Genomic DNA, 57,381 nt, shown 5'->3' with positions numbered 1-57,381 from the left:
TTGGCGCGAGAATTTCCATGCTGATCTATGCAAGCGTTCCTCCTTTAAATGCGATCCTAGCCTACTTCATCCTTAAAGAACCGATGACAATGACTCAAATCATTGGCATGATGATCACACTTTTAGGAATCGCGACCGTTATCTTGGTCAGAGGCGACGGACAGAAAAAAGTACAGTTCTCACACCCCGTCACAGGAATCCTCTTCGCATTCGCAGGAGCGCTTGGACAGGCGGTTGGATTTATCATCGGAAAAATCGGCATGGGAACTTATAGTGCATTCGCATCGACGCAAATCAGAATTATCGCAGGCATCGCTGGATTCTTACTGATTTATCTAATTCGAGGCAATTGGAGCGGACTCGTCGCTGGATTCAAACATAAAAAAGCAATGGTAAGCGTCACCATCGGGTCCTTTTTCGGTCCCTTCCTAGGCGTTTCATTTTCGCTACTTGCACTTCAATATACCCATCCTGGAGTGGCATCGACCTTAATGTCGATTACTCCGATACTCCTAATACCTATCGCCATCTTCTACAAAAAAGAAAAAGTACATCTTAAGGAGATGTTCGGCGCATTCATAACGATCATCGGCGTAGGGTTTATGTTTATTTAATAACAAAAAATGAATTAGTTTTAGAAAAGGTGTTTTCAAATGCCATGAATACCTTTACTATGACTATAGAATGACAATTACTCATCAAACGATTATGACTTTATTCATTGGGGGACATTATGACATTTAGTATGGTTGCCAAACACGCAAAATGGCCGGCAAAAGCCGACGCAATTTTTGCAATAGCAGGAAAAGCCGAAGAAGCGATTAAAAAGTATGGTAAAGAAAATGTAACAAACTCCACACTCGGTGCCTTGATGGATGATAACGGAAAACTCATCGCTTTTGATTCAGTATTTGGTGTTTTAAAAGACACACCAAACGAGGAACTCTCAGCTTACGCCCCTATCGCGGGTATGCCGGAGTATCTTACAGCTGTCGAAGAGACTTTCTTTGCAGGATATAAGCCTCAAGCCCACATCAGGGTAGTGGCAACACCAGGTGGTACTGGCGCATTAAAAGTAGCCATGTGGAACTACACAGAAGAAGGCGACGAGATCCTTACTTCCGATTGGTTCTGGTCACCTTACCAGACGATTTCTGAAGAGGCAGGCAGAAAAATCACTACATTCCAACTGTTTTCAGAAGAAGGCAACTTCAATGTCGCTGATTTCAAAGAAAAATTCAAAGCTATCTTAAACAAACAGGATCGATTGATGGCGATCATCAATACACCTGCTCAAAACCCGACCGGTTACAGCGTATCCGACGAAGAGTGGGATGAGATCTTAGACTTTGTAAAAGAAGAGGCAAAAAATCCAGATAAGAAAATCATTTTATTAGTAGACACAGCATATATAGATTTTGCAGGAGTTGCTGATGAAAGAAGAGCCTTCTTCACAAAGTTCTCCAACCTACCTGAAAATATTTTTGTCATGGCGGCTTTCAGTACATCAAAAGGCTACACTATGTACGGCTTAAGACTTGGAGCGCTTATCGGTATGTCATCGAATGTCGAAATCGCAGATGAGTTCAGAGTATCCAGTCTTCATTCCGGCAGAGCCAACTGGTCTAACGGCAACAGGGGCGCAATGGTAGTGGTTTCAGAAATATTTAAAAGCAAAGAGCTAACAGAAGCATACACAAAAGAAAAAAATCAATACAAAGCAATGCTCAGAAAACGTGCAGACGCATTCGTAGAAGCATCAAACGAAGTCGGCCTAGAGTTGTTGCCTTATAGAGATGGATTCTTTGTCAGCCTACCATGTGACAAGCCATACGAAATCAGCGAAGCCTTAGTCGAAAAGAACATCTTCATGGTTCCACTTGGTAAAGGCATTAGGTTCGCAGTATGTGCCGTGTCAGAAGACAAATGCAGAAAAGCTCCGAAAATAATTAAAGAAGTGATGGACCGATTCTAAGTTTTATTCGCTTATGTAGAACTCCATAAAAAGAGCCATCAACACCGCTATAGTGGCGTTGATGGCTTTTTATAATAGCTTTATTAGATATCATATTCTTTCTTAATTGCTAAAATCCTATCCCAAACAACACTACTTACATCATTTCTACTCACTTGATTAAAGATATTACCAAGCACTCTTTTTTCTTCATCATCCATAATTTGATCTCTCAAGGCTAAGCCTAAAAGAAAGTTTAGCTCACCCATGTCAAGCGTGCCATCATCTGTAAAGCAATTGATTGAAGCAATAGCAATTTCTAAATGACTACTTTGTTTCATAATAATCCTCCATATCAGATTCCATTCATTGAATGTCTACAAAATAATTCGATGTAGCAATATTTACCATTGTAACAAATTCTAAGTACACCAACTAGTGTTTACAACCTTAAGTTTTTCTTAAACTTTCTTCTATTAAAAAATGAAATCAAGGCATCTGAAATAGACTGAAAAATTGAAAAAAGATTGCATGACAGATGATTTGCATATGATAAAGGTTATGTTAAGATTAACTTAGTCAATTGACATAATCGGCCGGCAAAAGCCTTTACTGTCGTCTAAAATCAACCGAAAAACGGTCTGTGAACGAAACACGGCTTTACATGTAAAAGAGTTACATAAAGCAAAAGTATAGCAAAACGGATACGAATCGATTGGCGATTTTCTTTGTAAAAACATACCTTAAAGGAGACATTATGCTTTATTTCATGAATGATTACTCAGAGGGAGCACATCAGAAGGTGCTGGATGCACTAATAGAAACAAATATGCAGCAGCATGTGGGTTATGGTGTAGATGATATCACAAGCGAAGCCATCGAGCTTATTAAAAAGAGAATCAGTAGGCCAGATGCCGATGTCCATCTACTAGTCACTGGCACTCAGACAAATACGATAGCGATCGCTCACTTTTTAAGACCATACGAAGCGGTAATCGCAACAGATCTTGGTCATATCTCAGTACATGAGACCGGCGCTATTGAAGCCACTGGCCATAAAATTATCGAGATGGAATCAAAAGATGGCATACTTACCCCAGAAATGATCGATGCGGCAATTTTGAAACACGCTGACGAGCACTGGGTATTGCCAAGACTGGTTTACATCTCAAACGCAACAGAAACAGGCACGATCTACACAAAAGCTATGCTGAAGAAGTTAAGAGATACCTGTGACAAATACGGACTTTATCTATATATCGACGGAGCGAGACTTGCAAATGCCCTAACATGCGATGATAACGATATGACCATTGAAGATATCGCTAACTTTGCAGACGCCTTCACCATCGGTGGAACAAAAAACGGAATTCTCTTTGGTGAAGCGTTAGTCATCACAAATCCAACGTTAAAAGAGCACATGAGGTTCTCAATCAAGCAAAGAGGAGCCCTTCTGGCAAAAGGCAGATTGTTAGGCGTTCAATTTAAGGCGCTATTTGAAGATGACTTGTATTTCAAAATGGCTAAGCATACCAATGAGATGGCCACTATGCTAAAAGACGGCATCCTAAACCTTGGCTATCAGCTTATGACGAACCCGTCAACAAATTTACTATTCGTCATACTTCCTAACAGCATCCACGAAAAACTCTCACCCCTATGTTACTACGAAGCGGAGCATCCATACGATGAAAACAACATGGAAGCCAGATTCGTAACTTCATGGGCTACTCCAAAAGAAGACGTCTTGGAACTTCTAAAACTGTTGAAGGATTTAAAGGATTTCTAAGCCCTCTACCAGGTAACCGCCCCTACTTCTCCAAAAATTTAGACCACCCGTTTGGGTGGTCTATTCCACTTATTCTGAAGACTATTTTATGACTTTCTTATAAATAGGTTTATTCTCCTCATCGATTTCTGAGGTCATGCAGTAGCCTCTGGCTTCCCAGAATCGTCTATTGATCTCATTGGTCGGTGTCAGCTCAATGGATTCCACACCTTCATTCCCGATGATTTCCTCAAGCGAATCATAAGCATTCTTACCAAAACCCTTGCCTTTATACTCGTCTGCAAAATAATATTCCATCAGACAGCAGTTCTTGTCGGTGTCAAAGAGTAGCTGGTACATTGAAAAACCGACAATAGTATCCTCGCTAATGATAAAGTGAAGGCGAATCGGTTTTTCTTCTCTTTGTCTAATTCTATCGATCGCATCCCGATATTCAGATGAGTAGTAATACTCCAGTTCTATTCCGTCACCTTGAGTGGCAATACTCGAAAGCTCATTGATATAGGTATCAAACATACTCCAAAAACTTTGCATTTCCTCATCAAGCGTAATCAGTTTCATCTCAGTTTTCATTCTTATCACCTTTTCCAATTGTGTTTAAACCTCAGCACACTAAACTATTTATATATCCAGTCTAACACGTGCTGATTGGTAACATGATAAACAGAACACTTATAACTGTTTATTCTGATTCGCCTGCTGTTAGTCTCAAGGAAGAATCAGAGTGAAGTAAGTATCATCATAGATCATGACGGCATAATAATGTGTACCTACCGGTCCGAAAAACTCCACCTCGGCATTGTCTTCATTACCTACAAATCTGATATTGAACCCTTCAGCGACATGCTCTGTTATCTCACCAGTAGCTGCGACTGATCTGGCTGTTTTTTTGAAGCCTTCGCCTGAGTAAACAAGTGTCCACTGTAATCCCTCGATAAGGTCTGGTGCTGCGCTCGTTATTTCGGGTTGATCCGTAGCGATAATCACCGCTACACTCATATATCTGTCAGGTAAAGCAGACATGACGATCAGCAGGTTCTCAGATGCCTCGTTTGTTTCAGGATTCATCCCTGACTCTGCGCTGATAGAAGATACAGCATGAAAAGTGGGAAAATCACCTTTCTTCAAAACGGTTCCATCAGACTTCATCACCGTTATCCCCACAGGGATTGGATTTGCACCTTCAAAATAAACCGGATCGTGTGGTATCGAAAGAGCTTCTGTCGTTGATTCAGTTGTAGCTTCCGCTGTAACTTCCGTCATCGCTTCAGTCATAACATCAACTGTCAGTTCAGTCTCATCGTATGGATCCGCTTCTGATGTGCTATCGGTATTAATCGTAACAAGCAAAACAATACCGGCTAACGTGACCAAAAACCCGAGAACGATTAAAAGTAGCGCCAGTCTTCTGCGGCAACTTCTACAGCGTTTAAACCGCGTCATTGGCATTACCTACACCCCGCTTCCAATTCGGCAAGCCTGTCAAGGGCTCTTGAAAGTCGACTTCTGTATATCCGTTCATACTGTCTAATCTGCAGTTGAGCCTGGGCCCACGTTAAGGCGCGGCGCTTCGTCATGCGTCCCTTGCTCCTACTGATCAGTGTAAGGGTAAATCTAGACCTGTCTTTAACCCATTGTCCGTTTCTGCACACCCATATCTCAACACACTCCGCCTTAAAGACATTATTTGCTATCGATGCCGAAACATCACAATCAGGTAATCTACGCTCCTGAAGTTCAGGAACCTTTCCGATAATGACACTTGATATCTTGCCTAAAATTGAAAGCGTGTCAACCGCCAGCTGTCCTGGCGAAGTAGGCACAGGTATGTCTAGCGCCTGACCGGCTGCAGGCGGACCGGCGGCTCCAAGCAGCGACCACCCCACACCATCACGCACGAGGGATTCACCTATCCCTTTAACATCCATCAGTTTACTGATCCAACCAAGGGCTTCAGACGCATCAGCAAGCTGTCCGCTAATGTCGTTGGCGGCAACCGCTCCCTCATGAGCTCCGCCCCCTTCAAGAGTGACTTCCAACCTGACAGGAATGCTTACTCTACCTAAATTTTTTCTGTTTCGCTCTTGTGGTGGATCGTCATCATTACAACACGGTCTTTCATCCTTACCGGTAGCAACGCTTGGACCGCCTGTAGGAGCACCACCAGTCGGTCCAGGAGTAGTGCCGGTTTCTGGTTTTGGTGGCGCTAGTGCGGCTTTCATACACTCCTCGTAAGCACGGCGTGTATTATCCGCGGCCTTGATCGCCTGTTCTTCTTTTTCTTTCGCACTTTTGACTTGATCAATCGCTCTATTTTCAGCCTCTTTAGCTGCCTTGATCGCTTTTTTTAACTCCGTAGCTTCTTTATCAAGTTCACGACGCTCTTCCTCAGATTGCGGTGTCGCTGCCTCTTCCCAATCTTCCACAAGTTCTTCTGCGGAATCCTTATTGGGGTCACTGCGGTACTCGTCCCATGCCGCACGTTCTTCTTCACGCCTCATCGCCACATCTCTGCTTGTAATCCGGTGGCCGTCCATTTCAATCCAAGCTTCATCCCCACCTTCTCGTCCTGCGCTCGGATACGTTCTTCTGATATCATCAAGCTCTTCTTCGAGCTGTTCTCTCTCATCGGATAGCTTTTCAGCAACTTCTTCGGCTTTCCTAGCGGCTTCACTTGCAGCAGATGCATTCTCTGAGGCAGCAAGCCAAGCTTTTCTTTCCTTTTCACAATTTCGTTTTAGCAAAATCAGCATACCGATAATAGCGATCAGCCCCCCCCCACCGACAAGAATCACCGGCCACCACACAATCCCACCTGGTTCTTCAGCATCTGATTGGGTAGTTTCGACAGTAACTTCTTGTGTTTCTGTTACGTCAGATTGTGTCGCTTCGGTTTGAGTGGTTTCTTCCGATTCTGTCACTTGCTCAGTGGTAACAGTCGTTTGAGCCTCGGTCGCTTTAGGAGGAGACACGGCAAGTGAATCGGGGTCGCACTCCGGTTCAGAAGCATCAACCAACACGTCATTTATAAAGACCGTAGCGCCTGCGTCGTCAATGACGTTTACCGCATAGGATCCGTAAGAATACAAAGGAAAAGCAAAGAACAACTGCCCGTTTGCATCTAGTGTGCCAACAAGCGTCTGTGAAGCACCGCTTCCGCTTAGCTCACCTGTAAACTCTGTCCCCTCCTCGTAATACTCCAGTGGCATGGTAAGACCAAGCCGCAGATAAGAGTAGCCGTCCCCAGCATAGGTCTGATCAAAGGGAGGATGGTCGACACCGATACAAAAGTCCAAGGGGTCAACCGGATCGGCACTCACAGTCAGGGTCAATAAGGCAATCACAATCAGTGCTGCAAGTAGTAACGCTTTTTGTTTCATACTATCAACTCCAATACATATCGTCATAGTAAAAGGTTTATTCAACAGCTTACCCTATTATAGTACCCAGAATCGCACAAAAAAAGACCTCACTTTAAAGTGAAGTCTTTTTCATGCTGTTCCAGAGGATGTTTTCAACAGAAACAACCTCTATTCCTTCATCTACAAACCTTAGCGTTGTAAGGTACTTGAAATCCATTTTCTTTTGAAGCATTTCAGAAGCGATATTAAAAGGAAAATGACCGCACTGAACGTAGTCCATCCCCTCTAGTTCAAATAGATGCTTAATAACGGCGCTTACCGCCTCAAACATCAACCCCTTATGCTGATAGCTTTTAGAAATCGAGAAGGACATGCTTCTACCAATCTTGTCCTTTAGTTCCTCAAGTCCCAAAAGTTCTTTCGGGACACCACCAACGGTAAGATTGCCAATCACTCTACCCGTATCCTTATACTGTAGTACATAACCCCGTTCTTCCTTATCCTTAAGCCACTCAAAATTCCAACGGGCATCGTCTTTTGTTGACATCAGATTTCTGCCCATCATTTTGCACATCTCATCGTCCATCGCGAACTCGCAAAAATCATCAAAATCATCATTCGCAAACTTACGTAGAACAAGGCGTTCCGTTTCTATAAACATAAATCAGTCTCCAACAATATAATGAGTCAATACAAAAGGCACAAGTCAAATTCAAAGTTTCTCCTCAACAGACTTCAGCTTTTGATCGATAGTTCCTATCTTATCGCGCCTATCATCTATTTTAATGGATGTCGATACACGCTTGGCACCACTAGCAAACGGGACTTCATGCATTTTTGCAATTAGCTCCATGATAGTGGCCAAATCGCCTTCAAGTACTGTAGCCATAGGGGTCAGTAAATACTTGATCTCACTTTGCTCAGTTACAATCCGGTGGCAATCGGCAACGTATTTGCTTACGCTGGTATCCGCAGTACCAAGCGGGACGATAGTGACTTCTACTACTGCCATAAGAACCTCCTTTTTCATTATCTCGCTCTGTCGTTAAAATCCGTTGCCGTTAGTCCGTATAAGACTTCATCGTAGTGTTTTCCCTTCATATAGATAACCTCTCTACGGACGCCTTCCTTTTGACAGCCGACCTTTTGAAGCATCGTAGCTGAGCCGATGTTGTAGTCAATCACCGAAACGTTAAACTTATGCAGTCGTCTTTCATTGAAGGCATAGTCGAGCAAAATCTTCATCGCTGCTGTGCCATAGCCTTTTGCCCTGTGCCCGCTAGAAATCTGCATGCCAATGCTGAAAAGTCCATTTCTTTCATCGATGCTGTTTAGGTTGACAGCCCCTACAATGTCACCTTCTTTGTTTAAGATGGTGAACATGAGTCTGCCAGACTCTTGATTAAAGTATGAAAAATATTCAGTATCACTTTGTGCCTTTTTCTCAGTGATAGGCAGTTCCAATTGATACTGAAGCATTCTTCTAGCTTCCGAGTCAAAATAGCTGTCAAATCCAGCTTGCCAGTCCTCTGGTTCCATCGCCCTTAGTACGACTTGTTCATTTTGCCAATAGCTTGATGTATGTATTTTCATAGATCCTATCCTCCTAATCTTGTATGATTTCAGTTTAACCTTAATTACTTATAAATCATATGTAGAGTTTGATTCAAACTAAACTTTGCCTAAAAACGAGAAGGTTTGTGAAGAACCTGATCTACTTTGTAGTCAACTATTCGTCTTGACTTCATTAACTGTATTTTGGATTAATGGTATAATATACATAAACCCATCTTACCAAATTAACCAGGAGGCATATATGCGACCATCAATCAAACTAATTTCAATACTCACAGACAATCTAACAGAAATGCTGACATTCTATAAAGATGTGCTGGGCTTTACAACAGAGGATGAAAGTGGCGGTTATATCGAACTAATTCATGATGGCGTGAGAATCGCTCTCTGTTCAAAAGAACTTATGTATGAGTTAACAAAACATGAGGCATTTCTTGAAGAAAGAAAAGGCAAAAGTTTTGAACTCGCATTTTGGGTTGCTACAAAAACAGAAGTCGATTCAACCTATAAAGAATTGATCGATAAGGGTGCCACAGCCATCTTAGCCCCACACGATATGCCTTGGGGTCAAAGAACTGCCATGTTTGCCGACCCTGATGGAAACTGCCATGAAGTCTATGCTGATTAATCGAAAAAGTATTAATTAGCTGAAAAACTTACGATAGGCGTTTTGCAATCTACACCTTATCCTTTGTCTCTTTAAACAAAAACAAATCCCATATATTGCCGTCCATATCGACAAAACCGTGCCCGTACATGAACTCATTGTCAATGGGTTCAGGATAAACATGTCCACCCAAGGCTTTTACTTTATTTATCATCTCATCAATTTCAGCAATGCTGTCTGCAGCCAGTGAAAAGGATGAGTTTTGATAGGTCTTCATGTCTACACCTGGGATATTTTTGTGGTGATCAAGCGCGCCGGTTTCATAAACCATAAGGAAGCAATCATCAAGCATACGATAGACGCTGGACTTTTCAGTGTTATACATTTCTATTGCATCAAACCCGAGCCCCTTATAAAAACTTCTAGATTTTTCGATATTGCCTACCTTCAAATTCATATACATTTTTTGCATCTACACCCCTCCTTGAACAACCGCTTGAAATCGATCACATAAGAAAGTCTTATGAAACCAACTACTATTATTCTACTAAACTATGTCACTTAATGGTGGATTTTAAGGCAAATGTAATAGAGTGACCCTATAAAAAAAGACTTCACTTTGATAGCGAAGTCGATTTTTATGATCGTAGATTCTATTTAAGTGGAAGAGAAGTAGATTACTACGCAGGTGATTGAACTCTACTTAGTTAAAAGCGTTCCGTAAGGCATTTACGTCTTTCACGATCACCTTTTTTGTCCCAACAAGTTCAATCCACTGGTTTTCTTGGAACAGATTCAGTTTTCTACTGATGGTCTCTCTTGTAATGCCTGCGTAAGCGCCCAATTCTTCTTGATTCATCGACAGCTCAAGTACAATTCCCTGTTCGGTCGGCTTGCCTATCTCATCTGCAAAATTCAACAGCATGGACGCAACGCGCTGGTCTAAACTTGTGAGCGCCAGCCTTTCAGCCAGACGTTCCACCTTCATGATTCGTTCATAGGCCTTTTCAAGCACTTTCAAAGTAATACTTGGATTAAGCAAGATCAGCCTATCGAAAGCGTCCTTCTCAAGAGCGCTGATTGTAGTGTCCTTCAAGGCGATCATATCAAAATCGAATTTGTCTTTTTTCAAGAGGTTGAACGCACCGATAAAATCCCCAGATGTGAGGATGTAGATGATTTGCTCTTTTCCATCTTGAGTGTACTTTGTCACCTTTGTTTTTCCTGTGCAGACGATATAAAGCTTATTGGCCTCATCGCCTGAACTGAATATCTTGTCACCCTTTTTATACCGCATGGTAAACACACTTTCAGCGACAAGCTCGGCCTCGCTGTCCGATAAGTTCTCAAATAGCGGTATACTGCTTAAGCAGTGGGTATGGGTACAATCCCTACATAATCCTTTAGATATTTTACACGTATCGATATTAAACTCCTCACTAAACAGCTTCTGTCAACAGACACTGCTTTCGTTTGTTAAGTAACGCACACATGGCGTATATCTCATATCCCTTGGCTATTTTCTTATCCATTTCAGACATATCCAACAGGGTATTTTCTATCTCCAATTGAGAATATTTATCATCCCCAAGTTTATGATACGGTAAAATCTCGATTTTTTCAATCAATTTCGTTAGCGGACTAATGATTTCAAGCAGTTGATCCATCGCTTCAGTCGAATCGGTAGCCCCGGGCAGCATGACATGCCTGATCCAGATCTGACCCTTGAACTTAGTAAGTTTCGCTATAAACGCCTCAAGCCCTGATAGTGAAACACCTGTTAATGCACGATGTTTGCTTTCGCTAAACGCTTTGACATCCAGAATCACCAAATCCACATTTCGTAGCACCTCGTCGTGGTATCTGTCATTTCCAATCCCCGAAGTGTCAATTGCTGTATGGATTCCTTGTTTTTTTAGTGTCTTTAACGTCTCTATCAAAAACTCCCCTTGAAGGAGTGGCTCCCCACCCGAAAAAGTGACGCCGCCACCAGTTCGCTTGTAATAGGGCAAATACTTTTTACTAATGCGTACAACCTCATCTGGACTGTACACAGGCGTGCCGACTCTGCAAGTCTGTGATTCCGGATTATGACAGTAGGAGCACCTTAAAGGACAGCCTTCAAGAAAGAACACGCTTCTAATTCCAGGTCCATCAAGCAGTCCCATCGTTTCAATTTTATAGACTCTCCCAGTGTTCATGATGCCTCCTAACAAGCCGTATGGCACGTTCTATTGATTACTTCCATCTTTTGTTCTTTAGTCAACCGATTGAAGTGAACCGCATATCCCGACACCCTGATCGTTAGTGTCGGATACTTTTCAGGGTGATGCATTGCATCAATAAGCAGCTCCTTAGAAAGGACATTGACATTTAAGTGAAAAGCCCCCTGCGAAAAGTAACCGTCAAGGATTCCCGCTAAATTCATAAATCGTGTTTCGTCTTCTTTTCCAAGTGCTTCAGGAACAATTGAAAACGTATTTGATATCCCGTCCCGGCACGAAGCCTCATAGGGAAGCTTCGCAACCGTATTAAGGGAAGCAAGCGCTCCCATATTGTCTCGTCCGTGCATAGGATTCGCACCCGGAGCAAAAGGTTCTCCTGCCAAACGTCCATCAGGAGTCGCACCGGTCTTTTTACCATAAACCACATTCGATGTGATTGTCAGAAGCGACATCGTTTGCTCTGAATCTCTATAAGGAACATGTTTTTTCAGCGCGTCCATAAAGTACTCGACCACTTCAATCGCAAGCTCGTCCACACGATCATCATCGTTTCCGTATTGTGGATACTCACCATCGATTGAAAACGAGGTTGTTATGCCCTTTTCGTTTCTGATAGCGGTGACTTTAGCGTGTTTGATCGCACTTAAGGAGTCCGCCACCAGTGATATGCCCGCCATGCCATATGCCATCAGTCGATGCACAGTCGTGTCATGAAGCCCCATTTGAACGGCTTCGTAAGCATATTTGTCGTGCATATAATGGATAATGTTCATCGTATCCACATAGAGTCCGGCAACATCATCAATCACATACTTAAATCGGCTCATCACCTCATCGTAATTCAACACGTCACTCTTAAGCGCTTTTACTCCATCGACAATTTTGACAGGTTCGCCATCTCGCGTAGTCTTTAACTCGTCATGACCCTCATTAAGCGCATAAAGCAGCGCTTTACCCATGTTGGTTCTCGCACCGAAGTACTGCATTTGCTTACCGATTGTCATTGCCGACACACAGCAGGCAATACCGTAATCATCCGTGTACAGTGGGCGCATCAAGTCGTCGTTCTCATATTGGATGGCACCCGTTTGCGTTGTCATCTTCATGCAGTATCGCTTAAAGGCCTCAGGTAAGTTTTCAGACCAAAGTACCGTCATATTCGGTTCCGGCGCCGCACCCAAATTGGTGAGGGTGTGGAGGAACCTGTACGCCGTTTTAGTCACAAGACTCTTACCATTGTCGTTCATACCACCGATAGCCTCTGTCACCCACGTCGGATCGCCTGCAAATAAAGTATTGTAATCCGGCGTTCTCAAATGTCTGACCAGTCTCAACTTGATGACGAGCTGATCGATGAGCTCCTGTGCTCCTTCTTCAGTCAGTACACCCGATTTTATATCCCTTTCGATATAGATGTCTAAAAACGTGGTGTTTCTGCCTAAACTCATCGCCGCCCCATTGTTCTCCTTAATGGCGGCCAAGTAGGCAAAATAGAAGTACTGAACAGCATCCTTAGCCGACTCAGCCGGTTTTGAAAGGTCAAAGCCATAGGTTCTTGCCATATTCTTTAAAGCGATAAGCGCTCTGATTTGCTCGTTAACTTCTTCTCTTAAACGTATTGTTTTTTCATCCATCGCCCGATTGAGCAGATGTGCTAAGTCATCTTGCTTATTTTTAATCAGAAAGTCTACTCCATAAAGCGCGACGCGGCGGTAATCGCCGATAATCCGTCCTCTTCCGTACGCATCAGGAAGGCCTGTCAACAAACCTACCGAACGCGCCTGTTTCATCTTGGGGGTATAAGCGTCAAACACGCCTTCATTATGCGTTTTTCTAAAAGAAGTAAAATGCTGTTTCATAGTTTCGTCAAGCGAATAGCCATAGGCATCGAGTGACGCCTCAACCATTCTAAAACCACCGTAAGGATTGACAATCCTCTTTAGCGGCGCATCGGTCTGAAGTCCCACGATGACTTCGCTCTCCTTGTCGATGTACCCAGCTTCAAATGCGTCGACTCCTGAAAATACCGCTGTCTCGATATCGATGATGCCCTTTTCAATCTCTTCTTTTATCAGTACCTCACACTTATCCCATAAGGTCTGTGTTTTCTCCGTTTTAGATGCTAAAAAGCTTTCATCGCCAGTATATTCCTCATAGTTCGATACAATAAAGTCCCTGACACTTATTTCCGACTGCCATCCACCTTTATTAAACGCTGTCCATGCTTTCATCGTTGCCTCCATATCCAAAGTATTGTCTTAGCTTAAGGTGAGTATACTGGAGAACAAACAAAAAAACTGTGACAGCAATCACAGTTTTCACATCTTTCTGTTACGTTTCCGTATAAATCGGTATTTTTTTAAGCCTGTGGAATTCTGATAATATAGTTAACTCCTTCGTTTTCTTTTGAGGAGCATTCGATACTTCCGTTTTGAGAAGACACGATATTGTACACGTTATACATACCTAGTCCTGAATGATCGCTACCTCGTTTACTTGAATAGAATGGATCGAAAACTGTTTTGCATACTTTATCTCCACCTTTACCATTATCAAAATACTCGACGACCAAGTCTCCGCCATCCATACCGACATTGATCACAATATGGCCTTTATCCATATCCTTAAAGCCATGCTCCACTGAATTGGAAATCAAGTTCGAAAAAATTTGATAATAGTATCCAGGCTTACTGAAAATGTACAATTCATTAGGGCAGTTGAACTCTAGTGTGTAGTTGGATTGGTTAGAAAAGACATCGAGCGATAAAAGCACTTCCTCCATATAGCTTTTAAAATTAAACATTCTACTACTTACAGTCTCATGCTGAACTGATATCGCTTTGAATGATTCAACAAGTTCTGTCGCTTTACCTAAGTTTAAAGAAAGTCTTTTACAAGAATCCTCAATAAGATGTATGTTTTCAGCTAAATCGGATTTAGTGAGAGACGTATTCTGATATTTTTCTTTGATCTCTTCGTTTACCCTCTCCAAATAGGAGACAACCATAATACAGTTCCCAAGAGGAGTGTTCATTTCATGGGCAATACCATTCATAAGCACACTCAGTGCACTTGTTTTTTCCGCCAACATAAGAGACATCTGAGTTTCCTCAATTTTTTTTGAAGCGGTTGTGATCTGCGTTCTCAAAATAATGATATAGATGACAAGCAAGAAGATAATTGCAAAACTAACCAAAATGACATGTTTGTGCTTTTCATAGAATGATTCTGGTTGGTTTATGATGATGCTTCCTTTAGGAAGCAAGTTGACATCTAGTCCGTATTTAGTTAATTCATTATAGTCATACATATGGATATTCGAATCCGTACCATCACTATATATTTTACTCTTCAGCTGATGATTATTTATGAAGTCCAGCATGAGTTTCGCAGTTTTTTCACCGTGTGAATACCCCGAAACAAGCTTGCCACCAACAATACCATGTTCAAAACTAAAAGACCATAAGCCATACACCGGTACAGAAGAGGCATCAGCGATAGCTTTAGTTACATCTTCTTGAGAATTATATGCAGTTCCCTTATTATCAATACTATAAAAGGCGACAATAACTATGGATTCGTCATCAGACATACCTCTTATAGTCGCTTGGATTTCCATAAGAGTGTCACCCTCTACAAAGTTGAATTTTAGTTCCTTGTCATATTCCTCAATATCTTTTATCATTTCTCGACGTGTTGATAATCCTGATATGCTTGAATCAACTACAATATTGATATTTTTCAACTTAGGGTTTTGCTTTAGGGCTACATCAACTGTTTCAATGAGTGAGTTGTCTTCGACTAGACCGTAAATGTTTTCAAGATCATATTCAGCATAGGGTTCGAGCGAATTAACTCCACAGAAAAATACAGGCGTATCAGCAAATAGTTCATTTCTATACTCAAGAAGAAAATCAAAAGCGTAGTCGTCAGTGGTGATGATCGCATCAAAATTAACATCAGCATACTTAAGTTTATATAACTCATATAACATTTGATTATGATCATCGCTATAAATGTTTTTACCATCCATATACTCTATTCTTACATTAACATCAAATCCTGTTGAACTTATAGTCTCTCTTATCCCTTTTAAGGTATCCACCGTCCATTTATACTGATCATTGTAAGAATTTAAGATTAAAACATTTAGCGGATTTTCTTCAGCATGTACGAAAAATGCAGCAAAAAAAATACTCGTAATGAGTAACATAACCATCAATATTGGTATGTAGATTCTGAGTCTTGTTCTCAAAATAATCACCTCTAGTGTTATTTACCCCTGTCATTTGATTTTACTCACTTTAAGTACCATTAAGTGAAGCTAAGTTACCTAACTCACAGGGATACTTAATAGGCTACCTATGGTTCTTTACATCTTATTAATAGTTGATTAAAGAACTGAACTATGGGTATATACTGTATATAGACAATATGTACACTTAATACAGGAGGCTTTATTGTGAACATTGTAATTACAAATACCTCAAAAAAGCCGATATATGAGCAAATCGAAACGCAACTGATTGAACAGATTCTAAAAGGCAGTTTGACAGATGGAGAACAACTGCCATCCATTCGATCACTCGCCCGTAGCTTAGGTGTGAGTGTCATCACAGTTAAACGTGCATATGATGATCTAGAAACTCAAGGATATCTTTACACAATCGGCGGCAAGGGCTCATATGTGGTGGGCCAAAGTCAAGAGCGAGTTCAGGAAAAGCAACGCCAAATCGTTGAAGAGCAGTTGTATCACACAATTGCTGAGTTTAAAATCATGGGTGTCGGCAAAAAGGATGTCTTAGAAATCATTTCGTTACTCTGGGAGGAGGAATAAGTATGAATGTCATTGAGATCAACAATCTTGTAAAGACATTTCCCGAGTTTTCTTTAAATCAAGTATCCTTGACCCTGCCCGAGGGCTATATCATGGGTCTCATAGGGTCAAATGGTGCTGGCAAAACAACGCTAATAAAAATTATGATGGGACTCTATCACTATGATGATGGAGATATCTCCATACTGGGTCTTCATCCTATCAAAGACGGAAAGGCATTACGAGAACACATCGGTTTTGTGTTTGACGAACCTAAGTACTATGATTTTTCACTAAAGAAAATCAAAAAGATTATTTCTCCTTTTTACAAAGAATGGAATGATGCACTCTTTTATGAGTACTTAAAAAAGTTCAGACTTAAGGATTCATATCGTTTTAAAAAGCTGTCACGTGGAATGAAACTCAAGTTTTCCTTAGCAATCGCCTTGTCTCATAACGCTAAATTACTCATACTTGACGAACCAACATCAGGATTGGACCCTGTTTTCAGAACAGAATTTCTTGAGATCCTTCAATCGGTGATTGAAAACGGAAAAACCTCTGTACTGTTCTCTACTCATATCACAACCGACGCAGAAAAAATAGCAGACTACATCACCTATATCAGAAATGGATCAATAGAATTTTCAAACACACTAGACCAGGTCATGTCTTCCTATCTACTCGTTAAGGGACAAGGAAACCAAATACCAAAGGATGTTCAAGAAATCATGTTAGGTTCTAAAGTGACCCCCTATAACTATGAGGCCTTAGTCAAATCAGACCAGATCACTCATAAAGTGTGGGATATTGAAGAAGTACCTACTCTTGAGCAAGTGATGTACTTCTACGAAAGAAGCAGTGATTACAATGATTAGACAATTAAAAAGAGAATGGCTCAGCGTTTCTCATATCATCTATTTTCAACTTAGTTTCATCATGCTGATGATGTCGTTCGGCCTTTTCATAGACTACAATGGCACCATGACGATGATAGCCATTATAATGTACCCCATGATTTTTCCAACACTTATCGTAGTCATGGACCAGCCTTATCAAATCACAATGAACGCACTGCCGATTAGAAGACGGGATTATATTCTGTCGAAGTATTTGTTCGGATACGCTGTGTCATTAAGTATGATTCTAATTGGACTACTCTTCAGCTATCTTGTTACCGAATTCATTGTAACTGAAGGCGTTTTATTAAAACCCTTTATTTCCTATCAAGGGATCTTAATTTGCTTATTACCTACCATAGTTTTAAGTGGATTGACACTACCAATTTATTTCAACTTCGCCACTCGTAAAGGTAGCATTGTGTTGATGCTCCTGTATGGCGCCCTTGCTTTAGCGATCCTAATCGGTCTAGTTTATCTCGAAAAAACAATCGACACTGCTTATTACTACAGCGAAAAAGAAATTTTCCCTGTACTCACTAGATTAATAAGTGAAAAAATAGATCAGTTCGGAAAAATTAAATTCATGCGTGCCATTTTTACCGGTTCAATTATCTACACCTTGCTATCGGTAAGTTTATCTATTCTATGCTTTAATAGAAAGGATATCGGTGAATGAGATGATTAAGTTTATTCAAAAGGATTTTAGAGCGTATAGCAGCTTCTTCTATATACTGATTGCCATCATGGCCATTTATAGCTACATGACCCTTATACTAAATGCCATCGATGGTCTCGTGGGCTTTTTATTGATCTACTTGCCTGCGTTTAGTGGTGTTATCCTTTTTCTTGGAGACCATACGCTTACCCCTCACATTGCCAGTTTGCCGATTTCAAGAAAAGAACTCGTTGTTGGCAAATACTTGTCGACCTACTTCTTTGGCATTAGCATGGTGATTGTTGTAACAATAATCACTTGGGCTGTTAGCTTATTTGATCCAAAAGCCTTTTTAGATTTAAACAACCTCATCAGTGTTAAAGGGATACTGTTCTCTCTAACACCTATCACAGTGATTGTATCCGTTTCATACCCCATACTGTTTAAATATGGATTGAATATCGGGGTGAGAATCGTGTTAGGCTTGATGGCGGTGAGTTATAGCTATGGACTTATCATGCTTGAAGATAAAATAAAAGCTGCAATGATGCTGGATAGAAGAGGCCTTTTCCCTGTAGGAATGGCACTAATCGACAAATTTGAATCTCAATTAGGTCCAATGTTTTATGTGCTTTATGTACTAGGATTTGTACTACTGATCGGTACATCAGTCGCACTAAGTTTCTTCTGGATCAGAAACAAGGATATTTGAGTTCAAAGTAACATATCTTATCTGCATATGTCTCGATAATAAATAAAAGGAGCTGGTATATGCCAGCTCCTGAGGTTGTTGATAAAGTAAGCAATTCGCTAACCAAAGACAAAGCCAGTAAAGTGGACTTGTCTTTTTTTGTCACCCGTGTATTCTTCCTAGATCGACTCGATCAATAAAGCAATTTGATCGTTTTCTGATCAATTAACTCGATTTTTCCTTTTTTACTTAGTTGCGATAGTTTTCTGCTAATGGTTTCACGACTCACACCCACAAAATTAGCCATATCTTCCCTTCCGATATTCAGATTGATCACTACACCATCTTTTGTTTGAACGCCGCTTGATTCAGCCAACTGATCCAACAAATACAGCAGTCGCTGGTCCGCTTCATTTGTCGATACCGCTTGAACGAGTTTTTCAAGAGAATTGATACGATCATGCGCATATGCCAAGGTGCTGATTAGAATGTCCTTGCTGCTGCTTAATAGCTCCCAAAAGCTCACGTTTGTAATGGTACAGACATGGGTATCAGCTAAAGCGGTTGCAGTAAATGCAGCATCAATCGATTTTAGTAAAGTCAAATCACCTATAAACTGCCCATCATGCAAAATATAGAGTATCTGTTCTTTTCCCTCTTGATTGATGACAGAAATTTTTATGCTTCCAGAATTCACAATGTATAACTCACTGAGCGGCTGTCCTTCGCTAAAAATGACGCTTCCCTTTTTATAAAACTTTCTATCAATCAGGTTGATGACTTTGCCCAGTTGCTCATGAGTCAGATTTTCAAACAACGACACCTTCTGCGCGCACAACTTGTGACCACATGTGACACAACCATGATGTATGTTGAATTCGCTTGATTTTTTCATAATACCACCTTCACTATCGATAGTTGCTTCTCTTGCATCCTACAACTTCATACTATCATATCGCATCACAAGTATAAATGATTGCCTTGTGACTTGAATCACATGATTCAGCTTTCAAATGGTTTATAGTAAAGCTAACAACAACACAAAACAAGGAGGTCAACATGAAAAACTTTGAATTGACAATGAACATAGGTGACAGCATCACCGAACACCCCGGTCTAGCACCGACATATATGAAATACCAAGTCGATTTTTGCTGCGGTGGTCACAAAAGCATAATAGAAGCTATCCAGGACGCCAAGGCCGATGAAACAGAGGTCTACCAGGCACTTCTCAATCGACTTGAGCAAATTGAAGCAAGCGGTGAGTCCACTCAAAAACTTTCAGAACTCACCAATGAAGCGTTAATCGATAGAATCATCGAAAACCACCATAAGTACTTACGAGATGAACTGCCAGTGATCAGTGCATTGTTATTTAAACTAATCGATGTCCACGGACAAAATCACCCGGAACTTTTTGATGTCCACTCCTTATTCGGGGCTCTAAAACTAGAGTTGGAATCCCATCTTGTAAAAGAAGAACGCGAACTTTTTCCACAGATTAGAACTGGCGATTTTAGCACGGTTAAAAACGTGATCGACTCTCTTGAACACGAACATGATGCTGCAGGCGATGCTATTCACAAATTAGCGGAAATAACAAACCACTACGCCTTACCTGAAGACGCCTGTTACACATATGAACTAACCTATAAAAAGCTGGAACAGCTTGAAAGTGATATGTACCAACATGTTCACACTGAAAACAACGTGCTGTTCAGACGCTTTTAGCCGAAAGGAGATACTATGTTTAAAATTACAGATAAAGTTACATGGGTAGGCCAGATTGACTGGGATCTTAAAAAATTCCACGGGGAGGAATATTCCACACACAAAGGATCGTCCTATAACTCCTACCTGATTCAAGATGAAAAAACCGTCTTGATCGACACGGTATGGCTACCCTTCTCAAAAGAATTTGTAAAAAACCTTAAAAAGGTTGTCGACATCACAACAATCGACTACATCATCGCAAATCATGCAGAAATCGACCACAGCGGCGGTCTTATCGAACTTATGAGAGAAATCCCTGATACGCCTATCTACTGTACTTCTAATGGTGTTAAGTCATTAAAGGGCCACCATCACCAAGATTGGAACTTCGTAGAAGTTAAAACAGGTGACACTCTAGATATAGGGTCAGGTCAACTCGTCTTTGTAGAGGCACCCATGCTTCACTGGCCGGATTCCATGTTCACCTATTATACCTCAGATGCCATTCTATTCAGTAACGATGCATTTGGACAACACTATGCATCTGAGCATATGTATAACGATAAAGTGAACCAGGCTGAACTGTTCCAAGAAGCCACTAAATATTATGCCAACATCCTAACGCCCTTCAGCCCGCTCGTCGTAAAAAAAATTCATGAAGTATTGGACTTTAATCTAGAGGTCAATAAAATCTGCCCGTCTCACGGCATCATGTGGAGAGACAATCCTACTCAAATCGTTGAAAAATACTTAGAGTGGGCTGATAATTATCAGGAAAACCAAATCACCATTTTATACGACACCATGTGGGGCGCAACCAAAGCCATAGGTGAGGCTCTAGCTAAAGGAATCAAGCAAGCCGATAATGATGTGACCATCAAGTTGTTCAACGTAGCCACAACAGACCATAACGATATCATCACAGAAGTGTTCAAATCAAAAATGATTCTTGTAGGCTCATCGACAATCAATAAAGGGATATTGTCAAATATGGCAGCAGTTCTAGAAATGATAAAAGGCTTACGTTTCAAAAATAAACAGGCACTCGCCTTTGGTAGTTATGGCTGGAGCGGTGAATCCGTAAAACTCATCAACGAACACCTGACGGCATCCGGTTTTGAACTTGTTGACGAAGGACAAAAAGTGCTATGGGTTCCCACAACAGAGGACAGAGACAGGTTCACAGCTGTTGGCGTGAACTTAGCAAAACTAAAATAGAACTAAAATAGAAACTAAACAATAACAAAAAACAGAAGTGAGTAGACGTTCAATTACTCACTTCTGTTCTTGAATTTTTCTCCATACATTTGCCAGGTTAGCTAAACGATACTACAAAGAAGGTTAATCGTTTTTCATAACACGATTGTAGATTCAATGGTCATGACTCCTCACCTTACAATTTTGGCTGCTAGTTCAGTGAAGCCCTGAGTATCTGGCACCGATTCTACTTGTTATTCCGGTTGCAATATCGTGCTGATAAATTCCGTGATGATATCATCTGGGCTGACGGAATTGACAAAGTGTACGTTGATACCATAAGCCGCCAGTACCTCTTTAGCTCTTTCACCCATGTGCTGTGCTAAAACGATTGAAACGCCATGACTCAGTAAACTGAATGACTGAACAGCTCTTTCGTGCCAATCATTTTCAACCGATATGGAATGGATAATCTTTCCCTCTTGAATTGTTGCTATGAAGAACTGATCAGACTTACCAAAGTGTTTTGAGACTTGTCCATTAACAAGTGGTATTGCAAGAGTAAGAGGATTGCTCATACCTAAAGTCTGCTCTTTTTCTACAGAGTTCCCTTTTGTAAAATCCAAGGTGACGCCTAGTAGAATTGATTTTGCGACTTTTTCTTGGGCAGACTTTAGAATCCTTTGTAGTGTACCACGTGAGATACCCATCTCATCTGCAGCTTTTGATTGATCATAAAATAGAAGGTCTGAAAGACGAATTGCCTCAAGTTCTTCTAAAGATATTGCAATACTTTCTGATTCACAGCATTGGCCGTCAACTCTATTGTGTTTTGGTACAAAACTTATCGACCTTTTTGACTTTTTTCTTGGCATACGTGTTCCTCCTCAGTGATTCTCAATGCTCCTATTGATAGACTTGCAAAATCAAGTGTTCGATCCTTGTTCAACTCTATTTTCAACTACGCAAGTAATATCAATTATTACCCCTTGCACGACAGAGAAGATTAGTGTTGTAATTGTGAGTATGACTGCGAACTTAAAGTCAAAGAACGAGATAACATGGGAAGCAGTGTTAATTTAATACCTCTGGCATATAAAAATGTGCCCATTGTCCCTTTTGATAAGCCCTTGCCATGTAGTTCATTCAAGAAGGGATACCATGCATAAATTGGACCATGACTTAGTGTGCCTAACAGGCTCATTAGCGTATACTTTAAAAGCATAGGTGCTTTTTCAATGGTCTTTTTCAACTTCTTCTCATTGATAAATGAAAAACCAAGCATGAAGACATAAACCATTGCAAGAATCGGTAATACTTCTAGCAGTATTTTTGAAACATAGTTAAATGCCCGCACTGTCTTATCTGGTGATAAAGCATAAAAAAGAACATAAGTTAGAATCATGAAAGCAAGAAAGAGAAGACTCTTCTTATTATTTTCGCTATTAATTGATTGATTGAAGTAATTGCACACATTAGTTAGAACTACCATTGGATAGGGGGGATGATACATAAGGAAATATGGCAGAATAGGTACTTAAGATAAGAATGTTTAAACAATGCAGCATATCTAATAGTCGACTATAGCGAGGTGACTTATGTTCAAAAAAATTATAAGCATTATTTTGTCCTTAATTATCATTTTAACCATGTTCAGTAGTGCAGATTCCAACAAGCATATTCTTACTCCCTCTGAAAAAAAACAAGTTGAGTCAATCAGTGTCTATGAACTGTTAGAAGCAAATGGCTTCGGAAACATTCCATTATCATTGGAGCATGATAATGACAAAACAGATTTTTATGCTGGAGCTTATCTAGATGTTGATGGAACGTTAATTCTTAACATATCAAAAGAGGATAATCAGTTAAAAAAGGCTTTAAAGGATATATATAAAGACGCTGATGTCAAAATCAAGGTTGTAAAAAATGACATCAAGAGTCTTTATAAGGTTTTCAATGGCATTGAAAAAATGATGTTAGCTGGTAATATTGATGAAGTAGAGATCAACTCAGTTAGCATAGACTTAATTAACAATGTTATAAGTGTAGGTGTCCACAATCTTAAGGACTCTGATTATACTTTTTTTTCTAAATTATATAATAAATCTGAAATCGTGTTGTTTGAAAAAGCTGTAAGTGACTCAGCGATTAGTACCGTGGATGGCGGTGCGAAAATTAAGAATGGCAGCGCCTATAGTTCTCTTACCATTGGAGCAGAACGAAATGGAGTTAATGGTTGGATTGATTCAGGCCATGGAAATAGACATGATTTATATACTTATTGGGGTACTCAAACTATGGGTACAGTTGCCGCAAGTACTTTTTCGAGTACTTCTTCGATGACATCTGATGCTGCGTTTATTGCTAGTAACGGGAGATACGCTATATCAAATCAACTGATGAACGGGGAAACAATAGTTGGATACAATACCTATCCATTACCTGGTATGCAAGTTTGGAAATATGGATACCGCACTAATGAAAGCTCAGGAATGATTCAATCAATTTCTTGGACACATACTACAGATGATGGATGGGTATATACCGATCATGTACAAGCGACATTTTCTGCAGATCATGGAGATAGTGGTGGTCCTGTTTACTATTATTCTGGTAATGGAGTACGTATAGTAGGTGTTCTCGATACGTATGATTTTGAAAATAATCTTTCTGGATTCTCTAAAATTAGCAGAGTTTTAAATAACTTAGATATTGATTATTTGATATACTAATTATAGAACTCAAAAGCAGTTACTTTCTTAAGTTATCAGAGACGGAGTGATTTCAATGTTCAAAAAAAAAAGCGTGTTGATCATACTACTCATCATCCTAATTTCGGGTGTTGCTTTTCAAATATGGAATATCAAAACTATGCCTTCATTTGATGGAAAACTTAGTTATGAGTACGAGAGTAAATATTGCGGTGGTAGAATGGTTGCTGTTCATGAAGGATTCGTATTCGATATCGACCATTTTGACAACTTATATTTTGTACACACTGAGTTCACAAGTAATGATGGGAAATATATCGATCGAGTGTTGAGGGTTACTGATGACACAGGCATCTTAGATTCGGATGGTAATGTGATCCAATTTGAAGATATTAAGATCAATGATTCAATTTCATTTGCAGCAACTGGTGTATCCAGAGCGATAGTAGGAAGTGAAAACATTACTGTTATTTCACCATGCAGAATCGTTAAGTTACCTAAACCGTGAAATTGGTTTATTGATATTTCCAAGGACTTTGTTATTCAATATTCCAAATGAAGGATTACTTAAGGAAATTGGTGATTGTTTCAAGCACTAATGATTATGTAAAACTCTATACATTTAGTAAATAACAGTTATCCCCTCTTGGAGGTAAGAATGAGTATCAATCAACCGTACTTTTTCAGAAACATCCAAGGGAATAGAGCTAACAGAATTCATTACAGTAAAGAAGCGAATCAATTGCACTTAATCACTTCCAATGGACTGGTTAGAATAAAGGATGCATGGAGCCGAGATTTATGCAGAATTGGGTACTTCAAAGTTCCACTTAAGGAAGTTTTCCATGCTCAAATGTGTAAGGATGAAGAAAAGATCGGAATATCCTCACATGACCAGTTTTTAATGGTCAACATTCTTACTAACACGCTAATAAAAAGCATCTCGAACAACATTTATTATTCAGAGGATTGGAGGACCTATACAACTAGAATAGTAAAGTCGATTTTCGATATTATACCACTTAAGCTCATGTTAGCTGTATCTTGCTCTTGGTGTCTGACATCTTAATCAATCTAACTTTCAATTTTATAATACTTCACTATATTTTACCTTGTAGTTCCTTCAATACATCTTGAATCTCTTCAAGGTGTTCAGGTAAAATTGCTTCTATGTTATAATCATCTAAAAACAAAGTTCACTTTCGATAGTAATTATTTGTCCCAAAATTAGTTACTGATTAAATGTTTTTTTCAGAGGATTCTCAGAATCACTGGGAGTTTTTAGAAGTTGTCGAGTGCAGCGAGTTGTCACCTGTAAAACAGAATTTTACTTGAAACGATAGAAACCGAGGTAACATATGATTTCTAAAAAAATTTTAGAGGCATTTCATCTAACCGGAGAAGGTTTAGCACTTGAAGGTGGCCAAGAGCAATCTCGTCTTTTTGATAAGACTGTTTTAAAGCCTGTTTATGATGAATCCTACTACAATCAAATAGCTGAGATTTTTAATCAACTTGAAAATCCCGCCTATAGGATTTCCAAACATTTAAAAGCAAATAATGGTCACTATTCATTTATGGGTTATGGAGCTACAATGTATGAAGCAGGTTTTGAAGTAGATGATCGATTAAAGGAAAAATTACTCGTTTCAAATGCTTTTCATGAGGCACTAAAAGAGATAGCAACATCTCTTCTACCTAAAACAGATGATCCATGGTCTAGGGCACATCGTTTACTATGGCAGGGAGAACGTCTTGAAGCAACTAGTGATATGGCTATCTTTGTCAACCATTTACTAAATCAACTACCCATTTATGATGAGGCTTTACAAATTATTCATTCCGATTTAAGTAGCAATATTTTATTTCATGAAACACTAGCACCTTTAATTATTGATTTTTCACCAGCTGTTGCACCTAAAAGTTTTGCTGATGCAGTTCTCATTTGTGACTCCATAGCATGGGGGAGTCAACCACTAGCATCACTTGAACTACTAAAAAGTAATATTAACTTCAAAGAGTCTGTATTGTATGCAGTAGCATTTAGAGTTGCTACCATTGCCTGCTTTGACAAGTACGATATGAATCGTTTACAAAAAGAATGGCAAGCATATCAAACGATATGGGATTATGTACTTGAATAAGAACTAATAAGTTGAGACTATATGATGGCAACTTATTTTTACCTTGCGCTTACAAGCTACTTTTTACAAACAAAGCTACCATACTCCTTAGCTATCGCCAATATACCAAACTCGTTTTTAAGTCCATTAAAATAATCCGTCATTTTATTGATGTTTTCCTGACTAGTAATGACACTGTCCATCATCGATGTCATAGAGAGAATATAGGCAATAAGGTCCTTGGTATCACTTACTTCAAGACCATCATGATATTCCCTTATATCAACATAGCTAAAATGATTACTTAAACTATTTTTACCACTTTGCAGAGTAAAGTTGATTTCACTACATCTTTTACTACTGAGTTCTAGTGTTTGAAGACTCTCATCAATAAACTGGCTAATACCCTTTTGACCAAAAGTAGATGCATAAAAACAACCACTTGGCTTTAAGACTCTGGCTACCTCACCTAAAGCCTTGTTTAGATCAGGAACATGGTAAAGCATTGCATTAGCTATTACTACATCAAAGGTGTCATCTTCAAAGGGGATTGATTGTATATCAATTGCTTTGACCTCAATTGGCTTATTTTTATATATTTCAGACATAATATCAACCATGCCTGAAGACAAATCAGAAAGTACAAGTTGACACTTCTTGTTAATTAGCTCATCAAGAACCTCAGTCCATAAGTCTCCCTTACCGCTGCCCAGTTCCAGTATTTTCATGCCTGGGCTAAACTTATACTGTCTAACAAGCCATTTTCCTAAACCTTCTCTATTTGTACTGTATTTTCTATGAAAGTCTTTTCTAAGCTCTAAATTTTGAGCATTAGAATATTGATTTTCTACGAACTTAGTTTCCTTCATTTGCTTGTAATCCATCATAACCTCTTTTCTTTCTCACTGGTTTCACTTACAATTATAGCAAATATTTGTTATACATTAAGGCATAGTTGCGATGGTCAATTATTTTATAAACTAAAAATGAAAACCACAACCTAATGATTGTAGTTTTAAAATTTTTAATTAGATAGCTAATTATGTCTGTCTAGTGGTGACAGTCACCCTGGTGTGTTCTTCTACAGATTGTGGCATTTCTTCATCTTCATAGCCAAGTTGTTTGAATAAATTATAATTGGTCCCAGTAGATTCACCCGTTGCAAAATTATTTTCCCAAATATCAAAGCCAGCAGCATCAACAGCTAGTTGAGCACGTCTTGCTTGCTTAAGTTCAGATTCCAATATTTTTATCCGAGCTTGCAATGCTTTTATTTTCTCTTCTTTCTTGGTCATAGAAATGCCTTTCTAACTTTAAAATAAAGTAATAGTGCAGTGTCATAATCGTATTATACCCAATCATTAACTTAATACTCTCTCCGTGTCAGTTATGGTCAACCACACTTAATTAGCTACCTAAAACAGTGTGCCTGGCGATGCCAGGCACGGAGAGTATTAGATTACACATAGATGAACAAGTGAGGATGGGATTAGTGATGGAAAAAATAATAAATACGGATTTAAGTAAATGTACAACTATTCTATACGACGATAGTCCGAGTTATTCTGGAATTGTTGCAGGTGAATGTACAGGTGATGTGTGGGTTGACCATATTGAAAACCCAACATTGGCTTTAGTGTATTCATTCGCAGTCGGAGGCTTTTCGATTATGGGTGAACCTGATGATGTTTCAGTATACGATGACTTTGTAAGATTTCTAAGAGAAACATTATTTGTAGAATTAAAGAGTAAAGGCATGAACTACTTTGAGTTTTCTGTGGAAAGCAAGAGGACGGAAGAAAAACTCTTAAGACTGTTTGCAAATGAAAATATCAATCAGGAAGATGAATATTTTTATAGAAGTTCACGCCCTTATGATCACCATAAAATGACCCCTTATAACATTATTCAAATAGACTCCGATTTTATAACAGCCTTACAAACTGGTAAGTATGAAAACGCTAAATTTTTAAGCGAAAGATTGTTAGAATCATGGGCCACCTATGAACAATTTTTGATGAAAAGTATCGGCTATGTTGCGACGCATGAAAATTATATAGCAGCCTTAATAGTTGGTACAGCCAGATATAAAAAGGTAGTCCCTATTGATATCGAAACAGACGAAAGCCATCGACAGAAAGGATTAGCCTTAGTATTGACACAACATTTCGTGAATATGTGTGTGGAGAAAGGCCTTGTTGCACAATGGGATTGTGTTGAATCCAACATAGCATCTAGGCGTACAGTTGAGAAAGCCGGATTCAAATTTATTAAGAAGAAGCCTGTTTACTGGTTTGAAATATAAGAAGTGCATCCTTCAAATCGAAATATAACCCTCACTATGCCGAAAGGGACTTAGCGATCTGATTTGTGCATTCATCATCACACAGTTTCAGGCTGATCTCCCATAATCGGTCTTGGAGTTCTTGATTTAACACAGCCTCATCTTCTGCTATAGTCACGAACTTGTCCTTTTTCCAAGTTATAAATTTGCCTGACTTTTCACGACTTGCGTCCTTATCCTCACAGAACAAGGGTGCAATTACCTCTCCACATTTTTCTATCGTGATGAATTTTCCAAGTTTGTTCATAAGCGTAGCCATTATTTTCATGAATTTGGGAATGAGATTGATTTGGTTGGTCCACACGGTTTCATGAATTTGAAAACCAAGGAAGGCTACTTTTGTATCCGTTTTATTTTGATATAATCTATCCAGTTTAAGTAGAAACATGCGTTTTGCCACCATAGCTTGATGGATTGCAGATTCAAAGTCCCATTTATTCTTCATCTGCAGATCATCCCAGAATAGTTCTCCCGTTTCAGTTGCATTAAATACAACTCTAGCCCCCTGTTCTGATTTTTCAAGCAGGCTCAGAAGATTTAAAGTTAACATAAACTGTGACAGATAATTGACTTGAAAATGCGAATCCATGCCATCAACTGTTTCCACTCTTTTCGCAGCATAGCCTATCCCCGCGTTAATGAAGATCCCATCCAGATAAGTATGTTTACTTTGAATTTCTAAAATCGCTCTCTTGACATCATCAAGACTTGCTAAATCGCATAAAACATAGGCTGTCTTCACGTTCTTCGTATCCGCTTCAAATTCCCTGATCGTCGCTTCACCCAGTTCACTAGATCTGCAGAGTATAATGACCTCATGTTCTTGACGATCAAGCGATGCCAGCATTTTAGCGACACCTTTTCCCATGCCATGTGTTCCACCAGTTACTAATACTTTCATTTTTCCACCTCATCTTTCTCATGAGCAAAAACATCTTCTATACTTGAATCCAGTGCTTCAGCGATTAAAAATGCCAACTCCAAGGAAGGGCAGTATTTGCCACTTTCAACATTGTTAATGGTCTGTCTTGAAGCACCCACTTTCTTGGCTAATTCCTGTTGCGTCATCTCTCCACGATTGAAACGCAATTGCCTGATCTTATTACTGATTTGGATATTCATTTTAGCCATGAGAAACACCTCTTATATAAAAGTAAATCTTCACGATGCTTTCAAGAATAGCCCCTATCATAAAACTTAAAAAAGTGATGTTTAACATGATCCCGATAGGCTGATTAAAGGTTAAGGCAATAAGCCCTGCTACGAATCCAAGACCCACAAAAGTATAGCCGATTTGACCTGCTTTAAGATTGATCAATCTGTCCATTTCATCTTCCACCGTGTCAAAAACATCGTTGATATCTTCCTCCTCGCTGGTCCCCATTTCTACATCAATCCTATTCTTTACAGTTGTCCCAATAGCCAAAATAATATTAAACAGCACCATAACGATGATAATTAAAACTATGCTAAGCCCTATGTACACCAGCATTGTCTTAGCCCAAAAATGAGCATTTTCAAAAGTTGCAATCCCCTCCAGATTATAGATTCCAAGAACACGCTTTAGATACAAACTGAAAATGATTAAGAATGTAAATAGCAAGGTCCACGTTTGCTTCACTTTATAATTCATAATTACCTCCTAAATTTCATTTTTCCTTATCACACTTTTAGTATATTCTCAGTTTCGTATCGTGTCAAGTATTTTTGACACGTAGTCGTGTTTTTTTGTCATCACTTCTCATAATCAAAATTTGGGAACACTTATGAAGTAACAAATGATCATAAAAAAAAGTTTCGGGGCAGCATCTGCTCACTCGAAACTATTTCCTTAATATTTTATCCATGGCTTTGCCTTTAGCCAGTTCATCAATCAATTTGTCTAAGTACCTAATTTTTTGCATGAGGGGTTCTTCCACATCTTCCACTCTCACTTTACAAACGACACCTGTTATCAAATGACTCATTGGATTGAACGCTGTTGCTTCCTCGAAGAAATGTTCAAAATCCGTTGCCATTTCGATATGTCTCTCAATTTCCTCCTGGCTGTAACCCGTTAACCAACGGATGATTTCATCCACCTCAGATTTTGTTCGTCCCTTCCGTTCTGCCTTTGCTATATACAGTGGATACACACTCGCAAAACTGGCTTTATAAATATTGTATTTTGCCATATTCAAAGTCCTTTCATTTTACTTATATTTGCCCCTTAGATCGCTTTTTAAACACCAAAATTGTTCAGCAAGCCTTTTAACACGGAGCATGATGACTAGTGAGCCATCAACCCCCACCCACTGGCGGAAAAAGTGCCAAGACATCCTCTTCTTTTAAAGGCGTGTTCAATTCACAGCTACGACCATTAATCATAATAATCGCAATATCCTCATGTGGAATTTCAATTAATTGACTGATTTCAAGCGGGGTTGTTCCCTCTTTCACGTCCATGGTCATGATCTTTTCTCTATTTTCTCTTAACGTAGCAAAAAGCTTAACGGTTATTTTCATACTTATCCTCTCAAATTTTTATCATTTATTTTTTATTTTGAAATTGGCCTCATTGCCTTGGTTTTTACCGTAAAAGCCAAGTGCGATTCTATAGGGTCCAGGGCATCCCGGTGGTAAAAAAGCAACACGGTCTCCAGGATTAAGTATATAATCAACTTCCTGTACAAAACCGTTAACAAAGATGACTTCAATATCGTCTCGATCAATTTCAAGTTGTTTAGAAAGTTCAAGGCCGCTTAAAGGTGCCTCAATTTCCAGATAAACCGGTGTCTTGCCAAATTTTTTTTTCAAATAAGCATCCAGTTGTAAGAAGCCTCTGATTTCCAGTGCAGTGCTTGATTTTTCCATACCTTGCCTCCTTGACACTTATAACTTGCTTCAAGTGGTGAAAAGAATACTGAGAAGTCAAATCTAGGTCCGACTTCTCAGTATGATTTTTACATGGAACTAAATGATTTTATTTATTATATAGGAGATTCTTTATTCAGAAAACTACTATAACTCCTTAAAACTTCATAACCTCATCGATTTCTTCAGGCGTGAAATCCCAAACGACGTTATGTGGTGCAATTGGTTCATATTCCATAAACTCTGGCAATCTGTCATGAGCGTTTGTAAATCCAGCGCGTTTGTTGAAATCTCTTTCGATGCGAAGAACGGTTTTACCGAGTTCATCCACATCATCAGAAGTTAATTGGATGCCGTATTGCGCATTGATCATGTCAATTAACGCTTGGTAACCACCTGGATTATCTGCGACACCGAAGTATACGAACAAGCACATACCCGTACTGTCTATTGCTGCTGTTCCTATTTGCATCGCTCTCGCATATTCAATCTGACCTTCTTTTTTAAGAGGATCAATAAAACCACCGATTTTAAGGATGTTTCCAGAGATACAATAGCCTGCTGTATGGTCTGCACCCATGGTTGTTGTTGCATAAGTTAAGCCAATTCCCTTGATCGCACGTGGGTCGTACGCTGGAATCGCTTGATCTTTAACGACAGGTGTTCTGTATAATCCGCAAACTTTACCAACTACTGCAGCACCACCAGCGATGATTCTAGCTAGAGGCGTCGGTTTCGCCATATCTTCAACGATTTGTAAAACCGCTTTGCCATCGCCCCAAGGAATCAATCCACCATCCATAGCTGTCGCTACAGCAACTGCAGTTTCGATACTGTCAATTCCCACATCGTCCATTGCACGGTCAATATATGCGATGGCATCGAGGTCCTCTATACCCGCGTCTGCGCCTAGACCCCAAATGGTTTCGTATTCAAAACCACTTGTGATGTACTTACCTTGTTTGTCTGGATACCACTGCGAACAACGGATGATACAGCCTTTATGGCAACCATGAGATACCTTGCCCTCGCCACCACGTTCAGTAATTGTCGCATTCAGTGTTTCACCAGAGATGTTGTCATTGTGTTCAATTCTACCAGCAGTAAAGTTTCTAGCAGGCAAGCCACCAGCTTCATTAAGAATATTTACCAATACGTCCGTACCGTATAATGCCAAACCTGTACCTGCTACTGGATGGTCTAAAATTGCTTTCGAGAAAACTTTTGACGCTGCTCTAAAAGCTTCAGGATCTGCGATCGGAACCGCACCAGCACCTGTTTCATCTATTACGATGGCCTTGACGTTTTTAGAACCCAATACTGCACCTAAACCACCTCTACCTGCACTTCTGATATTGCCTTCTGGATCTTTAAAGGAAATATTTGCAGCTGGCATTCTGTATTCACCTGCTGGACCCGCTAAAGCGATACCAACATGTTTGCCGTATTTTTCACCCAAAATTCTGATGGCTTCGTAGTTGCCGCATCCACCAAGAATTTCAGCTGGAGCTTCTTCAATCGTAACGCCATTTATGTCTAATTTGATCACATAGAATGTTGTATTATCTGGTTTTCCTTCGATTACAAATGCCTTGATCCCCAACTTAGCCAGCATTTGTGAAGAAGAGCCACCCGTGTTTGATTCTTTGATTGTACCTGTCAAAGGACTTTTCGCACCAACTGACATACGGCCTGAGTTCGGAGCCGATGTGCCGCTTAATAAACCGGGTGCAAAGATAATCTTGTTGTTTTTTCCAAGTGCATGGCAAGTAGGAATGACTTCATCATTTACGAAGCTCGATGTAAGTGCTCTACCACCTAAACCAACATACTTTTCAGGTACTTCAGTGATTGTAGATTGTAAAGTTGTCATGTTGATGCGTATAAATTTTTGCATGAAAAAACCTCCTCTAATTTGGTTGAGTTATTATAGCGGACTGCTATAATACAGGATAACAGTGGACTCCAGTGTTAACCCTTTCCTTTCCAAATATCGGGAGGCAGCATAGTTTCCTAGTCTACCCATTGGTTAATCTTCATGGTACTCTTTCAGCACTTTAGAAAAATTAACTCGGAAGAGTTTGATTATTCTGACAATTAAAGTTTATCAAGAATCAATCGATTTGTCCACGCTTAAGCGTTATTTACTTGCACATTCTCTGGCATCTCCGATTAAAATATCAATGCCATGAGCTATAGGCTCTAAAATCACCTCCAAACATTCTTTTACTGCTTTTGGACTTCCTGGTAAATTGATGATGATTGAGTCCCCACGAATCCCTGCGACCGCTCTGCTGAGCATGGCTTTGGGTGTTTTCTGAAAACTGATCCACCGCATGGCTTCAACGACTCCCGGACAAGCGCGTTCGATGATCTGAAGCGTTGCTTCAGGCGTATTGTCTCTTTTAGAAAAGCCTGTGCCCCCTGTGGTCAGTATCAAATGACACTTTAAATCATCTGCCATTTCCATCATAGCAGCCTTGAGTTCAGGAAGGTCATCTGATACAATGATCTGTTTTAGGACTTGATAGCCTTGTGCTTCAAGCATTTTTCTTATCAGTTCTCCACTCTCGTCTACTCTTAGCCCCTTTGAACCTTGATCGCTGGCGACGATGATGCCTACTGTTCTCATAAAATCACCCTTCCATCCAAAATTTCTACCTTAATTTCATCACCTACCTTGACAACACCTCCTACCAAGACTTTTGTAAATATGCCTTCTTTAGGCATAACACATTCTCCAACCTGTTGCTTAATCGCACAGCCGTGGTGACATTCCTTACCAATTTGACTCACCTCGTGTACGGTCTCACCGATATACAACTTGCTGCCCACTGGGATTGTCCAAAGGTTTAAACCTTCTGTTGTAATGTTTTCTGCAAATTTACCTGTGCACAAGCCCTGAACACCTTTTTCACGCATTTTATCAACACTCTCATTTGCCAAAAGGCTGACTTGACGATGCCACTTACCTGCATGTGCATCCCCTTCGATGCCAAAATCAGCGATAAACTTTGCTTCTGGTATGGAGTTTTTAGGCACCCCTTTGGTTTCACTAATGCTTATTGCCAATACTTTTCCGACCATGAATACACCCTCCTTTTTAGATGATTCGACTGCTTTCTATTTGTTTTTTATATAGTGGCCGCTTTTTCCACCTATTTTTTCCTTTAAGTAAATATTTTGAATCACCATGTCCTTATCTATGGCCTTACACATGTCATAAATCGTAAGTGCTGCAACAGAAACTGCTGTCAGCGCTTCCATCTCTACCCCTGTTTTCCCCATTACTTTTACTGTGGCAGTTATGCGGATTGTATTCTCCGCCTCGATCAAATCAAAGCTTAGATCCGCACCCGTGAGGTTTAAGGGGTGACACATGGGGATGATATCACTGGTCCTCTTAGCGCCCATAATTCCAGCTATCTGTGCGACTGTGATCACATCGCCTTTTTTGACACCGCCATTTTTAACCCTTCTAAAGGTCTCCTCAGAAACGACGATTTCACCTGTGGCTATGGCAGTTCTAAGTGAATCTGTTTTTTCATCGACAGAGACCATCTTAGCATAACCCGCTTCATTGATGTGTGTTAAGGGCATTTCTAACCTCCTATGGTGTACATATTTCTGCGAATCGGCACAGAATTTGTCTGATTTAATTGGTGAGATTCTGGTTTGGCTGCAACCGCATTTAAAATGATTTGTTTCAAGTCTTCTGGTTGATTCAAGTAAGGTCTTAAATTGATCTCAGAACGATCATGAAGGCAGGTCTTGAGTATGCCGTCCGAGGTGATTCTTAATCGGTTGCACTGATCACAAAAATGATCAGATATGGGATTGATCATCCCCACCGTCCTGCCCGTTGGCAAGTGTTTATAGTATCTGCAAGGTCCACCATTGCCATGTTGTGCGATGGGTATTAAATCCTCCCTTTCGGAAATAAAGGTGTTGAGGTTGATGAATTTTTCCTTGTTCCAAGAAGCCGCTTCGCCAATTGGCATCAATTCAATAAATCGGATCTCAATGGATGGATCAAAGGCATTTAAAAAATCATCAAACTCATGATCGTTTTCACCTTTGATGAGGACAACATTGATCTTTATAGGTTTCAAATCAAGTTTTAAAGCTTTATCTATCCCTCTCAAAACAGAGGCTAAATCTCCACCGCGGGTCAAGCGCCGATAGGTCTCCGGATTTAAAGAATCTAGGCTGATGTTGAGTCTTGAAAGGCCTGACGCTTTCAAATCATCAAGTTGGTCTTCAAGCAAAAGCCCGTTGGTAGTCAAGGTGACTTCCTCTATGCCTTTAATATCACGAATGCCTTTAATCATGGAAGCTAGACCCTTTCTGACCAAGGGTTCACCGCCAGTCAGTCTGACTTTTTCTACGCCCATATCTGCCATGCTTTCAACGAGTTTTATAAAGTCCTCATTTCTCAGTATACTATCATGAGCGCGTTTTTCACAACCTGATTCTGGCATACAATACTGACACCGGAGGTTGCAGCGATCCGTAACCGACAGACGTAAATATTCCATTTTACGACCAAAACTGTCTTGCATTTATGCCCCTCCAATCGTGATGTATTCTAAAGTATCCAGTTCGTAACCACCAGCCTCGTCCAGTCTTTTTTTGAACGCCTCATGCTCTAAAATGCTGATGAAATCCTTAACACCTTGAAGCGACATGAAGCGCTTTGGAATCAGAAAATCATAATCTTCTTTAGCTAAAGGCTTGTAGGCAAGATTCATTTGTCTAGCGACAGATTCTATACCAATACCTACATCGGCATTGCCCGTCAATACAGCAGATGCGACTGCTGTGTGCGTTAGAACTTCAGTGTTGTAACCGATGATATCTTCTCGACTGATGTTCAGGCTTTGGATCAGATGATCCGTTAATAAACGTGTGCCAGAACCATTTTGTCTGTTTACAAACGTGAGTTTCTTTAATGCGACATCAGCAAACTCATCGATCATAGGCGATTCTTTTCTCATATAGAAACCCTGCCATCTTTTTATTCCTTTAATGAGCACCAATTCTTCACCTGGCAAGTAGCGCTGAAGGTCTTTTAAATTATAGAGCCCAGTCTGTGCATCCAAGAGATGGATCGGCGCCAGATGAGCCTCACCTCTTTTGATGGCCATGATCCCGCCCATGCTGCCCACATGCGCAGACTGTAAATAACTTTCCTTTTTTTCTTTGATCAAAAGATCTGCGATCCAATCCATGATCAAATCGTGACTGCCGATTGCCACCAATCCTTTATGGAGATCCAAGTGGCTTCTCGTCATTTCAACCCTTACGCGGCTCCCCGCAGTGTAACCTTCAGATGCTTTATCTATGGTTAAAATACCATTGGCTTTGACAAGAGACATGGTTGAAGCGGCACCTCTTTTTAATGGCGTGGCGATTAAAGTATCATCGACATATCCCAGCTGTACTCGAACGAATTCCTTGTGTTTTAATGCAGAAGGTACTGCTTGAGAAAGACTCGCTTCTACTACTGGTTTCGGTTTTTTTGTCGTGTCCAGCATCGGCATGACAAAGTGCTTAAAGGTCATGTATGCCGAAACCGGATAGCCCGGAATACCGATTACCGGTACCTCGTTTATAGCACCGAGTATCGCAGGTTTACCGGGTTTGATGTCTATGCCATGAACCCATACTTCACCCAGTTCCCTGATCAAGGACGCCGTATAGTCCTCACTGCCCGCTGACGATCCCGCGTTGATGATCACAATATCGTTTTCACTTACAGCGGTTTTCAAGGCTTCAAGCAACAAGCTTTTATCATCAGGCACAATCGGATACCGATTTGGAATCCCACCGCCCTCGATGACGAGACCTGAAAACATTCGGCTGTTGGATTCTAAGATGTCCCCTGCTTTTAAATCCGTACCAATTTCGACAATTTCTGTTCCGGTTGGAATCAGTCCAACCTTAAGCTGTGCATGCACCTTGATGGATGAAACACCGCCACTGATCAAAGCCCCCAGATCCACGGCTGTGAGCTTATGATTTCGAGTGACCAGCATCTCGCCGACGACAAAGTCCTCACCCACCATTCGCACATGTTCCCACGGGTGACTTGGCGATAAAATCTCTACACTATCCTCATCGATCACATGAACATCCTCTATCATTATCACGCTGTCAAAGGGTGGCTGGATCAAGTCACCCGTATCAACGAAAATAAAATCTGTATTTTTTTTCAAGATTACCGGATGGCGTTCATCCGCCTGATAGGTTCTTTCCGAAATAACTGCGATGCCGTCCATGGCAGAGGCATTGAAGTTGGGATTAGAGTATTTGGCATAAACCGGCTCATAGGTGATCCTGCCATAGGATGTTTCTGTTGGGATTTCTTCAAAGGTATTACAAAATCGATTTGCCGTTTTTTCTTCAAAACATTGGAGTGCATCCTCCAAAGTAACCGTCTGTAAATAAATATTCCTTTTCATAACGCCTCCATCATAAGAGATAAGCAGTCAGCTTATCCCCCTTCATAACGCCCTCATGATGCATAGGTATGACAACATAAGCATTGGCTTTTGCCAGTGCACTGACCATGCCAGACTTGCCATATAAAATATGCGCCGTCAGAACACCCTCCTTTTCAACCAGCTGAACCAGCTGATAGACATCTCTTCCACTGGCTGCATAAAGCTGAAAATCAGCTGTGCACTGCACGCTTTTAATTTCATGTTCTTTTTTATCGACACAGTAGTTTAAGAAGGGTTCGACCAAGGCTTTTAGTGTAATGAAACAAGCCGCAGGATGACCGGGCAAGCCAAAGATGGCCTTTTGATCTACCTTTCCTACAATAGTTGGTTTTCCAGGTTTTATCGCAAGTCCATGAATAAAGACATTTTTATTCTCTCTATCTTGAGACAGACTATCAATGACGGTTTGAGTCATATCCTTGGTGCCAGCGGAACTGCCACCTGATAAGATCACGACATCCGCCATTTGAACAGCTGTTTTTATGCTCTTTTGAAGATGGTCAAAATCGTCTTTTACGTGATTGATGAAAATGACTTCACAGCCACACCCTTCAACCACACTTTTAATAATATGACTGTTGCAATCTCTCACTTGACCGTATTCGGGTTTCAATGAGACCTCAACCAGTTCATCGCCAGTTGAAAGGATGGCAATCTTAGGTTTTTTAACTACAGAAAGCTGATGAATCCCAAGGCTTGCCAGCAGTCCCATGTGTCGAGCGCCTAATTTAATGCCTTTAGGGAGAAGTAAGCTGTCACTTGACACATCTTCTCCAACCTCAACGATGTGCTCGCCAAAGCGAGGTGTCGAAAATACAGCCACATCAGGTCCAATGGCCTCTGTGTGTTCTATCATAACCATGGCTTCTGCCCCCAAGGGAATTTCGCCACCGGTAGGTACATACAAAGTCGTTCCAGCTGCAACGGGTTGATTTGCCTTTTTCCCGATTTCCACTTGACCCAGATGCGCCAAAAGAATCGGTGATTGTTCAGAAGCGCCTTGAGTGTCAGATAATTTCACTGCATAGCCATCTACCATGGATCTTCTAAATGAAGGCAGGCTTTCGACAGCATAAAGATCCTCAGCTAAATACCGATGAACTGCGCTTCCCAGCTCAACCACTTCGTGAGTTTGAATCGGTTCAAATTTTTCCTTCAACAGTGTCAGGGCATCAGAGACCTTGACGACGTTTAAATAGGCCATAATATTACTCCTTCTAGGTTGAAATTGCGCTCAGTACTGGATGACCAGGCTCATTGCTTTTCTTTAAAATCCATGATTTACCCGACAGACGTTTTGCTTGTTCTAAATCATGACTGACCAACAATAGGGTATGATTGGGGCTTTTAATATAGTCTAATAGAATTTCCTCAATTTTTCCAACGGCAGAACTGTCAATATTGGCAGTGGGTTCATCGAGCAGTAGGATTTCTGGATTCCAAACTAGAGCGCGACCCAAGGCCACTTTTTGCTTTTCTCCAGAGGAGAGGGAAGTGGCCGTGCGCTGCTCAAGTCCCTGTAGACCTAAGCGCTTTATCATCGCCATCACCTTTTCTCTACTTGACGGATCGCTTTGCCGCGTGAGTGTAAATGGATATTGGATATTTTCAAGCACAGTGCCATGCAGCATGTAGGGATTACTACCTGAATAGGTACATGAACCTGTTTTTATGACAGTGCCGGTATCCGATTTTTCAAGACCTGCCATAATTTTTAAAAGGGTGGTCTTGCCCGTCCCATTCTCACCGCTAATACAGTGACAAATCCCCTTTTCAAACTTAAGATTAAGATCTTCAAATAAGAGTTTGCTTTTAAAGGATTTACTCAGTGATAAGCACTCAATCGACATAAGATCGCCCTCCTGTCATATGATGGGAAATGCCATTGACGATCAGAGAAATGGTCAATAAGACAATGGCCATGGCAATGGATTTTTCATAAGCCCCCATACTGTTGTTCATTGTGATGAAGGTGGTCATAACCCGGGTCTGTCCCTTTATATTACCACCTACCAGCATAACGGCTCCAACTTCAGAGATGGCCCTTCCAAATCCAGACATGATCGCCAGAAGGACAGAAGCCTGCAGTTCACGGATTAATAAGAATAGGATCTCTCTCCGGTTTGCACCTAGAGTCTTAGCGACCTCATAGGCTTTCTTTCCTTTTTCTCTTGCTGTGCCGAACAAAATACCTGTCACGATGGGCAGTACTAAAACAAACTGCGCGATAACCATGGCCTCAGGCGTAAATAAGAGTTCAAATGTACCAAGAGGTCCCTTTCTCGAGAGAAAAATCGTGACAATGAGTCCAATAACCACTGGTGGGATTCCCATACTTGTAAAGAGGACGCTGCCATATAACTTTTTTAAAGGGAAATTACGGATGCCTGTATAAATACCAAGCGGCAATCCGATCAAAGTCGCCAATAAGGTCGAGAGACCAGAAACCATTATGGACAAGAAGATGATTTTATAAATTTCTGAATCGCCGCGAATCAGCAGCAAGAAGGCTTCTTTGAATCCGTCTAAGATATAGTCCATGACTACTCCTTCGCATTGGGTACGAATAAGGGTTGTCCAAATTGATCAACACCAAAGGTCCTAATTTTTTCTTGTGTTTCTTTAGATAAGATCCAATCAACAAATTGCTGCGCTTCTGCCAGATGAACTGCTGGATTCTTTTCAGTATTAACTGCAATTACACCATACTGATTCAGCAATTCTGAAGATTTTTCAACAACAACTTCTAGATCAAGATTTTCCTTCATACTTAAGTAAGTGCCTCGATCCGATAAGGCGTAGGCTTGCATTTCGTTTGCCATTTGAAGGACTTCACCCATGCCCTTACCCGCTGAGATGTACCAGCTTCCTTGAGGGTCTAGTCCAAGGTTTTTCCATACAGCCAGTTCTTTTTTATGTGTGCCAGAATCATCGCCTCTAGAAACAAAGCGTTTGCTTTCGTCATAGAGATATTGAAAAGCGCCATTTATGTCTTGCTTGTAAACTTCAGGCAAGGGCTCTGCGCCTAAAAGAACGAAATCGTTGTACATCACATCAAATCTTTCAATGCCGTATCCGTCTTCAACAAATGCCACTTCTGAAGCTTTTGCATGAACCAAAAGAACATCCGCTTCTCCCGTTTTTCCCATTTCAAGGGCCTGTCCGGTTCCTACAGCGACAACCTTGACCTCTATACCTGTTTTTTCAGTAAAATCTGGTATAATCGCATCCAGCAAACCCGTATGATCGGTGGATGTCGTCGTCGCGAGTACGATGGATTGGACCGCTTTAGCAGGATCATTCGCATTGGTATTGACTTCATTTGCGGAATCATCATTAAGGACAGCCTTGTTCACACATCCTGTAAGAGCAATAAGCGCAATCAATAAAAGCAGTGCTGTAATTCTGCTACTCAAAGATTTAATCATTTTCTAGTCTCCTAAATTTATATTTATCAAATAAATCATTCAATTTTCTCAAGTAAGTTTTCAGCTTATAATTTCAAAATCATTTTCCAGCAAATCCACATACAGGATTTTTTCTCTCATCAGATTTCCTCGATTTAAGAGGACTTTTATGGCTTCAGAGACCTGATAACTGGCTATGGTCGCTGGTGTAAAAGACGGATTTCCCACTTTGATTTCAATCCCTTTGTCTTTGGTTTGCTTCAGATGGTCTCTTACCAATCGGTCCTCTGGAAACACGGTACTCACTTGGCCATACCACCCAGCTATTGCACCATAGATATAAGGTAGCCCCAATGTGCGACATGCGTCGATTACGATTTGTCTAATCTCATTAGAATCCAGTGCATCGATGATCAGATCGTGTCCCTTGATAATATCGAGGACATTTTCTTGATCCACATAGGTTGCGACGACTTTAACCATGATCTCTGGATTGATGACTTCAACACGCTCACTCGCAGTAAAAGCCTTTGATTTGCCAAGTGTTTGCATGGTGCTTAAAAGCTGTCTATTTAAATTGGATTCGTTGAACACATCGCCATCTACGAGCGTCAGATTCCCTATGCCAAATCGCGCCAACATCTCGATCACATAACCACCTAATCCACCACAACCTATAATACAAACGCTGGATTGATTGAGCTTTTCCTGTTCTATTTTTTTAATAATGCCATTGCGATCATATCGATCCATCGGGTACCTCCATAACATAAAACGGCGTCGCTAATAATATACGCAAGTATCTTGCCAAAAGTATTTTTATTGCATTGTAAGGCTTGGGTCTTGCTCAGCAAACAACACTGTTCCATTAACGAACGTTTTAGTTATAAAAAACCGTTCCACAACAGAACAATGTTCTGTTGTGGAACGGTTTGATTTTTATATCGCTCCTTTTCAAGGCATCACACTTTAATTCCATATTGCTCTATTTTTCTATAAAGTGTGTTTCTGCCAATACCAAGATCCCTGGCAGCGATGGTGATGTTAAATGCTGTCTGGTTGAGTATGCGTTCAATATGAATCTTTTCCAGTTCTTCCAATCGCGTAACATTAGAGTAAACAGCCTCTGATTCCTTGTTTTCTCCTGTTGAATTCACTAGATTGACGGTTTCATCATCCGTTTTTCTAAACCGCCCAAACTCTGGTATTCTTCTGGTGTTGAGCATTAATTCTATGATGTTTTCGAACTCTCTGACATTACCTGGCCAATCGTACTGTGTGAGCTGATGTATAAAGGTTTCAGGAATATCCATAGGATTTTTATTAATGGATTCTGATATTTTTTGATTAAAGTGATCTGCCAGTAAAGGAATATCCTCAAGGCGTTCACGCAAGGTCGGCAAATGAATCGGCAAGACCTTTAATCGGTAATACAAATCCAATCTAAAGTTGCCTTTGTTGACCTCTTCATACAAATCCTTATTGGTCGCTGCTATAATTCTGACATCTACAGGGAACTGTGAGTTGCTTCCGATTCTGGATACCATCCCCTCTTGAATCACTCTAAGGAGTCTAGTTTGAAGATCTAAGGGCATTTCTCCTATTTCATCTAGAAAAATCGTTCCACCATCTGCGATCTCAAATTTTCCAGGGTTGCCACCGCGTTTAGCGCCTGTAAATGACCCTTCTTCGTATCCAAACAACTCAGATTCAATAAGACTTCTAGGGATAGAGGCACAGTTGAGTACAATAAAGTTTTTATTCCTTCGGTTACTGTGGTTGTGGATCGAATGCGCGAAAATTTCCTTACCTGTGCCGCTTTCACCCGTCAAGAGTACGGTTGACTTGCTGTCTGAAATTTCGATGCCAAACTGGATGACATCCTTTATCTGTTTTGATTTGCCGATAATTTGATCAAAGGTGTACATCGCGCGCCTACCCATTATTTCATTGGCCATTTTATGCACTTTTTTCACATCGCGAAGCACGAGGATCACCGCTTCAAGTTGATTGTCCTCACCTGCAATAGGGTAGGCACTGACGTTGACGTAGGACATGTTCGACAGACCTAAAACGGATATTTCCTCGTTCTGAAATTCCATGCCGTTGCGACAAGCTTCTAAAATTTCATCGAATTGATCTATATATTTGGTTACAACTTTTGATTTAAAATTGATTTCATTGGTCCTAAACAATTGAAGCGCTTGCTTGTTGACGGTTTTAATGCGTCCCTCAATATCACAAGAAATAATCGACGCTTGTATGGAGTCCAATAAACTTTCTATAAATTGAGCACTTTCTCTGATCAGATGCGTTTTTGCAGTGAGTTTCATGGTGTTTTCGATCGCATTTACAGCAGCGACGACCATGCCCAGCGTATGAGGATGCACGTTGTCGATATAGCCGGTTAAATCAAGGGTTCCAATGATGTCACCATTTTCAGCTCTAATGACTGCAGCCGAACAGGTCCATCTATAATAGGCACTGATGCTGTGTTCCCGCCCAGATACTTGAACTGGCACATGCTCTACCAGAGTCGTTCCCATGGCGTTGGTCCCAATATTCGCCTCATCCATAAAGGCACCCGGCACCATTTTTAGTTCATCCGCTGCCTGTAGGATTTCATCATCACCTATAATAGACAGAATACAGCCTTCAGCATCCGTGAGGATGGCAAAGAATTCAGAGCCTTTAACGAAGCCATACAGCTGATTCATAAAGGGCTCTGCAGCTACGATAAGGTCTCTATTTTTTATGATTCTTTCTCTTAACGAAGTGCCATCTATGATTTTTCGGCTATAGACGAGTGACTCTTTAATGCCATAAGACTTGCTCCGCGCACGGGATCTCGCTATCATGTCTTTCATATTAGAACCTCCTGATCAAGTGTTCCCTTTTAGAACAGTTTATCAAGATATTTGGGATTTGGCAAATGAAATCAAGTCGACAACACTCTTCCATATTCATTACACAAGGGATGAATGAAAGGTGCCGCTCACCCGTAGACTGCATGTCAATGCCACACTTATATGCACGACATTCACATACCGTCTCTCGGTGAGCGGCACCGGTTTTTTTCTTTCGTAATGGCACACTATATCTTATCCTATTTATCAGTAAAGTTATGATATAATCAAATTACAAGAAAACCGATAAACATTCTCAACTGAAAAGGAGAAATTTATGAAAATCACAATGAATCAATATATATCGAGAAGACTAGACGGGGTAGAAGGTGAAATACCAAGACTTATTCATATGCTTAATAAATGTTTTAAGCAAAAAAACTTCATTAACTTCTGGAAATATTGGAATCCTATATATGGTTATATTCTGGGCTATTATGTTCGGAAACCACTTCGCAAAATATTTCCTCAGAAGATTGCGAGGTCATTAACTTTAGTGATAAACGGTATGTTTCATGACATTGTAGTTTCCTTAATCATTGGGAGAATATTTTTCAGTGTTACGCTACTCTTTATTATTTATAGTCTTATTCTTGTGATTGAGGAGAATTTTAACATAGAGATGAATACTACTTTTTCAAGAATAACCTATAATATGACTATATTATTAGTGCCATTTTTTCTTCTAATAATTTTGTTTTAATGTATTTTATGGGTGTCAATTATATTACGTTTACCTTAAATACCATACTTGTGTGGTATTTTTTTTATATAATTTAATGAATGAATTAAACTATTGATAATGGAGTGAAAGATGAGAAAAGACTGGTTTGAGTGGTATGTTAATGAGCTAGGTAAAGCTAAAAAATGGGTGAAATTCAGGGCAAGATACTTGTGTCCATGCTGCTTTATGCCAACACTTGATGAACGTGCTAGTTATGATATTTGCCCAATTTGCTTTTGGGAAGATGATGGACAAGATTCTGACGATGCAGATGTTGTTAGATATGGGCCAAATTCAGACTATTCATTAACTGAGGCAAGGATAAACTTTAATAAATTATTTACTATGTATAGAAAAACTGAAGCCAATATAGATCTTTTGGCTTTACTAAGGAAAAGAGAAACCGGTAGGAGAACTCTTTATGAAGCTTTACAGAATGCAATTGAGAGTAATAGCGATGACGATTGGTCAATAGCAATGGATATTGAAGTAAGGTATAGAGAGTTAGATTTTGATTCTTAGAAGTTTGATAAATTGTAAAGCGAAGCTTCTGATTTGTGTGGCTAAGGCATTAATCATTGTTTAATTAAATAGACTAGTGTATTGAAGTGTAATTGAATTACGAGAGAAAAAATTGAACGAACAACTTGAGGATATGCCGAATTGGTTTGTTCAGAATTGGGGAAATTATGATTTATAAAGATGTTCATAATTTATCAAGATATATTGGTGATAATCTTGATAGATCTGTTGATATGATATTTAATGCTTATGGTCTTCAGGTCAGTAAAAGACATGTCAAACGTGTGGCTGGTTATATAGTAGAAACTGCTAGACTATTGGATATCAATGAAGAAAAGGCAAAAGTTGCTGCTCTACTACATGATATTGGAGGCATTGTACCATGTAAGGAACGGATTGACTATTGTGAATTACATGGAATTAAACTATGTGAAGAAGAAAGAGAACTTCCTTTGATTATTCATCAGAAAATATCAAAACATATAGCTCACACTCAATTTAAGATTAAGCACTCCGTGTCAGTCATGCTCAGCCACACTTAATTAGTTACCTAAAGCAGTGTGGCTGAATATGACCGAAACGGAGTGGGGTTCCTTAGCAACGATTCGTGTGTATTTAAATCATGTCACCACTTACAAATCTTCCACATTTTTATAAGTCACCTGATTGTTGTTTTGATCTACCCAAACAACTTGATCAAAATCTAGTGTTAACTGCTCTTTAGTTACTAACATAAGCGTTTGACTACATCCATAAAGTGAGGCTCCATCTATAACGCTTGAATCCAATTTAATGAAAAGTGTATTTTTATCTATGGCTAAATTGTAGTCTTTTGCAGATAAATCATATTCATCAAGGGTCGAATCGATTAGTTTTTTTAGATGGGCTGATACACCTCGTTGACTATAAAAAACATCGGTAGAATCATAGCTTTGTATAAAACTAGCCGTGTCGGGATTATAAATATAATGTGCGATTAAATGATTATCCAAATAGAGTTTATAAACTTTCAGATGGCTTTTTAGATCCTCGGGTTTACCAATATAACTGGAACGTGTTTGATTTGCCGCTAAAAATAGATAATAGTGATTAAAGGATTCATTGATGCTATCGATTGTCGCTTTATTGGTAAAATAATAACTTGCGGTTGCAAATTCATCGTCATAAACCATGTTCACAGACTTTAAACCGGTACTGATGTTTCGATTGGTTATGAATGTCTCAGAATACCAAATCGAACCTTCTGATAATAAATCATTTACCTTTTCTCCCTCATAACTTATATCCGCCGACTGCGAACCGCATCCACAAGTTACAACAACGCTTATAATAACCATTGCAAGTGATAGCATTTTAATAATTTTCATAACGCCTCCAATATCCCAGTTTTGAGTTTTAGATGTTATTGAATGACTTTTATCCTACATGCAAGACAGTTCGCTGTCTTGCCAGATTTTCAACTCTTTGCTTATGCTAAGAAGCGATTCGTCTAAAGGAAAACTAAACCCTTCACAACCCTTTTGACAGTTTCCATGTTCGGTGCCTGTTTTCCTGTCACACCCATAGTTCTTAGCAATCTTTTCTCGTAAGAAGTCTGGGAATCCGTCGATTATGTCAGTATACTTTTCCGTATGCTTTGTCTTTAATATGATACGGTAACCGTTATGAAAAGATCCCGAAAATCTCCATATTGCCTTTCTTTTAAATGAATAAATGATATGGGTGCAGAAAAACCCTAGTTCTACATTACACTCCATTCCAGAATCTAAATAGTGCTGATGAAGCTGTAACACAAGATTTTCTAGTGCATCTGGTAACGGATGAACAAACTCTTTCACGACTGGCGAAATAGCTGCATCCCCATTTTTCAGCACCCTGTAATCACAACGAAGTAAAATGTCATCATTCTTACGTGTTGCCAGTTCATTCTGTGCATACCCCAATACCTTCCAACCTGTAAGCATAATCGGATGATCAGGATACATAATTTCAATTGCTTCAACTTTTGATACATCAGGTTTTTTTGCACTCAAATCAATACCAATAAAGCAAATACCACACTCCGTTAAAAACCTCAAACATTGGATCATTTGAGGACCGGATATTTTTGCAGTTGAATTCTTATTTAAAGATTTCTTTAGACTGAGAATATCCCACCCAACGACCATTAGAGAATCACCATTCTCTGACAATATAGCATGATGACCTATGTTAATTAGTATACTTCTAATATTGTTTAAAAATGGGAACTCAACCGTTAAAGTTGTTTCATCTGAAAATTTTTCTTTTCCTTTTCTAAGTATGTCGCATAAACTTTCGTCTTCTATCAAACAATCGCAAAGTCGATCAATAAAATCTCTGAATGCAAGCACACCATTTCTGATGTTCTCCTCTTCTGAAATGCTTGCATACATCGTGCTGATTTTATATGTATCTGGAACATTCACCGGCAATAATTGTTTCAAGTACCTTGCCATGTCACCTAGTGTTTTCTGCATATACTTTCCCTCCTTTATCAATGTCAAAAGTGATGTCGCTGCAACTAACAATTAAATCATGATTTGTGTGGGCGTCTGAGAAAAGCATATGTGCTTCATATCCATTTGGCTTTTTATATAACTCTTCATATATCCAGTAGCTTCCTTCAATATTTTCCTCACAACTAATCTTTGCATCATGAAAGATCAACTTGTTATAGTTTGTAAAACCGCCACTGTTATCAAAAGTAATGATGATGTCATTACCTTTGATAACATTCAACACCTTGCAGTCATGAAATCCAAAATCGCTCAACAACTTTTCAGGAATTCCTTCATAAAGTTGAACATTGTAGTATTCGCTATCAACTTGTTGAATCCACTTCTCATTCTTCTTACTGTGCCTTTTTAGTTGACCCAACATTTCTTTAGTACAATATCCAAGTACAAAAACTCTATGGTCGGCAATTTGTGAATAGATTTCTGCTGGTACTCTATTCACCAGGCCTGCAAGTAAGGAGTTTTGAACTTCTTCAAACTGAATTTTACATGCCTCTACATCAAATGGTTCTCTTTTATCATACTCTTCAATGAGTTGATGAATGCTCTCCTTTTGCTCGGTAGGCATTTCATACACGATAGTATCCTCATCATTTAGTGGTTCAGCATTTATGAATTTTTCTGCCTTAACAAATACAGTATTCTCCAGGTTGAGCATACAGCGTGGATCGGTATTATATATTTTTCTTTGCATTTCAATAAATTCTTTTTTTTTCTTTTGTAAAGTCGAATATAGACACTTTCACTTCGTATCGCAGCATCTTTATGCGCTCTCAATCCAAAATGAAGATCTGTCCTTTGACTTATATCAAACCATTCCTTTGTACGATATCTCAAACCTTTACCTACCTTTAAATTAAATTTACTTCACTGCGCTACAGCGGCTTTCAAAATATACTCTTTAAAATACTCAAGCGGTTTTAAAGACTCTGGAAACAGTCTGCTTGTGAATACCACTACCAGATCAAAACTCGGTACAATGATAATATATTGACCGCCATACCCAAGCGCAAAATAGTACGAAACCTCAGTTGAATCTACAAGGTGCGAAGACGCCCACCAATGATACCCATAGTGCCCTATAGTTTCATAAGTAAGGTACCTAGCTGACACTGATTCCTCAACCCATTTTTTAGAGATAAGCTGCTTATCATTAAATTTTCCAGCGTGTAAAAACAGAGTGCCAAACTTGAGCATATCTTCTGATGTGATCTTTAGACCATCAGCACCAAGACTAACGCCTTGTCTACTGTGCCAAGTCGAATTTTTAATACCAAGCGGTGTAAAAAGATACTTCTTTGCAAAATCATGTGTACTCATTCCAGAAACTTGTTGTATGATGTCAGATAATAAATGAGAACACCCTGAATTGTAATTCATCTTCTCGCCAGGGTTTTCAATCAACGGTCTTTCCAAAATAAACTTATTGATATCTTTGCTATATACCATAGGTGCAAAACAATTCCATTCTCCAAATTCAGGCCAATGCGTTCCTGGTGTCATTGTCAACAAATGTTGAATTGTGATTTCTTGTTTTTTGATAGAATCCTCTTTTTCCAGGATATCAGCAAAATAATGAGATATCGGAATATGAATCGATTCAATTAACCCCATATCGATGGCAATGCCAATTAGTGCAGAAAGCACACTCTTAGTACAAGAACAAATGGTTTGCACATTTGATTTCACTTTCTTATTCTTATAATACTCAAATAGCATCTTGCTGTCTTTTTGTATCAAACAACTGAGTATCTTTTCATTTTTCAGCTTTTTTTCCAACTCATCAAGTTTTGACCGATCCACTTTTTGTCCTTTCATCTCATTGTTCAATAGTATTTATAATCATAACATCGTCCTAATGTTTATAGTATAGCTCTTGTAGCTGTCTTCAAAGTAGGAAAGTTTGGATATAAGAAAGGTATGGACAACAGTGCTGTTTATATCAAAGATGATTTAATTGTCAAAGCCCGATTCATTTTCTAAAGAACTTAAGTCGTTTATACATAAAACACTTGTAAAACCGCTGACAGTCACTCATATAGAGACTTTCAAGCTTACAATCCTCTAAATAGTGAGCGAAAATGCCCCCAGCTTATAATGGCTGCCATTCACTTTTAAACTGATTTGATACTGGCCAGAATACAATTTCTTAGTAGTCATCAACTTAAACTGGTGTTTTTTAGTCACCCTGATCGACTCGTCTTTTTTAAGTGATGCCTTTTTTATCTTAAAGACTTTTTCAGACCGTTTGCCATTAGCCATAGGATAATCAACCGTATAATCAATCATCAGGGACAAGGACTCATTTGCTTTAATCGTAAATTCAAACTCTAAAAAATCATTGAGTTTTAACTCATCCTTTTTAATTTTCATCTCACCAATGACAATATCAGGATTTGTGGGGTAACCCAAGAGTTCAAGGGCCTTGCTGTTTCCCCTCTTTATAAGGGTTCTTAAGGCATGGTTTGTAATGTAAGTCATTTCAGCTGGCTCTTGCTGATGTGTCTCTTGCCATCTTCTAAGGGTACTAATGACCAAGTTGGCATCTATCTTAGCTATGTCGTTCATATGATTCGCCACTGAACGGGTGACATATCGCTCTGAATCTGAAAAGAGTAAATCAAGAACTTCAATTGCTCTTTGGTAGTCGAAGTTAATGCCAATTGCCCAAGGAAGTTTTGGTCTTAACCCTTCTGAAGCCAGTCGCCTCCTATGATAGTTTTCACTTTTTGCCCACTGCATCACTGCTTTAAGCGTCTCTTCTGGAAAGGCATTGATAAAGGCACGTAGGGCAAACTCTGCAGAAAAGTAAACAGTAAATTTCCCCATATAGTCTAGTGATAAATCTAAATGTTCACTAGTGCAACCTCTTTTCATGATATAGTCCTGATAAGCACCAAATACAAAAACTTCGGTTTCATCAGGTACAAAGTCCAAGGATTTCTCAAGGATTTGAAGAGTGGTGGCATAGTCTTTGTTAATGTGTTTATCTATTAAATCAGAAATCAAAGCCATTCTTTCCTTTAGTTCAAGCTGTGGAAAAGCACTTAGTGCTTCATTAATTAGACTCTGAGAATCAAAATTCACATCAACAGAGGCTATGGCATTTGCCAGCATAGATACAGTCTCCTGATTAAACAACTGGTCTTTTAACGAAAAACTTGGTTCTGGCATAGTTGGTCTCCTTATTGCTTATGAGCTTAATTGACTGCTCTAAAGTGATCACTGCAGAAGCTTGTAATGAAACTAGCATAACAGGCGGTACTACATTAAATAATGCTTAATAGTGTCCATTGGGATTCATCAGTAAAAACATTCCTTTTCATGCTTCAAAAAGCATTTTCATACCTTATTACACCATATCTTAATAGTAATCGGTATAATTTAATAAATTAAGGGGGTCTTCTATGACAATTAAAAAAGCATTTTCAAAGCCATTATCAACAACACTCATTGTTCTCTTCTTGGTTCTGCTCACATGGAAAGCGTCACCACTTATCACCCTAACGCAGTCACAGGCAACTTTAACAAATATCAATTACGAGAGTTCCCTAAGTGTCACTCTTGACGAGCAAATCAAAATAGGCAAAACCACACTCCATCTAGACACCTACAGAGTGATTGGAGATCAACTGCAAATCGATTTTCATATGTCTAACCGCGGTAACTATTCTATTGAAAGTGTCGATATACTCTTAGAAGACAAAAATGGTCCAGTAGTTTTGTCTGGTTTGACAGGCACTGGCATGGGTACAATCGAATTAAACCTTAAGGATGCTCAGATAGAAGGACCGCTTAAGCTTTCTGTAAAAGACATGTATTTAGTCAAAATAAAGTCTCTTGGAAAGGCAAAAGATCAGCCAAAATCATTTGATGAAAATAACACTAAGTATGTCATAGAATATATCGACACTCCACTTTTAGGTCAACGCTATCAACTAACTTCTGAACCAAGCCTAAAGGGTACGGATATTGTCACACTTTATTACAGCGAAAATAAGACATGGGAAAAAGTCTATGTTCTAAAGCATGATTTACCGCTCCTATTGACTAAGGAAGCACTCATTGATATTGTTGGTCAGCAAGAGGACTATTTAGCTGAAAATGTCATTTCTAAACTTCAAGGCTATCTTGAAGAAAATGAAAATCGATTGATCTCACAAGAAGAACTTAAAGAAGGACTCATTTACTTAGAAAAAAATGGCGGTACTACCTTCTATCCAGATCTAAACGAAAACACATCAAGCCGTGTACTTCAATTTGAAGAAACTCCTGACCTAAGCACTTTGACCTTCGGAATATTCGAAAAAAACCTCTTTCCGATAACACCACTCGAAAAAGTTTGGTTAGATATCATCAATTTCTAAAATCATAAAAGTGTAAAAAAGCTTGGTACAATAAAATGTACCAAGCTTCAGACTGGAGACAAAGTCTTCAGGGTGGCAGGCTGTAGAGAAAGTTCAAGTTCAAGGAAAAAGAAAACCCTGCGGGCGCAGCGTATACAGACATACGTAAGCGTGCAGGGTTTTTGAATTGACGCAGAAATTGGACTTTGTCTACGGCCTGACGCTTGGTACAATAAAATGTACCAAGCTTTTTAATTACATAACTTACTTGTCATGCTCTTCTCTTAGTAACTTAATGGTTACTCTAATCCTATCAATCCATCGTGACAGGATATGTCGTATATCTCATTAAAGCCACCTTACTTGTGATTTTTACTTACTAAAGGCTTTAAAACACGCATAAGTATAAGAACAGTCAAGACCAAAAAAGCAAGGCTCAGAGTTCCCCATTTCAAAGTGCTGGCAATCGATGTTAAGGTTCCTAGCCATAACCACCATACTGGGAACAAAAGCATAACAAGGGTAGCCAGTAAGTTTTCAAGGTAATCAAAAGCAGTAGCAGCAATCGGCAACCAATATAGGTGATATAACCACCTAACCTTTAAGCCCTTTACTAGTTGAACAGTAAACGACAAAAGAAACAGCATGTAAACAAGAGGCCATACTAAGTCAAAGGTCCATCTTAGAATCACATAGGTGCGGCGTCCTTCTTGACCGTAACTTTCTGCAAAGTCGAATAACTCACTGCCACTATAAAAGAATGAAGTATCAGGTCCACCCAGCCCACCAACAGCTTCTTTTGTATAAGCAGAAACCCATGGTAAAACTAAAGCGATAAATACTGCAAATACAAGGCTTGAGAAGATTACGACCCACCAATTGATTTTATTCTCTAAAAAAGTTTTCACAAATCATACCCCACCTTTCATCCATAGACCAGAAGTCGGTTCCCCTTGCCCGATGGATTCACCATTATCTGCAAGTATTTTTCGATGCTAATTCTTATTCCTCAAGAATCATATTCATTTCATCATATTCATAATCCTTTTAGCGTATTGTTCCCATTCCATTTGGTCTGTGTTTATTACTTCTACTGGCAATCTCAATTGTTCAGTAATTTCGATCCATTTCTTCTGAGTTTTTATGTACTCTTCAATATGTGTATTTGTAACCTCTTCCCCAGTATATGTAGCTCGATGCCTTAGTCTACTTTCAACCATGCTATCACTTATGGTACATAACACCACAATTGGATTTATGCTTATCAGGCGCTCTTCAATTCTTAGGAGTTCATCACCCACTAATTCATTGTGTGCAAATGCGTAGTTAATGTAAAAACGCTCAAATACATAAAAAAGTCCTCTTGACTGTTTAGAATGCACTCCCATATTATCTGCGTATTCACTTAAATTCTCCAACATTTCAATCCTATCTGAAAGCACTTTAAGATTTTCATTACGAGTTAATGTCACTAGCTTGTCATGAACATAATTAAGCGATTGTGAATAATGTTCGCCTAAAAATATTGTGTTCCGTTCAGCATCTTCTAACAAGCCATGCTGCTTTCTTATAGCATTAAACATTGATGTCTTCCCAGAACACGATTGTCCTTCTAGAATGATGCCTCTGATTTGTTGTGCCATGAGTACTCCTATTCTTTATGAATTAGTATCATATAACGTTCCTGGCACTAGCAATGTAAGCGAGTCGCCTTAGCGGCCTGGAGCGGGACTTGACCAGTTATCGCAAATCCCGTGACAGAGCTTATGTTGCTAGTGCTCTGTTATGTAATGTATGTTGCTATTAAATCATTAATTGATATCTGTTTGAATTCTCCCTAAAATCACCGAAACTATTATTTGAGCCATTTGATATCAATTGAAAGCCTAACTTCTCATGCAGCCTGATGGATGGCAAATTTCTATAGTCAATATTTGATTGAATTTTGGAAACTTCCCTGTTTTTCAACTCATTAATTCCATAGTTTATCATTGAAATTGCCAGCCCAATATTTCTATAGCATTTCTTAGTTTCCAGTCCCTCAATTAACCATTCATTATCGCAAAATGGTGAACTCCAAAACCTACATATCCCTATTATCTTTTCATCTTGTAAGGCAATTACTGTAAACTTCTCACCTTTTACGATACCATTAAACCAATCACTAAACCATTTGGCATTTGATTGTTTTTCTTCATCGTATTCATACTCGAAAACATTCAAAATATTGTCAATGATTGCAGGTCCAGCATCACCAGTATAGATGATCTCAATTTTATGATTTTTCATTTGTTTTTCCTAACTTTTATTTGCATTTCAATTGTTTTTTCCCATAGATTAAATTCATATATCGCATATCGTTGTGAGCACTACCAGTGTAAACGGCACGCCTTAGCGGGTTAGCGCGAGCCTTGCTTCAAAGTTAATGCAAGTGGCGCGACAATACACATTGGTGACTGTCACGGATGTGTGATATCTTCAACATTCTCCGAAATTTCAAAGTCTATATCGTTTAAACGATATTCAGAGATTTCGAAGCCCCTATTTAGATTGAACTTCCTTGAAACGATTTCACTCGACTCAAACTCAAATCTTCCCCTTATCCTTCCTGCTTTTGGTTCAATACTTATTGTAATGTTCAAATTAAATCCACTCTAAATTAATTACAGTGATTTCTCCCTAGTGTATGATTATCTAATTCAATCAAGCAACCATCCACTGAACTCCCAGAAAGATATGACTTTAAAATTAAGTGAAGTCGAGAACGATTGTAAATTGGATTTCTTTTCTATGAACCCAGTTTCATTACTGTCGCTCAGTTCATAAAACTCAAAACTGATATCTGCATTGTACTTGCCAGTATACAGTGATGCCTTCAAATCAGGGTGTAAATCATAGATTTGATCTAAAACATCTCTAACACTTGCGGTATAACTGTATTCATTTTTATCATTCATCCCCGCAGTAATAAAGGTGTCCAATCCCTGCGATTTTGCGACTATTTTGTTGTCTTCACTTGTGATCGTTATCCTCGAAATACAAGAGTCATTTCCAATCACTAGATTCGTACTTGGTGCTACTTTTGATAAATTAACGCTAAACTCTACATTTGATTCTGGAGTATAATAGTTACGAATACCAATCAAGTCAAGGCAATAGTCATTTGCATAGATCTTAGATTCCTGGGAAGGAAGTGCTAATAGGGCATTGTAACTGACTTTTAGACCAATAGTTAATAAAAACAATGTAATAATCATTGCAAAGAATAAAATAAATAGTCGTCTCATCAATACTCCTTCCCACAATTGACAGAGTTCATGTTAGTGTTAGTGATCTCTGCCGTTAATTATGTACATAGCTTTTCAGTGCTACGATTTCGTTTCTCTAGTCTAAAATAAAACTCTTCCTCATCAAATTTCATTACTTATCCGCTATCAAATAAGAAGTGCTTAATCATCTCCTACCTAGAACGATTCCTTACAAGTATACAAAAAATCACCAATGTATTTGGTGATTTAAGGTAAATTTAATATTGCAGCTGACTAGTTGATTCTACCCTAAGCAAGAGTAATAGAATGTTCTCGGTGTCATGCACTCATACCTTCAACTCATACCTTCAACTCATATATCGCATAACGTTGTGAGCACCACCAGTGTAAACGGCCCACCTTAGCGAGTTAGCATGAGCCTTGCCGCAAGGTATGTAAGGTGCGTGACAAAGTTTTTATTGGTGGGGCTCTGTTATATGAAGTGGTAATGATTATTCCTTACTTACTTTTTTCCAAACTGATTTGATGTCTGTTCCTTCTTCACCCTCAAACAATATCTCATGAATATTCTTCATATCTTCTTTAATCTCTATGGTAAAATTTCCAGTTCGCTTATTTAAAATACTGCCAGACAAAACATAACGCATTTTGATGTAAATTCTATTTTCTTTTGAATAACTTTCATAACTTTTAAATGCTAGAGCGCTATTCATGGTTGATCCTGTAATAAAAATTCCATTATCACTTATTTCCATCTCATTTATGTAAATTGATTTGGCTGAAACAATTGAGCCTATCTCATAATAATAAATATATAGCGACACGAAACCGAAAATTATAAGTAAGATTACTGACAATGCCGCAAGAGAATGTTTCTCTTCCTTTTTTTTCATGTTTTTCACCTTTATTCTTTTGCATGTTAAATCTTTACTCTTTCTATTTCTTCTTTATCTTCTTTTTTCATTACCATTGCATATAACGTTGTGGGCGCTACCAATGTAAACGGCCCGCCTTAGCGGGTTGGCTCTGACCTTGCCACAAGTACTACAAGGGGTGTGACAAAGTTCATAGTGGTAAGGCTCTGTTAGCAGACATCAATATCCTTCAGATTATTGTGGCCTTGATTCTATTAATTAGCTTTCTTTTCAAATCTTCTTCATCAGTCCAAACGATATGATTAAATTGTCTTGTGTCAAAATGTAGATTTGTGATGTCACTCTCTCGACATGTAAAAATTACTGGCAAACCTAAACCATGTGCATATCCTGCTTCATAATACACACCCCCACGATGTCCAGTAAAATCACTCACTAGGAATTTACTTTGCTTAATCTCCGCGATAATTTGATCACAAATTTTATTATTATGTTCAACTACATCAATACGCTTTGGTTCATAGCCACAAGCACTAATCGCTTCATGGATTGTATTAGAAGCAGGATTCATTTCTGGACTAAACCACATTGCAATAAATACCTGATTTGATGTACTGATAGCACTTTGAAACTCATAGAGTTTACTCCAGCCAGACGCTGTAATCTTAATATCAGTAGGAATTGAAAGTGATGCTTCTACAAAACCAAGCTCCATCAACATCTTTAAGATAAAAAATGAGGAATTAGTATCCCATACTTCGGGATACATTAT

63 protein-coding genes and 1 riboswitch (2 of these 64 running past the window's edge) are annotated in these 57,381 nt (G+C 39.3%); of the genes, 17 read left to right on the top strand and 46 right to left on the bottom strand.

What is annotated here, in order from left to right:
• A protein-coding gene (locus DWB64_RS16150) for a DMT family transporter (RefSeq protein ID WP_129489280.1) crosses the window boundary here: on the top strand, positions 1 to 614 show its 3' portion. It extends 280 nt beyond the left edge of the window; the window shows 614 of its 894 coding nt (coding positions 281-894); its start codon lies off the left edge, out of view; the stop codon is at positions 612 to 614.
• 119 nt (positions 615 to 733) lie between these two features.
• Positions 734 to 1,975 (top strand): pyridoxal phosphate-dependent aminotransferase, encoded by a 1,242-nt coding sequence (locus tag DWB64_RS16145; protein WP_129489279.1) that lies wholly within the window; start codon positions 734 to 736, stop codon positions 1,973 to 1,975.
• A gap of 83 nt (positions 1,976 to 2,058) precedes the next feature.
• Here DWB64_RS16145 and DWB64_RS16140 read toward each other — a convergent pair whose 3' ends face one another.
• Positions 2,059 to 2,295 carry a hypothetical protein gene (locus tag DWB64_RS16140; protein WP_129489278.1) on the bottom strand — a complete coding sequence of 79 codons (237 nt, stop codon included), beginning with the start codon at positions 2,293 to 2,295 and terminating at the stop codon, positions 2,059 to 2,061.
• 416 nt (positions 2,296 to 2,711) lie between these two features.
• Between DWB64_RS16140 and DWB64_RS16135 the strand changes: the two genes are divergently transcribed.
• Positions 2,712 to 3,743, top strand: coding sequence for a low specificity L-threonine aldolase (locus DWB64_RS16135; RefSeq protein WP_129489277.1), 1,032 nt, complete (start codon positions 2,712 to 2,714; stop codon positions 3,741 to 3,743).
• A gap of 81 nt (positions 3,744 to 3,824) precedes the next feature.
• On the opposite strand, the gene DWB64_RS16130 is transcribed toward DWB64_RS16135, so the two are convergent.
• The 6 genes from DWB64_RS16130 to DWB64_RS16105 form a co-directional block, all read right to left on the bottom strand.
• Positions 3,825 to 4,316 (bottom strand): GNAT family N-acetyltransferase, encoded by a 492-nt coding sequence (locus DWB64_RS16130; protein WP_129489276.1) that lies wholly within the window; start codon positions 4,314 to 4,316, stop codon positions 3,825 to 3,827.
• Between the two features lie 135 nt (positions 4,317 to 4,451).
• Entirely contained in the window at positions 4,452 to 5,192 is a 741-nt protein-coding gene (locus tag DWB64_RS16125; RefSeq protein ID WP_129489275.1) for a hypothetical protein, read from the bottom strand.
• The gene (locus DWB64_RS16120; protein ID WP_129489274.1) at positions 5,192 to 7,123 is read right to left on the bottom strand and encodes a hypothetical protein; all 1,932 of its coding nucleotides are present in this window, start codon (positions 7,121 to 7,123) and stop codon (positions 5,192 to 5,194) included. Before DWB64_RS16120 ends, DWB64_RS16125 begins: the two co-directional genes overlap by 1 nt.
• Positions 7,124 to 7,217: 94 nt before the next feature.
• Positions 7,218 to 7,766 carry a GNAT family N-acetyltransferase gene (locus DWB64_RS16115; protein WP_129489273.1) on the bottom strand — a complete coding sequence of 183 codons (549 nt, stop codon included), beginning with the start codon at positions 7,764 to 7,766 and terminating at the stop codon, positions 7,218 to 7,220.
• Positions 7,767 to 7,817: 51 nt separating this feature from the next.
• Entirely contained in the window at positions 7,818 to 8,117 is a 300-nt protein-coding gene (locus tag DWB64_RS16110) for an MTH1187 family thiamine-binding protein (RefSeq protein WP_129489272.1), read from the bottom strand.
• A gap of 17 nt (positions 8,118 to 8,134) precedes the next feature.
• Complete coding sequence (locus tag DWB64_RS16105) at positions 8,135 to 8,698, bottom strand: GNAT family N-acetyltransferase (protein WP_129489271.1); 564 nt, start codon at positions 8,696 to 8,698, stop codon at positions 8,135 to 8,137.
• A gap of 223 nt (positions 8,699 to 8,921) precedes the next feature.
• On the opposite strand from DWB64_RS16105, the gene DWB64_RS16100 reads away from it, so the two are divergent.
• On the top strand, positions 8,922 to 9,308 hold the full coding sequence (locus DWB64_RS16100; protein ID WP_129489270.1) for a VOC family protein: 387 nt from the start codon (positions 8,922 to 8,924) through the stop codon (positions 9,306 to 9,308).
• Between the two features lie 49 nt (positions 9,309 to 9,357).
• Here DWB64_RS16100 and DWB64_RS16095 read toward each other — a convergent pair whose 3' ends face one another.
• From DWB64_RS16095 to DWB64_RS16075, 5 genes are all read right to left on the bottom strand, one after another.
• Entirely contained in the window at positions 9,358 to 9,759 is a 402-nt protein-coding gene (locus DWB64_RS16095) for a VOC family protein (RefSeq protein ID WP_129489269.1), read from the bottom strand.
• A 231-nt stretch (positions 9,760 to 9,990) separates the two neighbouring features.
• Entirely contained in the window at positions 9,991 to 10,584 is a 594-nt protein-coding gene (locus DWB64_RS16090) for a Crp/Fnr family transcriptional regulator (RefSeq protein WP_129489268.1), read from the bottom strand.
• Between the two features lie 142 nt (positions 10,585 to 10,726).
• Positions 10,727 to 11,488, bottom strand: coding sequence for a pyruvate formate-lyase-activating protein (gene pflA, locus DWB64_RS16085; protein WP_129489267.1), 762 nt, complete (start codon positions 11,486 to 11,488; stop codon positions 10,727 to 10,729).
• Between the two features lie 8 nt (positions 11,489 to 11,496).
• A complete protein-coding gene (gene pflB, locus DWB64_RS16080; RefSeq protein ID WP_129489266.1) occupies positions 11,497 to 13,743 on the bottom strand; it encodes a formate C-acetyltransferase in 2,247 nt (748 codons plus the stop codon).
• A gap of 128 nt (positions 13,744 to 13,871) precedes the next feature.
• Positions 13,872 to 15,767: a HAMP domain-containing sensor histidine kinase gene (locus tag DWB64_RS16075; protein WP_129489265.1), complete on the bottom strand. Its 1,896-nt coding sequence runs from the start codon at positions 15,765 to 15,767 to the stop codon at positions 13,872 to 13,874.
• Positions 15,768 to 15,974: 207 nt separating this feature from the next.
• On the opposite strand from DWB64_RS16075, the gene DWB64_RS16070 reads away from it, so the two are divergent.
• The 4 genes from DWB64_RS16070 to DWB64_RS16055 are packed head-to-tail and all read left to right on the top strand — an operon-like array spanning position 15,975 to position 18,597.
• A complete protein-coding gene (locus tag DWB64_RS16070) occupies positions 15,975 to 16,349 on the top strand; it encodes a GntR family transcriptional regulator (protein ID WP_129489264.1) in 375 nt (124 codons plus the stop codon).
• 2 nt (positions 16,350 to 16,351) lie between these two features.
• On the top strand, positions 16,352 to 17,206 hold the full coding sequence (locus DWB64_RS16065; protein WP_129489263.1) for an ABC transporter ATP-binding protein: 855 nt from the start codon (positions 16,352 to 16,354) through the stop codon (positions 17,204 to 17,206).
• Entirely contained in the window at positions 17,199 to 17,906 is a 708-nt protein-coding gene (locus DWB64_RS16060) for an ABC-2 transporter permease (protein ID WP_129489262.1), read from the top strand. The genes DWB64_RS16065 and DWB64_RS16060 overlap by 8 nt, the downstream gene beginning before the upstream one ends.
• 1 nt (position 17,907) lies before the next feature.
• Complete coding sequence (locus DWB64_RS16055) at positions 17,908 to 18,597, top strand: ABC-2 transporter permease (protein WP_129489261.1); 690 nt, start codon at positions 17,908 to 17,910, stop codon at positions 18,595 to 18,597.
• Positions 18,598 to 18,769: 172 nt separating this feature from the next.
• Here the strand turns inward: DWB64_RS16055 and DWB64_RS16050 are convergent, their stop codons facing one another.
• Complete coding sequence (locus DWB64_RS16050) at positions 18,770 to 19,471, bottom strand: Crp/Fnr family transcriptional regulator (protein ID WP_129489260.1); 702 nt, start codon at positions 19,469 to 19,471, stop codon at positions 18,770 to 18,772.
• A 164-nt stretch (positions 19,472 to 19,635) separates the two neighbouring features.
• On the opposite strand from DWB64_RS16050, the gene ric reads away from it, so the two are divergent.
• Both ric and DWB64_RS16040 read left to right on the top strand, forming a co-directional pair.
• Positions 19,636 to 20,307 (top strand): iron-sulfur cluster repair di-iron protein, encoded by a 672-nt coding sequence (gene ric, locus DWB64_RS16045; RefSeq protein WP_129489259.1) that lies wholly within the window; start codon positions 19,636 to 19,638, stop codon positions 20,305 to 20,307.
• A gap of 15 nt (positions 20,308 to 20,322) precedes the next feature.
• The gene (locus tag DWB64_RS16040; protein ID WP_129489258.1) at positions 20,323 to 21,507 is read left to right on the top strand and encodes an anaerobic nitric oxide reductase flavorubredoxin; all 1,185 of its coding nucleotides are present in this window, start codon (positions 20,323 to 20,325) and stop codon (positions 21,505 to 21,507) included.
• A 233-nt stretch (positions 21,508 to 21,740) separates the two neighbouring features.
• Here DWB64_RS16040 and DWB64_RS16035 read toward each other — a convergent pair whose 3' ends face one another.
• The gene (locus DWB64_RS16035; RefSeq protein WP_129489257.1) at positions 21,741 to 22,361 is read right to left on the bottom strand and encodes a DUF134 domain-containing protein; all 621 of its coding nucleotides are present in this window, start codon (positions 22,359 to 22,361) and stop codon (positions 21,741 to 21,743) included.
• Between the two features lie 723 nt (positions 22,362 to 23,084).
• Between DWB64_RS16035 and DWB64_RS16030 the strand changes: the two genes are divergently transcribed.
• The 3 genes from DWB64_RS16030 to DWB64_RS16020 all read left to right on the top strand — a co-directional run bounded on the left by DWB64_RS16030 (position 23,085) and on the right by DWB64_RS16020 (position 26,341).
• A complete protein-coding gene (locus DWB64_RS16030; protein WP_129489256.1) occupies positions 23,085 to 24,218 on the top strand; it encodes a hypothetical protein in 1,134 nt (377 codons plus the stop codon).
• A 55-nt stretch (positions 24,219 to 24,273) separates the two neighbouring features.
• On the top strand, positions 24,274 to 24,705 hold the full coding sequence (locus tag DWB64_RS16025; RefSeq protein ID WP_129489255.1) for a hypothetical protein: 432 nt from the start codon (positions 24,274 to 24,276) through the stop codon (positions 24,703 to 24,705).
• Between the two features lie 850 nt (positions 24,706 to 25,555).
• Positions 25,556 to 26,341 carry a hypothetical protein gene (locus DWB64_RS16020; RefSeq protein ID WP_129489254.1) on the top strand — a complete coding sequence of 262 codons (786 nt, stop codon included), beginning with the start codon at positions 25,556 to 25,558 and terminating at the stop codon, positions 26,339 to 26,341.
• 56 nt (positions 26,342 to 26,397) lie between these two features.
• On the opposite strand, the gene DWB64_RS16015 is transcribed toward DWB64_RS16020, so the two are convergent.
• Complete coding sequence (locus tag DWB64_RS16015) at positions 26,398 to 27,204, bottom strand: class I SAM-dependent methyltransferase (RefSeq protein ID WP_164980454.1); 807 nt, start codon at positions 27,202 to 27,204, stop codon at positions 26,398 to 26,400.
• 156 nt (positions 27,205 to 27,360) lie between these two features.
• Positions 27,361 to 27,615 (bottom strand): hypothetical protein, encoded by a 255-nt coding sequence (locus tag DWB64_RS16010; RefSeq protein ID WP_129489252.1) that lies wholly within the window; start codon positions 27,613 to 27,615, stop codon positions 27,361 to 27,363.
• Positions 27,616 to 27,815: 200 nt separating this feature from the next.
• Between DWB64_RS16010 and DWB64_RS16005 the strand changes: the two genes are divergently transcribed.
• Positions 27,816 to 28,625 carry a GNAT family N-acetyltransferase gene (locus DWB64_RS16005; RefSeq protein ID WP_164980453.1) on the top strand — a complete coding sequence of 270 codons (810 nt, stop codon included), beginning with the start codon at positions 27,816 to 27,818 and terminating at the stop codon, positions 28,623 to 28,625.
• A 34-nt stretch (positions 28,626 to 28,659) separates the two neighbouring features.
• Here DWB64_RS16005 and DWB64_RS16000 read toward each other — a convergent pair whose 3' ends face one another.
• The 18 genes from DWB64_RS16000 to DWB64_RS15915 form a co-directional block, all read right to left on the bottom strand.
• Positions 28,660 to 29,565: an SDR family NAD(P)-dependent oxidoreductase gene (locus DWB64_RS16000; protein ID WP_129489250.1), complete on the bottom strand. Its 906-nt coding sequence runs from the start codon at positions 29,563 to 29,565 to the stop codon at positions 28,660 to 28,662.
• A complete protein-coding gene (locus tag DWB64_RS15995) occupies positions 29,562 to 29,795 on the bottom strand; it encodes a helix-turn-helix transcriptional regulator (protein WP_129489249.1) in 234 nt (77 codons plus the stop codon). The genes DWB64_RS16000 and DWB64_RS15995 overlap by 4 nt, the downstream gene beginning before the upstream one ends.
• Entirely contained in the window at positions 29,788 to 30,297 is a 510-nt protein-coding gene (locus DWB64_RS15990) for a hypothetical protein (protein WP_129489248.1), read from the bottom strand. Before DWB64_RS15990 ends, DWB64_RS15995 begins: the two co-directional genes overlap by 8 nt.
• A 190-nt stretch (positions 30,298 to 30,487) precedes the next feature.
• Positions 30,488 to 30,838 carry a DUF2200 domain-containing protein gene (locus DWB64_RS15985; RefSeq protein ID WP_129489247.1) on the bottom strand — a complete coding sequence of 117 codons (351 nt, stop codon included), beginning with the start codon at positions 30,836 to 30,838 and terminating at the stop codon, positions 30,488 to 30,490.
• A gap of 106 nt (positions 30,839 to 30,944) precedes the next feature.
• Positions 30,945 to 31,169, bottom strand: a complete 225-nt coding sequence (locus tag DWB64_RS15980) for a MoaD/ThiS family protein (RefSeq protein WP_129489246.1) — start codon at positions 31,167 to 31,169, stop codon at positions 30,945 to 30,947.
• 21 nt (positions 31,170 to 31,190) lie between these two features.
• Entirely contained in the window at positions 31,191 to 31,517 is a 327-nt protein-coding gene (locus tag DWB64_RS15975; protein WP_129489245.1) for a MoaD/ThiS family protein, read from the bottom strand.
• 157 nt (positions 31,518 to 31,674) lie between these two features.
• Positions 31,675 to 33,414 carry an aldehyde ferredoxin oxidoreductase C-terminal domain-containing protein gene (locus DWB64_RS15970; RefSeq protein ID WP_129489244.1) on the bottom strand — a complete coding sequence of 580 codons (1,740 nt, stop codon included), beginning with the start codon at positions 33,412 to 33,414 and terminating at the stop codon, positions 31,675 to 31,677.
• A 70-nt stretch (positions 33,415 to 33,484) separates the two neighbouring features.
• Positions 33,485 to 33,606: riboswitch (molybdenum cofactor riboswitch) on the bottom strand.
• 51 nt (positions 33,607 to 33,657) lie between these two features.
• A complete protein-coding gene (locus DWB64_RS15965) occupies positions 33,658 to 34,149 on the bottom strand; it encodes a molybdenum cofactor biosynthesis protein B (RefSeq protein WP_129489243.1) in 492 nt (163 codons plus the stop codon).
• A complete protein-coding gene (locus DWB64_RS15960; RefSeq protein ID WP_129489242.1) occupies positions 34,146 to 34,604 on the bottom strand; it encodes an MOSC domain-containing protein in 459 nt (152 codons plus the stop codon). The genes DWB64_RS15965 and DWB64_RS15960 overlap by 4 nt, the downstream gene beginning before the upstream one ends.
• A gap of 36 nt (positions 34,605 to 34,640) precedes the next feature.
• Positions 34,641 to 35,117, bottom strand: coding sequence for a cyclic pyranopterin monophosphate synthase MoaC (gene moaC / locus DWB64_RS15955; RefSeq protein ID WP_129489241.1), 477 nt, complete (start codon positions 35,115 to 35,117; stop codon positions 34,641 to 34,643).
• A gap of 2 nt (positions 35,118 to 35,119) precedes the next feature.
• Positions 35,120 to 36,079 carry a GTP 3',8-cyclase MoaA gene (gene moaA, locus DWB64_RS15950; RefSeq protein ID WP_129489240.1) on the bottom strand — a complete coding sequence of 320 codons (960 nt, stop codon included), beginning with the start codon at positions 36,077 to 36,079 and terminating at the stop codon, positions 35,120 to 35,122.
• Positions 36,080 to 37,981: a molybdopterin biosynthesis protein gene (locus DWB64_RS15945; RefSeq protein ID WP_129489239.1), complete on the bottom strand. Its 1,902-nt coding sequence runs from the start codon at positions 37,979 to 37,981 to the stop codon at positions 36,080 to 36,082.
• A gap of 10 nt (positions 37,982 to 37,991) precedes the next feature.
• A complete protein-coding gene (gene glp / locus DWB64_RS15940) occupies positions 37,992 to 39,227 on the bottom strand; it encodes a gephyrin-like molybdotransferase Glp (protein WP_129489238.1) in 1,236 nt (411 codons plus the stop codon).
• Positions 39,228 to 39,240: 13 nt separating this feature from the next.
• Entirely contained in the window at positions 39,241 to 39,873 is a 633-nt protein-coding gene (locus DWB64_RS15935; protein WP_129489237.1) for an ATP-binding cassette domain-containing protein, read from the bottom strand.
• On the bottom strand, positions 39,863 to 40,564 hold the full coding sequence (locus DWB64_RS15930; protein ID WP_129489236.1) for an ABC transporter permease: 702 nt from the start codon (positions 40,562 to 40,564) through the stop codon (positions 39,863 to 39,865). Before DWB64_RS15930 ends, DWB64_RS15935 begins: the two co-directional genes overlap by 11 nt.
• A 2-nt stretch (positions 40,565 to 40,566) precedes the next feature.
• The gene (locus DWB64_RS15925) at positions 40,567 to 41,451 is read right to left on the bottom strand and encodes an extracellular solute-binding protein (RefSeq protein ID WP_129489235.1); all 885 of its coding nucleotides are present in this window, start codon (positions 41,449 to 41,451) and stop codon (positions 40,567 to 40,569) included.
• A gap of 60 nt (positions 41,452 to 41,511) precedes the next feature.
• Complete coding sequence (locus DWB64_RS15920) at positions 41,512 to 42,183, bottom strand: HesA/MoeB/ThiF family protein (protein WP_129489234.1); 672 nt, start codon at positions 42,181 to 42,183, stop codon at positions 41,512 to 41,514.
• A 209-nt stretch (positions 42,184 to 42,392) separates the two neighbouring features.
• The gene (locus DWB64_RS15915) at positions 42,393 to 44,297 is read right to left on the bottom strand and encodes a sigma-54-dependent Fis family transcriptional regulator (protein ID WP_129489233.1); all 1,905 of its coding nucleotides are present in this window, start codon (positions 44,295 to 44,297) and stop codon (positions 42,393 to 42,395) included.
• Between the two features lie 853 nt (positions 44,298 to 45,150).
• Between DWB64_RS15915 and DWB64_RS15910 the strand changes: the two genes are divergently transcribed.
• A complete protein-coding gene (locus DWB64_RS15910; protein ID WP_129489232.1) occupies positions 45,151 to 45,582 on the top strand; it encodes a CPCC family cysteine-rich protein in 432 nt (143 codons plus the stop codon).
• Positions 45,583 to 45,749: 167 nt separating this feature from the next.
• Positions 45,750 to 46,124 carry an HD domain-containing protein gene (locus tag DWB64_RS15905; RefSeq protein ID WP_129489231.1) on the top strand — a complete coding sequence of 125 codons (375 nt, stop codon included), beginning with the start codon at positions 45,750 to 45,752 and terminating at the stop codon, positions 46,122 to 46,124.
• Between the two features lie 90 nt (positions 46,125 to 46,214).
• On the opposite strand, the gene DWB64_RS15900 is transcribed toward DWB64_RS15905, so the two are convergent.
• The 5 genes from DWB64_RS15900 to DWB64_RS15880 form a co-directional block, all read right to left on the bottom strand.
• Entirely contained in the window at positions 46,215 to 46,949 is a 735-nt protein-coding gene (locus DWB64_RS15900) for a hypothetical protein (RefSeq protein WP_129489230.1), read from the bottom strand.
• A 54-nt stretch (positions 46,950 to 47,003) separates the two neighbouring features.
• Positions 47,004 to 48,080: a hypothetical protein gene (locus tag DWB64_RS15895; RefSeq protein WP_129489229.1), complete on the bottom strand. Its 1,077-nt coding sequence runs from the start codon at positions 48,078 to 48,080 to the stop codon at positions 47,004 to 47,006.
• The gene (locus tag DWB64_RS15890; protein WP_129489228.1) at positions 48,061 to 48,813 is read right to left on the bottom strand and encodes a DUF4085 family protein; all 753 of its coding nucleotides are present in this window, start codon (positions 48,811 to 48,813) and stop codon (positions 48,061 to 48,063) included. Before DWB64_RS15890 ends, DWB64_RS15895 begins: the two co-directional genes overlap by 20 nt.
• Before the next feature lie 173 nt (positions 48,814 to 48,986).
• On the bottom strand, positions 48,987 to 49,937 hold the full coding sequence (locus DWB64_RS15885) for a serine hydrolase (RefSeq protein ID WP_129489227.1): 951 nt from the start codon (positions 49,935 to 49,937) through the stop codon (positions 48,987 to 48,989).
• 246 nt (positions 49,938 to 50,183) lie between these two features.
• Entirely contained in the window at positions 50,184 to 51,293 is a 1,110-nt protein-coding gene (locus DWB64_RS15880) for a DNA alkylation repair protein (protein WP_129489226.1), read from the bottom strand.
• A gap of 233 nt (positions 51,294 to 51,526) precedes the next feature.
• On the opposite strand from DWB64_RS15880, the gene DWB64_RS15875 reads away from it, so the two are divergent.
• Positions 51,527 to 52,486 (top strand): hypothetical protein, encoded by a 960-nt coding sequence (locus tag DWB64_RS15875; protein ID WP_129489225.1) that lies wholly within the window; start codon positions 51,527 to 51,529, stop codon positions 52,484 to 52,486.
• Positions 52,487 to 52,824: 338 nt separating this feature from the next.
• On the opposite strand, the gene DWB64_RS15870 is transcribed toward DWB64_RS15875, so the two are convergent.
• The 7 genes from DWB64_RS15870 to DWB64_RS15840 all read right to left on the bottom strand — a co-directional run.
• Positions 52,825 to 53,373: a hypothetical protein gene (locus DWB64_RS15870; RefSeq protein ID WP_129489224.1), complete on the bottom strand. Its 549-nt coding sequence runs from the start codon at positions 53,371 to 53,373 to the stop codon at positions 52,825 to 52,827.
• Between the two features lie 114 nt (positions 53,374 to 53,487).
• A complete protein-coding gene (locus DWB64_RS15865) occupies positions 53,488 to 54,108 on the bottom strand; it encodes a hypothetical protein (protein WP_129489223.1) in 621 nt (206 codons plus the stop codon).
• 160 nt (positions 54,109 to 54,268) lie between these two features.
• Positions 54,269 to 54,754, bottom strand: a complete 486-nt coding sequence (locus DWB64_RS15860; RefSeq protein WP_129489222.1) for a GNAT family N-acetyltransferase — start codon at positions 54,752 to 54,754, stop codon at positions 54,269 to 54,271.
• Positions 54,755 to 54,924: 170 nt separating this feature from the next.
• Positions 54,925 to 55,107, bottom strand: coding sequence for a hypothetical protein (locus tag DWB64_RS15855; protein WP_129489221.1), 183 nt, complete (start codon positions 55,105 to 55,107; stop codon positions 54,925 to 54,927).
• Between the two features lie 57 nt (positions 55,108 to 55,164).
• A complete protein-coding gene (locus DWB64_RS15850) occupies positions 55,165 to 55,752 on the bottom strand; it encodes a hypothetical protein (protein WP_129489220.1) in 588 nt (195 codons plus the stop codon).
• A gap of 473 nt (positions 55,753 to 56,225) precedes the next feature.
• Positions 56,226 to 56,627: a hypothetical protein gene (locus DWB64_RS19315; RefSeq protein ID WP_164980452.1), complete on the bottom strand. Its 402-nt coding sequence runs from the start codon at positions 56,625 to 56,627 to the stop codon at positions 56,226 to 56,228.
• A gap of 211 nt (positions 56,628 to 56,838) precedes the next feature.
• On the bottom strand, positions 56,839 to 57,381 hold the 3' portion of the coding sequence (locus tag DWB64_RS15840) for a hypothetical protein (RefSeq protein WP_129489218.1). The gene runs 378 nt beyond the window's last position; only the last 543 of its 921 coding nucleotides appear in the window; its start codon lies off the right edge, out of view — the gene reads right to left on this strand; the stop codon is at positions 56,839 to 56,841.

It is taken from the genome of Fusibacter sp. A1, assembly GCF_004125825.1.
GTDB lineage: Bacteria > Bacillota > Clostridia > Peptostreptococcales > Acidaminobacteraceae > QQWI01.
This window is presented reverse-complemented; position numbering and strand designations above follow the sequence as displayed.

Bases quoted from the DNA above. Each gene is read 5' to 3' on its own strand.
- DWB64_RS16145 (WP_129489279.1), top strand. From the start codon at position 734: ATGACATTTAGTATGGTTGCCAAACACGCAAAATGGCCGGCAAAAGCC.
- DWB64_RS16140 (WP_129489278.1), bottom strand. From the start codon at position 2,295: ATGAAACAAAGTAGTCATTTAGAAATTGCTATTGCTTCAATCAATTGC.
- DWB64_RS16135 (WP_129489277.1), top strand. From the start codon at position 2,712: ATGCTTTATTTCATGAATGATTACTCAGAGGGAGCACATCAGAAGGTG.
- DWB64_RS16130 (WP_129489276.1), bottom strand. From the start codon at position 4,316: ATGAAAACTGAGATGAAACTGATTACGCTTGATGAGGAAATGCAAAGT.
- DWB64_RS16125 (WP_129489275.1), bottom strand. From the start codon at position 5,192: ATGCCAATGACGCGGTTTAAACGCTGTAGAAGTTGCCGCAGAAGACTG.
- DWB64_RS16120 (WP_129489274.1), bottom strand. From the start codon at position 7,123: ATGAAACAAAAAGCGTTACTACTTGCAGCACTGATTGTGATTGCCTTA.
- DWB64_RS16115 (WP_129489273.1), bottom strand. From the start codon at position 7,766: ATGTTTATAGAAACGGAACGCCTTGTTCTACGTAAGTTTGCGAATGAT.
- DWB64_RS16110 (WP_129489272.1), bottom strand. From the start codon at position 8,117: ATGGCAGTAGTAGAAGTCACTATCGTCCCGCTTGGTACTGCGGATACC.
- DWB64_RS16105 (WP_129489271.1), bottom strand. From the start codon at position 8,698: ATGAAAATACATACATCAAGCTATTGGCAAAATGAACAAGTCGTACTA.
- DWB64_RS16100 (WP_129489270.1), top strand. From the start codon at position 8,922: ATGCGACCATCAATCAAACTAATTTCAATACTCACAGACAATCTAACA.
- DWB64_RS16095 (WP_129489269.1), bottom strand. From the start codon at position 9,759: ATGCAAAAAATGTATATGAATTTGAAGGTAGGCAATATCGAAAAATCT.
- DWB64_RS16090 (WP_129489268.1), bottom strand. From the start codon at position 10,584: ATGCGGTATAAAAAGGGTGACAAGATATTCAGTTCAGGCGATGAGGCC.
- pflA (WP_129489267.1), bottom strand. From the start codon at position 11,488: ATGAACACTGGGAGAGTCTATAAAATTGAAACGATGGGACTGCTTGAT.
- pflB (WP_129489266.1), bottom strand. From the start codon at position 13,743: ATGAAAGCATGGACAGCGTTTAATAAAGGTGGATGGCAGTCGGAAATA.
- DWB64_RS16065 (WP_129489263.1), top strand. From the start codon at position 16,352: ATGAATGTCATTGAGATCAACAATCTTGTAAAGACATTTCCCGAGTTT.
- DWB64_RS16060 (WP_129489262.1), top strand. From the start codon at position 17,199: ATGATTAGACAATTAAAAAGAGAATGGCTCAGCGTTTCTCATATCATC.
- DWB64_RS16055 (WP_129489261.1), top strand. From the start codon at position 17,908: ATGATTAAGTTTATTCAAAAGGATTTTAGAGCGTATAGCAGCTTCTTC.
- DWB64_RS16050 (WP_129489260.1), bottom strand. From the start codon at position 19,471: ATGAAAAAATCAAGCGAATTCAACATACATCATGGTTGTGTCACATGT.
- ric (WP_129489259.1), top strand. From the start codon at position 19,636: ATGAAAAACTTTGAATTGACAATGAACATAGGTGACAGCATCACCGAA.
- DWB64_RS16040 (WP_129489258.1), top strand. From the start codon at position 20,323: ATGTTTAAAATTACAGATAAAGTTACATGGGTAGGCCAGATTGACTGG.
- DWB64_RS16035 (WP_129489257.1), bottom strand. From the start codon at position 22,361: ATGCCAAGAAAAAAGTCAAAAAGGTCGATAAGTTTTGTACCAAAACAC.
- DWB64_RS16030 (WP_129489256.1), top strand. From the start codon at position 23,085: ATGTTCAAAAAAATTATAAGCATTATTTTGTCCTTAATTATCATTTTA.
- DWB64_RS16025 (WP_129489255.1), top strand. From the start codon at position 24,274: ATGTTCAAAAAAAAAAGCGTGTTGATCATACTACTCATCATCCTAATT.
- DWB64_RS16020 (WP_129489254.1), top strand. From the start codon at position 25,556: ATGATTTCTAAAAAAATTTTAGAGGCATTTCATCTAACCGGAGAAGGT.
- DWB64_RS16015 (WP_164980454.1), bottom strand. From the start codon at position 27,204: ATGGATTACAAGCAAATGAAGGAAACTAAGTTCGTAGAAAATCAATAT.
- DWB64_RS16010 (WP_129489252.1), bottom strand. From the start codon at position 27,615: ATGACCAAGAAAGAAGAGAAAATAAAAGCATTGCAAGCTCGGATAAAA.
- DWB64_RS16005 (WP_164980453.1), top strand. From the start codon at position 27,816: ATGGAAAAAATAATAAATACGGATTTAAGTAAATGTACAACTATTCTA.
- DWB64_RS16000 (WP_129489250.1), bottom strand. From the start codon at position 29,565: ATGAAAGTATTAGTAACTGGTGGAACACATGGCATGGGAAAAGGTGTC.
- DWB64_RS15995 (WP_129489249.1), bottom strand. From the start codon at position 29,795: ATGGCTAAAATGAATATCCAAATCAGTAATAAGATCAGGCAATTGCGT.
- DWB64_RS15990 (WP_129489248.1), bottom strand. From the start codon at position 30,297: ATGAATTATAAAGTGAAGCAAACGTGGACCTTGCTATTTACATTCTTA.
- DWB64_RS15985 (WP_129489247.1), bottom strand. From the start codon at position 30,838: ATGGCAAAATACAATATTTATAAAGCCAGTTTTGCGAGTGTGTATCCA.
- DWB64_RS15980 (WP_129489246.1), bottom strand. From the start codon at position 31,169: ATGAAAATAACCGTTAAGCTTTTTGCTACGTTAAGAGAAAATAGAGAA.
- DWB64_RS15975 (WP_129489245.1), bottom strand. From the start codon at position 31,517: ATGGAAAAATCAAGCACTGCACTGGAAATCAGAGGCTTCTTACAACTG.
- DWB64_RS15970 (WP_129489244.1), bottom strand. From the start codon at position 33,414: ATGCAAAAATTTATACGCATCAACATGACAACTTTACAATCTACAATC.
- DWB64_RS15965 (WP_129489243.1), bottom strand. From the start codon at position 34,149: ATGAGAACAGTAGGCATCATCGTCGCCAGCGATCAAGGTTCAAAGGGG.
- DWB64_RS15960 (WP_129489242.1), bottom strand. From the start codon at position 34,604: ATGGTCGGAAAAGTATTGGCAATAAGCATTAGTGAAACCAAAGGGGTG.
- moaC (WP_129489241.1), bottom strand. From the start codon at position 35,117: ATGCCCTTAACACACATCAATGAAGCGGGTTATGCTAAGATGGTCTCT.
- moaA (WP_129489240.1), bottom strand. From the start codon at position 36,079: ATGCAAGACAGTTTTGGTCGTAAAATGGAATATTTACGTCTGTCGGTT.
- DWB64_RS15945 (WP_129489239.1), bottom strand. From the start codon at position 37,981: ATGAAAAGGAATATTTATTTACAGACGGTTACTTTGGAGGATGCACTC.
- glp (WP_129489238.1), bottom strand. From the start codon at position 39,227: ATGGCCTATTTAAACGTCGTCAAGGTCTCTGATGCCCTGACACTGTTG.
- DWB64_RS15935 (WP_129489237.1), bottom strand. From the start codon at position 39,873: ATGTCGATTGAGTGCTTATCACTGAGTAAATCCTTTAAAAGCAAACTC.
- DWB64_RS15930 (WP_129489236.1), bottom strand. From the start codon at position 40,564: ATGGACTATATCTTAGACGGATTCAAAGAAGCCTTCTTGCTGCTGATT.
- DWB64_RS15925 (WP_129489235.1), bottom strand. From the start codon at position 41,451: ATGATTAAATCTTTGAGTAGCAGAATTACAGCACTGCTTTTATTGATT.
- DWB64_RS15920 (WP_129489234.1), bottom strand. From the start codon at position 42,183: ATGGATCGATATGATCGCAATGGCATTATTAAAAAAATAGAACAGGAA.
- DWB64_RS15915 (WP_129489233.1), bottom strand. From the start codon at position 44,297: ATGAAAGACATGATAGCGAGATCCCGTGCGCGGAGCAAGTCTTATGGC.
- DWB64_RS15910 (WP_129489232.1), top strand. From the start codon at position 45,151: ATGAGAAAAGACTGGTTTGAGTGGTATGTTAATGAGCTAGGTAAAGCT.
- DWB64_RS15905 (WP_129489231.1), top strand. From the start codon at position 45,750: ATGATTTATAAAGATGTTCATAATTTATCAAGATATATTGGTGATAAT.
- DWB64_RS15900 (WP_129489230.1), bottom strand. From the start codon at position 46,949: ATGAAAATTATTAAAATGCTATCACTTGCAATGGTTATTATAAGCGTT.
- DWB64_RS15895 (WP_129489229.1), bottom strand. From the start codon at position 48,080: ATGCAGAAAACACTAGGTGACATGGCAAGGTACTTGAAACAATTATTG.
- DWB64_RS15890 (WP_129489228.1), bottom strand. From the start codon at position 48,813: ATGCAAAGAAAAATATATAATACCGATCCACGCTGTATGCTCAACCTG.
- DWB64_RS15885 (WP_129489227.1), bottom strand. From the start codon at position 49,937: ATGAAAGGACAAAAAGTGGATCGGTCAAAACTTGATGAGTTGGAAAAA.
- DWB64_RS15880 (WP_129489226.1), bottom strand. From the start codon at position 51,293: ATGCCAGAACCAAGTTTTTCGTTAAAAGACCAGTTGTTTAATCAGGAG.
- DWB64_RS15875 (WP_129489225.1), top strand. From the start codon at position 51,527: ATGACAATTAAAAAAGCATTTTCAAAGCCATTATCAACAACACTCATT.
- DWB64_RS15865 (WP_129489223.1), bottom strand. From the start codon at position 54,108: ATGGCACAACAAATCAGAGGCATCATTCTAGAAGGACAATCGTGTTCT.
- DWB64_RS15860 (WP_129489222.1), bottom strand. From the start codon at position 54,754: ATGAAAAATCATAAAATTGAGATCATCTATACTGGTGATGCTGGACCT.
- DWB64_RS15850 (WP_129489220.1), bottom strand. From the start codon at position 55,752: ATGAGACGACTATTTATTTTATTCTTTGCAATGATTATTACATTGTTT.
- DWB64_RS19315 (WP_164980452.1), bottom strand. From the start codon at position 56,627: ATGAAAAAAAAGGAAGAGAAACATTCTCTTGCGGCATTGTCAGTAATC.